The sequence below is a fragment of the Rhodococcus sp. 27YEA6 genome (assembly GCF_044908235.1).
GTDB classification, from domain to species: Bacteria; Actinomycetota; Actinomycetes; order Mycobacteriales; family Mycobacteriaceae; genus Rhodococcus_F; species Rhodococcus_F qingshengii.
Genome location: NZ_JBIYCY010000001.1, coordinates 855,392 through 912,101, shown reverse-complemented (window position 1 = coordinate 912,101; position 56,710 = coordinate 855,392). Strand labels below are relative to the sequence as shown.

58 protein-coding genes (2 of these 58 cut by a window edge) are annotated in these 56,710 nt (G+C 62.4%); 26 read left to right on the top strand and 32 right to left on the bottom strand.

Annotated features, from left to right (window positions below; genetic code table 11):
* A protein-coding gene (gene pgi / locus ABH939_RS04500) for a glucose-6-phosphate isomerase (protein ID WP_118603670.1) crosses the window boundary here: on the top strand, positions 1 to 1,505 show its 3' portion. The gene continues 151 nt to the left of window position 1, outside the view; the window shows 1,505 of its 1,656 coding nt (coding positions 152–1,656); its start codon lies off the left edge, out of view; the stop codon is at positions 1,503 to 1,505.
* A gap of 1 nt (position 1,506) precedes the next feature.
* On the opposite strand, the gene ABH939_RS04495 is transcribed toward pgi, so the two are convergent.
* Positions 1,507 to 2,319: an FAD:protein FMN transferase gene (locus tag ABH939_RS04495; protein ID WP_007727618.1), complete on the bottom strand. Its 813-nt coding sequence runs from the start codon at positions 2,317 to 2,319 to the stop codon at positions 1,507 to 1,509.
* Positions 2,320 to 2,529: 210 nt separating this feature from the next.
* Here ABH939_RS04495 and ABH939_RS04490 point away from each other — a divergent pair, with 210 nt between their 5' ends.
* A complete protein-coding gene (locus tag ABH939_RS04490) occupies positions 2,530 to 2,676 on the top strand; it encodes a hypothetical protein (protein ID WP_156423122.1) in 147 nt (48 codons plus the stop codon).
* 566 nt (positions 2,677 to 3,242) lie between these two features.
* Positions 3,243 to 3,686, top strand: a complete 444-nt coding sequence (locus ABH939_RS04485; RefSeq protein WP_003946341.1) for a helix-turn-helix domain-containing protein — start codon at positions 3,243 to 3,245, stop codon at positions 3,684 to 3,686.
* Positions 3,687 to 3,712: 26 nt separating this feature from the next.
* Here ABH939_RS04485 and ABH939_RS04480 read toward each other — a convergent pair whose 3' ends face one another.
* The 3 genes from ABH939_RS04480 to ABH939_RS04470 are packed head-to-tail and all read right to left on the bottom strand — an operon-like array spanning position 3,713 to position 5,820.
* Complete coding sequence (locus ABH939_RS04480) at positions 3,713 to 4,531, bottom strand: ABC transporter permease (protein WP_404649380.1); 819 nt, start codon at positions 4,529 to 4,531, stop codon at positions 3,713 to 3,715.
* On the bottom strand, positions 4,491 to 5,342 hold the full coding sequence (locus ABH939_RS04475; protein WP_404649379.1) for an ABC transporter ATP-binding protein: 852 nt from the start codon (positions 5,340 to 5,342) through the stop codon (positions 4,491 to 4,493). Before ABH939_RS04475 ends, ABH939_RS04480 begins: the two co-directional genes overlap by 41 nt.
* Before the next feature lie 4 nt (positions 5,343 to 5,346).
* Positions 5,347 to 5,820 (bottom strand): MarR family winged helix-turn-helix transcriptional regulator, encoded by a 474-nt coding sequence (locus ABH939_RS04470; RefSeq protein ID WP_404649377.1) that lies wholly within the window; start codon positions 5,818 to 5,820, stop codon positions 5,347 to 5,349.
* A gap of 124 nt (positions 5,821 to 5,944) precedes the next feature.
* On the opposite strand from ABH939_RS04470, the gene ABH939_RS04465 reads away from it, so the two are divergent.
* Positions 5,945 to 6,448 (top strand): hypothetical protein, encoded by a 504-nt coding sequence (locus tag ABH939_RS04465; RefSeq protein WP_404649376.1) that lies wholly within the window; start codon positions 5,945 to 5,947, stop codon positions 6,446 to 6,448.
* 3 nt (positions 6,449 to 6,451) lie between these two features.
* On the opposite strand, the gene ABH939_RS04460 is transcribed toward ABH939_RS04465, so the two are convergent.
* Positions 6,452 to 7,774, bottom strand: a complete 1,323-nt coding sequence (locus tag ABH939_RS04460) for an NAD(P)/FAD-dependent oxidoreductase (RefSeq protein WP_003946361.1) — start codon at positions 7,772 to 7,774, stop codon at positions 6,452 to 6,454.
* Positions 7,774 to 8,526, bottom strand: coding sequence for an SDR family oxidoreductase (locus tag ABH939_RS04455; protein WP_007727631.1), 753 nt, complete (start codon positions 8,524 to 8,526; stop codon positions 7,774 to 7,776). The genes ABH939_RS04460 and ABH939_RS04455 overlap by 1 nt, the downstream gene beginning before the upstream one ends.
* Positions 8,527 to 8,608: 82 nt before the next feature.
* Here ABH939_RS04455 and ABH939_RS04450 point away from each other — a divergent pair, with 82 nt between their 5' ends.
* Genes ABH939_RS04450 through ABH939_RS04440 form a run of 3 tightly spaced genes read left to right on the top strand, consistent with a single transcriptional unit; the run spans position 8,609 to position 13,046 of the window.
* Positions 8,609 to 10,018: an NAD(P)/FAD-dependent oxidoreductase gene (locus tag ABH939_RS04450; protein WP_030534884.1), complete on the top strand. Its 1,410-nt coding sequence runs from the start codon at positions 8,609 to 8,611 to the stop codon at positions 10,016 to 10,018.
* A gap of 29 nt (positions 10,019 to 10,047) precedes the next feature.
* Positions 10,048 to 11,577: a carboxylesterase/lipase family protein gene (locus ABH939_RS04445; protein ID WP_404649375.1), complete on the top strand. Its 1,530-nt coding sequence runs from the start codon at positions 10,048 to 10,050 to the stop codon at positions 11,575 to 11,577.
* Positions 11,574 to 13,046 carry a carboxylesterase/lipase family protein gene (locus ABH939_RS04440; protein ID WP_404649374.1) on the top strand — a complete coding sequence of 491 codons (1,473 nt, stop codon included), beginning with the start codon at positions 11,574 to 11,576 and terminating at the stop codon, positions 13,044 to 13,046. Before ABH939_RS04445 ends, ABH939_RS04440 begins: the two co-directional genes overlap by 4 nt.
* 7 nt (positions 13,047 to 13,053) lie before the next feature.
* On the opposite strand, the gene ABH939_RS04435 is transcribed toward ABH939_RS04440, so the two are convergent.
* Together ABH939_RS04435 and ABH939_RS04430 are read right to left on the bottom strand one after the other, a co-directional pair.
* The gene (locus ABH939_RS04435; RefSeq protein WP_003946354.1) at positions 13,054 to 13,479 is read right to left on the bottom strand and encodes a hypothetical protein; all 426 of its coding nucleotides are present in this window, start codon (positions 13,477 to 13,479) and stop codon (positions 13,054 to 13,056) included.
* The gene (locus tag ABH939_RS04430; RefSeq protein WP_003946400.1) at positions 13,476 to 14,066 is read right to left on the bottom strand and encodes a helix-turn-helix domain-containing protein; all 591 of its coding nucleotides are present in this window, start codon (positions 14,064 to 14,066) and stop codon (positions 13,476 to 13,478) included. Before ABH939_RS04430 ends, ABH939_RS04435 begins: the two co-directional genes overlap by 4 nt.
* A gap of 166 nt (positions 14,067 to 14,232) precedes the next feature.
* On the opposite strand from ABH939_RS04430, the gene ABH939_RS04425 reads away from it, so the two are divergent.
* From ABH939_RS04425 to ABH939_RS04400, 6 genes are all read left to right on the top strand, one after another.
* A complete protein-coding gene (locus ABH939_RS04425; RefSeq protein WP_030534888.1) occupies positions 14,233 to 15,018 on the top strand; it encodes an aldolase in 786 nt (261 codons plus the stop codon).
* A gap of 33 nt (positions 15,019 to 15,051) precedes the next feature.
* Positions 15,052 to 15,954: a dihydrodipicolinate synthase family protein gene (locus tag ABH939_RS04420; RefSeq protein WP_404649373.1), complete on the top strand. Its 903-nt coding sequence runs from the start codon at positions 15,052 to 15,054 to the stop codon at positions 15,952 to 15,954.
* Positions 15,955 to 16,013: 59 nt separating this feature from the next.
* Positions 16,014 to 16,874 (top strand): SDR family oxidoreductase, encoded by an 861-nt coding sequence (locus tag ABH939_RS04415; protein WP_007727644.1) that lies wholly within the window; start codon positions 16,014 to 16,016, stop codon positions 16,872 to 16,874.
* Positions 16,874 to 18,667, top strand: a complete 1,794-nt coding sequence (locus ABH939_RS04410; protein WP_007727645.1) for a DEAD/DEAH box helicase family protein — start codon at positions 16,874 to 16,876, stop codon at positions 18,665 to 18,667. Before ABH939_RS04415 ends, ABH939_RS04410 begins: the two co-directional genes overlap by 1 nt.
* 199 nt (positions 18,668 to 18,866) lie before the next feature.
* The gene (locus tag ABH939_RS04405) at positions 18,867 to 19,343 is read left to right on the top strand and encodes a nitroreductase/quinone reductase family protein (protein ID WP_003946395.1); all 477 of its coding nucleotides are present in this window, start codon (positions 18,867 to 18,869) and stop codon (positions 19,341 to 19,343) included.
* 57 nt (positions 19,344 to 19,400) lie between these two features.
* Positions 19,401 to 20,180, top strand: a complete 780-nt coding sequence (locus ABH939_RS04400) for a DUF427 domain-containing protein (protein ID WP_047272578.1) — start codon at positions 19,401 to 19,403, stop codon at positions 20,178 to 20,180.
* Between the two features lie 30 nt (positions 20,181 to 20,210).
* On the opposite strand, the gene ABH939_RS04395 is transcribed toward ABH939_RS04400, so the two are convergent.
* The gene (locus tag ABH939_RS04395) at positions 20,211 to 21,443 is read right to left on the bottom strand and encodes an MFS transporter (RefSeq protein WP_042921334.1); all 1,233 of its coding nucleotides are present in this window, start codon (positions 21,441 to 21,443) and stop codon (positions 20,211 to 20,213) included.
* Between the two features lie 72 nt (positions 21,444 to 21,515).
* Here ABH939_RS04395 and ABH939_RS04390 point away from each other — a divergent pair, with 72 nt between their 5' ends.
* A complete protein-coding gene (locus ABH939_RS04390; RefSeq protein WP_007727651.1) occupies positions 21,516 to 22,391 on the top strand; it encodes a LysR family transcriptional regulator in 876 nt (291 codons plus the stop codon).
* Here ABH939_RS04390 and ABH939_RS04385 read toward each other — a convergent pair.
* The 4 genes from ABH939_RS04385 to cobF all read right to left on the bottom strand — a co-directional run bounded on the left by ABH939_RS04385 (position 22,384) and on the right by cobF (position 26,493).
* A complete protein-coding gene (locus tag ABH939_RS04385; RefSeq protein WP_404649372.1) occupies positions 22,384 to 23,250 on the bottom strand; it encodes an Fpg/Nei family DNA glycosylase in 867 nt (288 codons plus the stop codon). The genes ABH939_RS04390 and ABH939_RS04385 overlap by 8 nt on opposite strands.
* 40 nt (positions 23,251 to 23,290) lie before the next feature.
* The gene (locus ABH939_RS04380) at positions 23,291 to 24,466 is read right to left on the bottom strand and encodes a diguanylate cyclase domain-containing protein (RefSeq protein WP_404649371.1); all 1,176 of its coding nucleotides are present in this window, start codon (positions 24,464 to 24,466) and stop codon (positions 23,291 to 23,293) included.
* A 43-nt stretch (positions 24,467 to 24,509) separates the two neighbouring features.
* Positions 24,510 to 25,676 carry a GGDEF domain-containing protein gene (locus tag ABH939_RS04375; protein WP_223304416.1) on the bottom strand — a complete coding sequence of 389 codons (1,167 nt, stop codon included), beginning with the start codon at positions 25,674 to 25,676 and terminating at the stop codon, positions 24,510 to 24,512.
* Between the two features lie 76 nt (positions 25,677 to 25,752).
* A complete protein-coding gene (cobF, locus tag ABH939_RS04370) occupies positions 25,753 to 26,493 on the bottom strand; it encodes a precorrin-6A synthase (deacetylating) (RefSeq protein WP_058226076.1) in 741 nt (246 codons plus the stop codon).
* Between the two features lie 86 nt (positions 26,494 to 26,579).
* Between cobF and ABH939_RS04365 the strand changes: the two genes are divergently transcribed.
* From ABH939_RS04365 to ABH939_RS04345, 5 genes are all read left to right on the top strand, one after another.
* Positions 26,580 to 27,380, top strand: a complete 801-nt coding sequence (locus ABH939_RS04365) for a thymidylate synthase (protein ID WP_003946427.1) — start codon at positions 26,580 to 26,582, stop codon at positions 27,378 to 27,380.
* 2 nt (positions 27,381 to 27,382) lie between these two features.
* On the top strand, positions 27,383 to 27,874 hold the full coding sequence (locus ABH939_RS04360; protein WP_404649370.1) for a dihydrofolate reductase: 492 nt from the start codon (positions 27,383 to 27,385) through the stop codon (positions 27,872 to 27,874).
* 84 nt (positions 27,875 to 27,958) lie between these two features.
* Positions 27,959 to 28,291, top strand: coding sequence for a cupin domain-containing protein (locus ABH939_RS04355; protein WP_003946336.1), 333 nt, complete (start codon positions 27,959 to 27,961; stop codon positions 28,289 to 28,291).
* Positions 28,292 to 28,310: 19 nt separating this feature from the next.
* Positions 28,311 to 29,006 (top strand): hypothetical protein, encoded by a 696-nt coding sequence (locus ABH939_RS04350; RefSeq protein ID WP_214927461.1) that lies wholly within the window; start codon positions 28,311 to 28,313, stop codon positions 29,004 to 29,006.
* A 27-nt stretch (positions 29,007 to 29,033) separates the two neighbouring features.
* A complete protein-coding gene (locus ABH939_RS04345; protein WP_042921348.1) occupies positions 29,034 to 30,725 on the top strand; it encodes a GAF domain-containing protein in 1,692 nt (563 codons plus the stop codon).
* Between the two features lie 3 nt (positions 30,726 to 30,728).
* On the opposite strand, the gene ABH939_RS04340 is transcribed toward ABH939_RS04345, so the two are convergent.
* The 7 genes from ABH939_RS04340 to cycA form a co-directional block, all read right to left on the bottom strand.
* The gene (locus ABH939_RS04340; RefSeq protein WP_003946380.1) at positions 30,729 to 31,367 is read right to left on the bottom strand and encodes a response regulator transcription factor; all 639 of its coding nucleotides are present in this window, start codon (positions 31,365 to 31,367) and stop codon (positions 30,729 to 30,731) included.
* Between the two features lie 76 nt (positions 31,368 to 31,443).
* Entirely contained in the window at positions 31,444 to 32,337 is an 894-nt protein-coding gene (locus tag ABH939_RS04335; RefSeq protein ID WP_003946389.1) for a universal stress protein, read from the bottom strand.
* A 358-nt stretch (positions 32,338 to 32,695) separates the two neighbouring features.
* The gene (locus ABH939_RS04330) at positions 32,696 to 33,736 is read right to left on the bottom strand and encodes an LLM class F420-dependent oxidoreductase (RefSeq protein WP_007727670.1); all 1,041 of its coding nucleotides are present in this window, start codon (positions 33,734 to 33,736) and stop codon (positions 32,696 to 32,698) included.
* A 175-nt stretch (positions 33,737 to 33,911) separates the two neighbouring features.
* Positions 33,912 to 34,805, bottom strand: coding sequence for a universal stress protein (locus ABH939_RS04325; RefSeq protein ID WP_404649369.1), 894 nt, complete (start codon positions 34,803 to 34,805; stop codon positions 33,912 to 33,914).
* 141 nt (positions 34,806 to 34,946) lie between these two features.
* Positions 34,947 to 36,452, bottom strand: a complete 1,506-nt coding sequence (locus ABH939_RS04320; protein ID WP_065351259.1) for a glutamate-cysteine ligase family protein — start codon at positions 36,450 to 36,452, stop codon at positions 34,947 to 34,949.
* A 125-nt stretch (positions 36,453 to 36,577) separates the two neighbouring features.
* Complete coding sequence (locus ABH939_RS04315) at positions 36,578 to 37,348, bottom strand: M23 family metallopeptidase (protein ID WP_003946431.1); 771 nt, start codon at positions 37,346 to 37,348, stop codon at positions 36,578 to 36,580.
* A gap of 122 nt (positions 37,349 to 37,470) precedes the next feature.
* On the bottom strand, positions 37,471 to 38,934 hold the full coding sequence (gene cycA / locus ABH939_RS04310) for a D-serine/D-alanine/glycine transporter (protein ID WP_003946351.1): 1,464 nt from the start codon (positions 38,932 to 38,934) through the stop codon (positions 37,471 to 37,473).
* A 142-nt stretch (positions 38,935 to 39,076) separates the two neighbouring features.
* Here cycA and ABH939_RS04305 point away from each other — a divergent pair, with 142 nt between their 5' ends.
* Positions 39,077 to 39,793: an HAD family hydrolase gene (locus ABH939_RS04305; protein WP_047272587.1), complete on the top strand. Its 717-nt coding sequence runs from the start codon at positions 39,077 to 39,079 to the stop codon at positions 39,791 to 39,793.
* A 7-nt stretch (positions 39,794 to 39,800) separates the two neighbouring features.
* Here the strand turns inward: ABH939_RS04305 and xylB are convergent, their stop codons facing one another.
* The 3 genes from xylB to ABH939_RS04290 form a co-directional block, all read right to left on the bottom strand.
* Positions 39,801 to 41,198, bottom strand: a complete 1,398-nt coding sequence (xylB, locus tag ABH939_RS04300; protein ID WP_047272588.1) for a xylulokinase — start codon at positions 41,196 to 41,198, stop codon at positions 39,801 to 39,803.
* Between the two features lie 24 nt (positions 41,199 to 41,222).
* Complete coding sequence (locus tag ABH939_RS04295; RefSeq protein WP_003946343.1) at positions 41,223 to 41,540, bottom strand: WhiB family transcriptional regulator; 318 nt, start codon at positions 41,538 to 41,540, stop codon at positions 41,223 to 41,225.
* Positions 41,541 to 41,609: 69 nt separating this feature from the next.
* Positions 41,610 to 41,840 (bottom strand): DUF3263 domain-containing protein, encoded by a 231-nt coding sequence (locus tag ABH939_RS04290; protein ID WP_030534904.1) that lies wholly within the window; start codon positions 41,838 to 41,840, stop codon positions 41,610 to 41,612.
* A 194-nt stretch (positions 41,841 to 42,034) separates the two neighbouring features.
* Between ABH939_RS04290 and ABH939_RS04285 the strand changes: the two genes are divergently transcribed.
* Together ABH939_RS04285 and ABH939_RS04280 are read left to right on the top strand one after the other, a co-directional pair.
* The gene (locus ABH939_RS04285) at positions 42,035 to 43,222 is read left to right on the top strand and encodes an ROK family transcriptional regulator (RefSeq protein ID WP_003946405.1); all 1,188 of its coding nucleotides are present in this window, start codon (positions 42,035 to 42,037) and stop codon (positions 43,220 to 43,222) included.
* Positions 43,223 to 43,489: 267 nt separating this feature from the next.
* Entirely contained in the window at positions 43,490 to 44,791 is a 1,302-nt protein-coding gene (locus ABH939_RS04280) for an MFS transporter (RefSeq protein ID WP_404649367.1), read from the top strand.
* A 46-nt stretch (positions 44,792 to 44,837) separates the two neighbouring features.
* Here the strand turns inward: ABH939_RS04280 and ABH939_RS04275 are convergent, their stop codons facing one another.
* From ABH939_RS04275 to ABH939_RS04235, 9 genes are all read right to left on the bottom strand, one after another.
* Complete coding sequence (locus ABH939_RS04275) at positions 44,838 to 45,638, bottom strand: crotonase/enoyl-CoA hydratase family protein (RefSeq protein WP_404649366.1); 801 nt, start codon at positions 45,636 to 45,638, stop codon at positions 44,838 to 44,840.
* 65 nt (positions 45,639 to 45,703) lie between these two features.
* Positions 45,704 to 46,684, bottom strand: a complete 981-nt coding sequence (locus ABH939_RS04270; protein ID WP_404649365.1) for an LLM class F420-dependent oxidoreductase — start codon at positions 46,682 to 46,684, stop codon at positions 45,704 to 45,706.
* 4 nt (positions 46,685 to 46,688) lie between these two features.
* A complete protein-coding gene (locus ABH939_RS04265; RefSeq protein ID WP_404649364.1) occupies positions 46,689 to 47,090 on the bottom strand; it encodes a nuclear transport factor 2 family protein in 402 nt (133 codons plus the stop codon).
* Entirely contained in the window at positions 47,087 to 48,808 is a 1,722-nt protein-coding gene (locus ABH939_RS04260) for a class I adenylate-forming enzyme family protein (RefSeq protein ID WP_404649363.1), read from the bottom strand. The genes ABH939_RS04265 and ABH939_RS04260 overlap by 4 nt, the downstream gene beginning before the upstream one ends.
* 13 nt (positions 48,809 to 48,821) lie before the next feature.
* Positions 48,822 to 50,105: an ABC transporter substrate-binding protein gene (locus ABH939_RS04255; RefSeq protein WP_003939841.1), complete on the bottom strand. Its 1,284-nt coding sequence runs from the start codon at positions 50,103 to 50,105 to the stop codon at positions 48,822 to 48,824.
* A 58-nt stretch (positions 50,106 to 50,163) separates the two neighbouring features.
* Complete coding sequence (locus ABH939_RS04250) at positions 50,164 to 51,252, bottom strand: branched-chain amino acid ABC transporter permease (RefSeq protein ID WP_021345215.1); 1,089 nt, start codon at positions 51,250 to 51,252, stop codon at positions 50,164 to 50,166.
* Positions 51,249 to 52,145 carry a branched-chain amino acid ABC transporter permease gene (locus ABH939_RS04245; protein WP_003940241.1) on the bottom strand — a complete coding sequence of 299 codons (897 nt, stop codon included), beginning with the start codon at positions 52,143 to 52,145 and terminating at the stop codon, positions 51,249 to 51,251. The genes ABH939_RS04250 and ABH939_RS04245 overlap by 4 nt, the downstream gene beginning before the upstream one ends.
* A 3-nt stretch (positions 52,146 to 52,148) precedes the next feature.
* On the bottom strand, positions 52,149 to 52,862 hold the full coding sequence (locus ABH939_RS04240) for an ABC transporter ATP-binding protein (protein WP_003939931.1): 714 nt from the start codon (positions 52,860 to 52,862) through the stop codon (positions 52,149 to 52,151).
* A complete protein-coding gene (locus ABH939_RS04235) occupies positions 52,859 to 53,662 on the bottom strand; it encodes an ABC transporter ATP-binding protein (protein ID WP_021345217.1) in 804 nt (267 codons plus the stop codon). Before ABH939_RS04235 ends, ABH939_RS04240 begins: the two co-directional genes overlap by 4 nt.
* Before the next feature lie 114 nt (positions 53,663 to 53,776).
* Here ABH939_RS04235 and ABH939_RS04230 point away from each other — a divergent pair, with 114 nt between their 5' ends.
* The 4 genes in view from ABH939_RS04230 to ABH939_RS04215 are tightly spaced (each overlapping or abutting the next) and all read left to right on the top strand, a layout consistent with a single transcriptional unit that may run on beyond the window.
* Positions 53,777 to 54,364, top strand: a complete 588-nt coding sequence (locus ABH939_RS04230) for a nuclear transport factor 2 family protein (RefSeq protein ID WP_064111724.1) — start codon at positions 53,777 to 53,779, stop codon at positions 54,362 to 54,364.
* Positions 54,361 to 55,131: an SDR family oxidoreductase gene (locus ABH939_RS04225; protein ID WP_003940078.1), complete on the top strand. Its 771-nt coding sequence runs from the start codon at positions 54,361 to 54,363 to the stop codon at positions 55,129 to 55,131. Before ABH939_RS04230 ends, ABH939_RS04225 begins: the two co-directional genes overlap by 4 nt.
* Positions 55,128 to 56,183: a dihydrodipicolinate reductase gene (locus ABH939_RS04220; protein ID WP_404649362.1), complete on the top strand. Its 1,056-nt coding sequence runs from the start codon at positions 55,128 to 55,130 to the stop codon at positions 56,181 to 56,183. The genes ABH939_RS04225 and ABH939_RS04220 overlap by 4 nt, the downstream gene beginning before the upstream one ends.
* Positions 56,180 to 56,710: the beginning of a long-chain-fatty-acid--CoA ligase gene (locus ABH939_RS04215; RefSeq protein WP_404649361.1), read on the top strand. It continues 1,113 nt past the right edge of the window; only the first 531 of its 1,644 coding nucleotides appear in the window; the start codon lies at positions 56,180 to 56,182; its stop codon lies off the right edge, out of view. The genes ABH939_RS04220 and ABH939_RS04215 overlap by 4 nt, the downstream gene beginning before the upstream one ends.

Genomic DNA, 56,710 nt, shown 5'->3' with positions numbered 1-56,710 from the left:
ACAGCAAGCATCGCGTCAGCCGCGAGACTCTCGCGCTGCTCGTCGACCTGGCCCGCGAGGCCGGCGTCGAGGCACGACGCGACGCGATGTTCGCGGGCGATCACATCAACACTTCCGAAGACCGCGCCGTACTACACACAGCGCTGCGTCTGCCCAAGGATTCTGCGCTGACCGTCGACGGTCAAGACGTCGTCGCCGACGTTCACGAAGTTCTGGACGCGATGGGCGCTTTTGCCGATCGTGTGCGCAGCGGCGAGTGGACCGGAGCTACCGGCAAGCGCATCCGCACCATCGTCAACATCGGCATCGGCGGTTCCGACCTCGGGCCGGTGATGGTCTACCGCGCATTACGGCATTACGCCGACGCCGGAATCAGCGTCCGGTTCGTCTCCAACATCGACCCTGTCGATCTGGTCGGACAGCTCGACGACCTCGATCCGGAGACGACGCTCTTCATCGTCGCATCCAAGACGTTCTCCACCCTCGAGACCCTCACCAACGCGACAGCGGCAAAGCGTTGGCTGTTCGCCGGTCTGGGCAGCGAAGACGTCTCGGCCGTAGCCAAGCATTTCGTCGCAGTCTCCACCCACGGTGACCGCGTGGCGGAGTTCGGCATCGACACCGCGAACATGTTCGGGTTCTGGGATTGGGTCGGCGGGCGCTACTCCGTCGACTCGGCGATCGGCTTGTCGGTCATGTGTGCCGTCGGACCCGTTCGCTTTGCGGAGTTCCTCGACGGTTTCCACCAGATCGACACGCACTTCCGAAACCAACCGCTCGAGCAGAACGCGCCGGTCCTCCTCGGCCTCATCGGGCTCTGGTATTCCAACTTCTTCGGCGCACAGTCCCGCGCAGTTCTGCCCTACTCCAACGACTTGCTGCGCTTTCCCGCCTACCTGCAGCAGCTGACCATGGAGTCCAACGGCAAATCGGTTCGCGCCGACGGCTCACCGGTGACCACGTCCACCGGTGAGATCTTCTGGGGCGAGCCCGGAACCAACGGCCAACACGCCTTCTACCAACTCCTGCATCAGGGCACCTGGCTGGTGCCTGCCGATTTCATCGGGTTCGCGGAATCCACCGACGATCTGCCTACTGCGGACGGCACGGGATCAATGCACGATCTGCTCATGAGTAACTTCTTCGCTCAGACAAAGGTTCTCGCGTTCGGCAAGACTGCCGAAGAAATCGCGTCAGAGGGCACTGCTCCGGAGCTGGTGCCACACAAGGTGATGCCAGGCAACCGACCGTCGAGCACTATCTTGGCGAAGGAGCTGACCCCCTCGGTCGTCGGTCAGCTGATCGCACTTTACGAGCACCAGGTATTTGTCGAAGGTGCTGTCTGGGGTGTCAATCCGTTCGATCAGTGGGGCGTCGAACTCGGCAAGACACAAGCCATGGAACTGGGGCCTGCGCTCTCTTCCGAAGCAACACCCGGCGACCTCGGCGACACATCCACAGATGCTCTGGTGCAGTGGTACCGCAGAGAGCGCGGACGGGCCTGACTCACGCGGCGGCCGGGCCGAACCAACTTTCCGTTGTGTACACGCGTCCGGATCGGTCGACGAGCCGAGCCCGAAGCTCTTGCTGTTCAACCCATTTGATGGCGCTTATCCCCCGGATCAACGCAGCTTCGCTCGCGGCGTACGCCCACACCGCGTCGTCAGCAATCACCGAGACCTGTGCCCATTCCGTGGAGGGCCGCTCCTGGTTCGGCTCCCAGGAGGGCAGCTCCAGCGCCCGCGCCGTCGCCATCGCGGTTCCGTTGATCAGTTCGACTTCTTCGCTGTCCGGCACCGGAATCTGCCAGCCACCAGCCGGTGCATGGCCGGCCGTGGCGATCACGTCGCCGATCCGCACAGCAACGCCGCATTGTAATTCGGCGGCGACGATCTGCGCGGCGCGATCGACGGTGTCGGCCTTGGCAACTCCGGTGATGTCGAACGACGCACCCCAGGGCGCGTACACCACGTCTCCGTCGAGCTGTACGTCCTCGAACGTCGGGGTCGGGTGCACCGGAGGGATGGATTCGTCCTCGGAGTAGTTGTCGGCAAGCGGATTGACTGCACCGCCGGTCATACGGGCAGCCCACAGCGCCGACCGCAGCAGAGCCGACATACGTCGTGTCACTTTGACCGGAGTTCCCTGAGCGAGGTTGACGGCGTGAATCTCGGCGTCTCCCCGGCGAAGGTCGCAGACCGCTTCGGTTTCGTCGATGGCAGCTGCGATCAACGCGTGCGCAGTAGGCAGCGCAGCGCCCTCGGTGACGTCCACCTCCACGGCGGAATCCCACATCGCCCACTTCTCGACACTGACCATGTCAGTCCTGCCCTTCGAACACACTGTGTTGTAACCAGTATGCGCCGGTCAGCAACCCCCGTGCCATAAAGCGCTTCCGAGGCCGAGGCACACATGCCGCAGGTTGAGCAGCGCACGGCGGGGACTGGATGGTAGATCTGTGCGACAGAATTGCCGCCCGGACTGTCGCCCTCCGTGTGCAAGACGTGTAATCCTCCACATGGTTCTGACATGCACCTGACTGCGACGACGTCGACTACTACTGGCGCAGCGGGCAATTCCGATCCGAAAGACGCAGAGTCGACGCTCGACATGTCCGGCCGGGCCGGCTGCGCTTCGAGCCCGGTCCGCCGCAGCAACACGCCCGGGCGGCGCTGATGTCACCGCATGAACCTTATGTCACCGCATGAAAAAGTGGGGACCGACGAGAAGCACTGTGTTCCAACGTCGATGACATACCAATCGGCCGCTTTCAATGCGCGTCACTTTCGCAGGTGGACACACCTGAGCGCTCACTCTCGAGTGCAGAAAAATACGGGCCCATCACTGCGCGCGAGCGTCGAGCAGAGCACCGAGAAGAAGTCCCGAACACGCGGCGCGCCAACCGCCGGCACGACGACGCCCGGTGCCCGGCGGCAGCGCTTCGCACGTTACAGACCGAGCAGGAATGCATCGACACAAAATGGATAGGACCGGCTGAAAGAACCTGCAGCACAATGGCGTAACCACCACCGTTCGGCTTATACGCTACCGCCGTACACCTTGGCAAAACGAACGGTCAGTACGCGGCGAAAATCACATACTTTACAAAGTCTTTGGAATTTTTCTGCGCCAAATATCCGCAGGTGAAAGGACTTTCGACCAGAGTCCAGAATAACCGTGTCGTCTACTATGTGAAAACTGCGAAGTAGCTGTGACGCTGGGTCACGCTCGAGGGAGGAATTGTGACCGATTCATTCAAGGACCGTTTGAACGCCTTGTACCCGGCCACAGCACCGAGACTCACCAACGCACAAGTTGTGGAAGCCCTTTCGCAACGTGGATGCAAGATTTCGACACCGTACCTCTCGCAACTCCGGAGCGGTGTGCGCACGAATCCATCGGAGCAAGTCGTTTTGGCATTGGCCGATTACTTCGGCGTAGCAGCAGAGTACTTCTTCGGCCCGACACCTCGCCAAGATCCCGAACTGATTCCGGAAGAAGACCGTTCGGTTGTCGAGGAGTTCCACGACAGCGAATTACGTTCTCTGGCCATAAAAGCGGTCGATCTCTCCCCTGAATCGCAGGACTTGCTCTCATCGATTGCGGAGAAACTTCGCTCGTCCGAAGGACTCCCGGCCGTCCCTCCGGATTGCAGCACCTACACCCCACCGTTCACTCGCGACTAGTCCGGAGCGAAGTTCAGCGAGTCAGATCAGCGAGTCAAGCGGCCCAATAGTGCCGAAGCTGTGATGATTCCGAGCAGCGCGGCCCCGATCAGCACGCCGAAGTCGACGAGGTAGTCGGTCGGCATTCCGATCAGCAGACCGCGCAGCGCTGACACCTCGTAACTCAGCGGATTGATGCGACTGAGCCACTGAACCCACGTCGGCATGAGTTCGACCGGGTACAGAGCGTTGGACGCGAAGAACAACGGCATGGTGATCGCCTGGCCGATGCCCATCAATCGATCTCGTTTGAGCACGATCCCCGCGATCGCAACCGACAGACAGGCGAAGAACGCCGAGCCGAGGACAACGACAGCCACGACGCCGAGCAGCTTGATCGGGTTCCACGTCATGCTCACGCCCAGCAGCGCCGCTACAACGACTACGACCACGGCCTGGGCGACCGCACGGATACCGGCTGCAAATGCCTTTCCGGTGACCAGCGCGGCTCGTGGCGTCGGCGTCACCATGAGTTTGGTGAGGACTCCCGCGTCACGCTCCCAGATGATCTGGATTCCGTAGAAGATCGCAACAAAAAGCGCGGACTGCGCAATGATGCCCGGCGCGAGAAAGTCGAGATACGGTACGTCGCCAGTCGGGATCGCTCGGATATGACTGAACGTCTGACCGAAGATCACCAACCAGAGGATCGGCTGGATTGCGCGCGTGACCAATTCAGATCGGTCGTGCCGCAACTTCTGAACTTCCACGAGGCAGAATGTGTAAATTCTCGAGAGCAATCGAGCAAGACTGTTGGTAGCGGGATCAGCCCAAGCGGCGCGCTGTGCGACGGGCACTGCGGACATCGTGGAGACCTCCTGACTTGCCGCCGGTGAGGTCGTCGCCGGTGTAGTGACGGAACACGTCTTCGAGAGTGGCCTCCGGCCCCAGTTCGGCGGCCAACGCGCTCGGCTCGCCCACTGCACGAAGTGCACCGTGATGCATCAACGCAACACGATCACACAACTCCTCGGCTTCTTCCATGTAGTGCGTCGTGAGCAGGACGGTCATGCCGTATCGCTTCTGCATCTCCGCCACTCGCTTCCAGACGGATTCGCGGGCAATGGGATCCAACCCCACCGTCGGTTCGTCGAGCACCAGCAGCGACGGTCGGTTCACCAGTGCCTGCGCAAGTTCGAGCCGTCGCACCATACCGCCGGAGAAGCTCGACGCGAGACGCTCACCTGAATCGAGCAGATCCACCATCTCGAGCGCCTGGTCGACGCGCTCGCGTCGTTCGGACCGCGGAACGTCGTACAGTCGCGCGAACCAGGTCACGTTCTCGCGTGCGGTCAATGCGCTTTCGATCGAGAGCTGTTGTGGCACGTACCCGAGGTAGCGCCGAATGGTCATCGCCTCGGTACGAACTGAGCGACCGAGAATCCGAATGTCACCGTCTTGCAGAGGAAGTAACGTGTTGAGCAACCTGATCGTCGTAGTCTTTCCTGCGCCGTTGGGACCGAGCAGGCCGAAACACTCCCCCGCATTGATGACCAGACTCAGGTTGTCCACCGCGCGGTGGTCGCCGAACTTGTATGTAACCGAGTCGATCTCGACCGCGGGTGCGCCGGGGTCGGGTGAACCTGCCGCTCGGCTCTTCCACCACTGTGTCAGCATCTCACTACCCGTCACCTTCTGATCCGGCTGCTGCCAGAGCGCTCGCCAATCGCGACAGGGCTGGTAGCGCAGCCTCGATACTTGCCCTGTCTTCTCCGGTCAGACTCGACAATGCCTGACCGACAATCACGCTCCGGCGATCACGCCACACTTCGACGCGGGCGCGCGCCTCGTCCGAGAGGACCAATCGCGCGACGCGTCGATCAGCCTCGTCGGCAACCCGTTCGATCACTCCCTCGTCGACGAGCTGCCGAACCAGGGTGGACACCGTGTTTGCCGCGACACCCAATCGCCCGGCAGCCTCAGCCACCGACAGACCCGGGTTGCGCCGTAGCAGCCTGACGAGTTCGATTTGGGCGCCGCCGAGCGGTCGTTCTGTAAACGGTCGCCCCGATGCCTTCCTCGTACCCCGGCGCAATTGCCCGAGCGTCTCCAGGACATCATCCGAAAGCCTGTGATCTGCTCCGATTTCATCCACACCTCACAATAGCTCTGTAACAGAGCTATTGTCGAGGAATCCGGACGCCCGGCGTTTTCAGCTCGTCCGCAACGGGTATCCCCGATTGCTTGTCCCGAGCACTCCCGCCCAGAACGGAGACGTCATGCGCAGACAGTGGTTGTTCGCGACGGTTGCGAGTACCGCCCTGATCCTCACCGGTTGCTCGCCCGACGCCCTCGATTCCGGGGACAGCGCAGACAACGTCACTGCCATTGCGACGTCGCTGTCGCCACCCGCCGCCGCTGATGCACCCCTGCTGAAGACCGCCGACTCCCCACTCGGGACGATCGCCGTCGACGGCGAAGGCATGACCGTCTACGTCTACAACCCGGACGAGGAGAACTCACAAGCCGGGTCGTGCGACGAAGCGTGCCTGCGTTACTGGCCGGCGGTCACCTCGGTCACGGATTCGCCGATCGTCGAAGGAATCGACGCCGTCATCGACACTGTCGACGGGCCTGAAGGATCTTTCCAGATCACCGTCAACGGCAAGCCCGTCTATCGGTACCTCGACGACAAGGTTCCCGGAGACATGCTCGGACAGAGCATCGGCAGCCTGTGGTGGATGATCGACGCCGCCGGAAACCCCGTGTTCAAGACTGAGTAACCCTCAGTTGTACGGCTGCCGAGCGGTTTCGGGGTCGCCGTACGTGATTGCCCGTTCCCGACGCGTTTTCGACGCCAGGGTTGCGCCCCAGTTCAGCACCGTGCTGGCGCGATTGCGGAAACCGGCGAGGAATGCGATGTGGATGATTCCCCATGACACCCATCCGATGAACCCGGACAACTGGACCGGCCCTGCCTGAAGCAACGCGTGGCGTCGCGAAATGTAGGCCGCGGTTCCAAGATCGCGGTACTTGAACGGTTTTCGGCTGGGCACTCCGTTTTCCACGGTTGCAGCGATCCGGGCACCGGCGTGCCGACCACCCTGCATCGCGACCTCGGCCACCCCGGCAAGTTTGTCCCGCGACATGAGGTCGCCCACCACGTAGACGTTCGGGTGGCCGGGAACGGTCAGATCGGCTTCCACCTCGATGCGGCCACCGCCGACCTGCTTCACACCCAGCGCCGTGGCCAGTGCCTCGGCGAACGGCACTGCTTCGACGCCCGCGGTCCACAGAATCGTGCGGGTCTCGTACTGCCGCTTCTCTTTTGTCTTCTTGTCCGTCGTCTCGATGCTGGTCTCGCACACGTCGGTGACGTGCACGCCGAGGTGAGTCTCGACGCCGATCCCGTCGAGAGTACGTTTGGCGGCGGCCGAGAGCTTGCGACTGAACGAAGGGAGCACCCGATCGTCGCCGTGGAAGAGCAGTACCCTTGCCTCGTCAGGGTCGATGGACCGGAACTCGTTGGTGAGCGCGTGCATCGCCAATTCGCGGATCTGTCCGGCTAATTCGACGCCGGTGGGTCCGCCGCCCGCCACGGCGAATGTCAGCCACGGTCGACGTTCTTCCGCAGTCGGGAGCGATTCGGCCATCTCGAACGCAGCAATGAGACTGCGCCTGATCGCCAAAGCGTCGTCGAGGGTTTTCATGCCGGGCGCCCATTTGATGAACTCGTCCTGGCCGTGGTAGGACTGGCGCATTCCAGCCGCCACGATCAGGTAGTCGTACGGCAATTCGAAGGTCGACCCGTCGAAGCGACTGGCAGTCAGTATCCCGGCGTCGGCGTCCACCGACTTGGCCTCGCCCAGAACGACGTTCGTGTTCTTGTTGTCCTCGAGCAGATGTCGCAGCGGACTTGCGATCTGCCCTTCGGAGAGCAGACCCGTGGCGCACTGGTAGAGCAGGGGCTGGAAGACGTGGCTGGTCCCTCGGTCGATCAGAACCACCTCGACGTCAGCCTTCTTGAGTCGTCTCGCTGCATACAGTCCACCGAAGCCGCCACCGACGATCACTACCCGGGGCTTACCGTTCGAGATGTGGATGCTCATCAGACAAACCTCGCTGTCACGGAGTTGGGCAGGAATCGTAGGGCCGCATCTATCCCTTGCCACTTGAGGCCGGGTAGCGCCGCTCGGGTGGTTTCCTTCTCGATAGCGTCGACCATGGCACTGACGCCTTCGTCCAGACTGGCCATGAGCGCAGCGTCGTCGCCGGCGCCGGCGGACATGTCGGTCTTGATGAAGCCCGGCAGCAGCGTGGTGACCCGAATAGGTGTGCGCGCCAACTCGATACTGAGCGCCTCACCCAGCGCCGCTACTCCCGCCTTGCTCGCCGAATAGGCCGCTTTTGGCCCGGGTAGCCCCCGATCCGCGCTTATCGAGGACACGAGAACCAGGTGTCCGGAGTCCTGCGCGCGGAAGATCTCGAGCGCAGCTTCACACTGCGACAGCGCGCCGACAAAATTCGTCTGCGCTGTTGCAAGATTCGCGTGCGCTTTTCCGGTTCCGATCTTGGCGCCCTTGCCGAGCCCGGCGTTCACGATCACCCGGTCCAGGCCACCCAACTCGTCGCGCAGCTCACCGAAAACCCGGACGACGGAATCGTGTTCGGTCACATCGAGTTCGCGCACTGCGACGCTGATCGACGGGTACTGCGCCACCAGCTCCCCACGCAGCGTGTCGAGACGATCCGTCCGCCGGGCACACAACGCGAGGTCGCGACCGGCCGCGGCGAATCTCCTGGCCATCTCCTCACCCAGACCCGAACTGGCACCGGTGATCAAAATCTTCTGCCGCGTCATGGGTGCAACTGTAACCATCATCGAGTTCTCGTACCCGGCGGTAACCGAGCGAACTCGGACCGATCCGACATACCGTGGAGCAATGACCGACGAATTCGATGTCATCGTGATCGGCGGTGGACCCGCCGGCGAGAACGCCGCCGCATACGCCATCGCCGGAAGTAATCGCACCGCCGCAATCGTGGAACACGAACTGGTCGGCGGTGAATGCTCGTATTGGGCCTGTATGCCCAGCAAGGCACTACTGCGCCCGGGGCAGGTCCTCGAGGCGGCCGACGCCTTGCCCGGGATCCCGGCCGGACCGCTGGACGTCGATGCCGTTCTGAAACGGCGCGACTCGTTCACCCACAACCACGACGACTCGTCCCAGGTCGACTGGGCAACCTCCGCGGGCATCACCGTGATCAAAGGCCACGGGGTCATCGACGGCGAGCGAGCAGTGACCGTCGACGGGACCCGTAAGCTCCGTGCCCGCCGTGCCGTCGTACTCGCCACGGGAACGACCGCCACCGTCCCGAAGACACCGGGATTGCGCGAGGCACTCCCGTGGACCTCGCGCGACGCCACCAACCTGCACGAGGTTCCGTCGCGAGTGGCGGTCATCGGCGGCGGAGTGGTCGCAACTGAGTGCGCAACGTGGTTGTCGTCGTTCGGCGCTCACGTGACGTTGCTCGTGAGGGGCGATGCTCTGTTGAAATCAGCAGAACCGTTTGCCGGAACGATGGTGGCCGAAGCACTCGGTGCCCGCGGTGTGGACGTTCGACTGAGCACTGCCGTCAACTCGGTCTCACGCCCCGATGCCAAGGACACCGGCGAAGGTCACATCCACGGTGGACCCGTCAGCATCGAGACATCGTCCGGCGTGATCGAAGTCGACGAGGTCATCGTCGCGGCGGGCCGCGGGCCGACATCTGCCGATCTCGGCTTGTCCGTCATCGGCCTCGAGGACGGCAAGTACGTCACCACTGACGATCACCTCTGTGCCCAAGGTGAGTGGCTCTACGCCGTCGGCGACATCAACGGTCGTTCTCCCCTCACCCACATGGGCAAGTATCAGGCGAGAGTCTGCGGAGACGTCATCGCCGCGCGGGCCGAGAGCCGCGGACTCAGGGGACCTCGGTACACGGCGTCGGCGGACAATGGACAGGTCCCCCAGGTGGTGTTCACCTCACCCGAAATCGCCTGGGTGGGACGCACCGAGAAGAAAGCTCGCGACGACGGCTACGACGTCGAAGTCGTGGAGATCGAACTCGCAGTCGCGGGATCTTCGCTGCTGCGCGACGACTACTCGGGGCGCGCGAAGTTGGTGATCGACAAGGCCACCGACGTGATCCTCGGCGCTACCTTCGCCGGGCCCGAAGTATCCGAGCTGGTGCATGCGGCGACAATCGCGGTCGTCGGCGCCGTACCACTGGAAACTCTCTGGCATGCGGTGCCCTCGTATCCGACGGTCAGTGAAGTCTGGCTTCGATTGCTGGAGGCTCGCCGCTGACGCGCTCCCGAAGTACGTATAGTCGCGACATGGCGTCCGACATACTTGTGACCACGGCCGACGGCACCCTGCGCGGCCGCCGGGTGGGAAAACTTCGTGCCTGGCGCGGAATTCCCTACGCCCGGCCGCCGGTCGGAACACTGCGTCTGACGCGACCACAGCCGGTCACGCCGTGGACCGGAGAACGCGACGCGATCAGGTTCGGCGACGCGTCTGTCCAACACAAGAAGGGGCTGTTGCTCGCGCCCGGGAAGTACCAGCCGAGCAGCGAGGACTGCCTGACGCTCAACGTGCTCGCCCCCGCGAACACCGGCAATACTCCGCGTCCCGTCATGGTTTTCATCCACGGTGGGGCAAACACCATCGGGACCTCGGCCACCGGCTTGTACTCGGGCGTGTCCCTCGTCGAACGCGGCGACGTCGTCTACGTCTCGATCAACTACCGACTCGGCGCTCTGGGCTACCTCGATTTCACCCCGTTCTCCACATCCGAGCGCGTATTCGACTCCAACCTCGGACTGCGCGATCAGGTCGCGGCCCTGCAGTGGGTGCAACGCAACATCGCCGCCTTCGGTGGGGATCCTGAAAAAGTCACGATTTTCGGTGAATCCGCCGGAGCCACCGCCGTCACCACCCTGATGGCGACTCCGGCCGCCAAGGGACTCTTTGCCGGCGCTATCGCCGAGAGTTCGGCTCCGGATCTGGTCTCGAGCACGCAGCGATCGCATGCCTGGGGCGCGCGTTTCGTCGAGATCCTCAATTCCGGCCTACCACCCGCGAAGGCCCTGACCTCGGCGACAGCCGTCGAATTGGGCAGAGCCGGAAGCAGACTGGGCGCCGAGGTACTCGCGAACACACCTGGACTACATCCCTTCGGACCGGTCGTCGACGGCGACTTCCTCCGCCGCTCCCCCTTGGACGCATTCAAAGAAGGATCGGCACACCAGGTGCCGATGATCATCGGCACCAACAGACGGGAGGGGACGCTGTTCCCGAAGGTGCTCGACGCACTTCCGACCAACCCGTCGCGCATCGACACCATGTTTGCCCTCACCGATCCCGAGGCCGGGAAGCGCATCCTCGCGACCTATCCCGGCTACCCGGACGAGCAGTCCGCGATCGACGTCGGCGGAGACGTCACGTTCTGGCACCCGTCCGTGGAGTTGATGCAAGCGCACGCACAATCGGCGCCGACGTACGCCTACCGATTCGACTTCGCGCCGACGATGATGCGCTGGCTCGGCCTCGACGCCACACACGGATTCGAGATGTTTGCAGTCTTCGGCATCGGTGACACCCTTGTCGGGCGCGGCCTCACCCTTCCCGGCGGTCGACGCGGACTGCGCGCAGTCACCGAATCTGTTCAGGGACACTGGCTTCACTTCGCCGAGCACGGCTCGCCGCGCGGATCGTGGCCGCGCTACGAGGGGCAGGAGCGTCGGACCATGATCTTCGACGAGATCGTCCGCGTCGAGAACGATCCCAGACGTGAACAACGCTTGGCCTGGGCGGGATACAGCGGTTACCGTAGCCACGGCACCGACATCTCCCTACCGTGACGAGCCCCCTCGAGATCACTCTCGATTCCGGGGTCGTACGCGGGCGCCTCGATCGAGGACTGCGCACCTGGCGAGCAATCCCCTACGCAACGGCCCCGACCGGTCCTTGGAGATTTCGCGCACCGCAGCCGGTCGAGGCTTGGCATGGTGTCCGCCCGGCGGAAGCATTCGGCTCTCCGTCTCCGCAGCGCAAGAGCAATTTCGACGAGAACTCACTCTTCGTCAATGTCGTGGCCCCGCAGGTACCGTCGGATTCGTTGCGACCGGTCATGGTTTTCATTCACGGCGGCGCGTACAACGGCGGGAATCCGTCGACGCCCATGTACCGCGGAACGAGCCTGGTCGAACGTGGCGACATCGTCTACGTCTCGATCCAATATCGTCTCGGCGCGTTGGGCTACCTCGATTTCAGTGAATATTCCACTGCGGAAAGATCATTCGAGACGAACCTCGGATTGCGCGATCAGATCGCCGCGATGACGTGGGTCCAACGCAACATCGCCGCTTTCGGCGGCGACCCGAACGCCGTCACCGTCTTCGGTGAATCGTCCGGCGCCAACGCGGTCACCACTCTGATGGCAACGCCGGCGGCACGAGGGCTGTTCGCCCGGGCCATCGCTCAAAGTCCGCCGGCTGCTTCGGCATACGGAAAAGAGCGAGCGCACCGTTGGGCACGCGAGTTCCTCGAGATCGCACAGGCTCCAGATACCGTTCCGGGATCGTGGCTGCGCTCCGCTTCGGTGAAGGACCTGGTCGCTGCCGGCGAAGAACTTGCGCGCCGCGGCGCGGACGAAGAACCCGGAACGCGGGCATTTGCCCCCGTGGTGGGTGACGACGTCCTTCCCGAACACCCGCTCGACGTGTTCGCCGCCGGACGCGCCCACCCCGTTCCGCTGCTCGTCGGTTCGAATCTCCACGAGGGAAGAATCTTCCCGCGCGTTCTCGACATCTTGCCTACCGACCCGGTTCGGATCGAGAAGATGTTCTCCCACACCACCCCTGAAGTGAAAGCACGTGCGCTCGCGGCGTATCCCACGTATCCGCACCGGTTTGCTGCCGCAGATCTCGGCGGCGACATCACGTTCTGGGAGCCCGCGATACTCTGCGCACAGGGTCATTGCCAGGTAGCTCCTACCTACAGTTACCGCTACGATTTTGCGCCTCGCCTGCTCAGACTCGTCGGCATGGGCGCTACCCACGCCACCGAATTGCTTGCGGTCTTCGGGCGTTCGGATGCACTCACCGCGGCCTTGACCGCGGTCGGTGGGCGCCGCGGACTGACTGCGGTGACCTCCACCATGCAGCGCCACTGGATCCATTTCGCCCGCCACGGAGTGCCGGACCGGGATTGGCCCGCCTACTCCGTACCGGAGCGGCAAACAATGATCTTCGACGAGACGTCCCGAGTGGAGAACGACCCGATGGGTGAGCGTCGACGGGCTTGGATCGGCTACGAGCACAGGCGCTGAAGCCCGATCAGAAGAACTGACCTTTCACGAAACCTGCGAGTAGGACGGCAAATCCGCCCACCTCACCGAGGATCAGCAGAAACATCCCGAGGTGCAGGGGCGGACCGGCGGACTCGAACTGATTGTCGGTGTCCTTCATCGCACCGTGAGCGATGTAGCTGAATATCGCTGCGAGAAAGAAGAACACGACCACTGCGGCACTGGTCAGGTTGATCCACGTCGGCCACGCACTGAGTTCGACGAACACCGCGATCAGCAGCGTCGCAAACGAGTACATCAGGGCAGCGCGGTGTGCGATGTCGACATACGGATGGGCGAGGTGATTGTCCGAAGTGGCCATCTGTCGGTATTTCCAGATTCCCAGGCACAGGGAGAGAAGGAAGATCAGACCGGCCGCGAGAAGCGTCAGTGTCGTGTCGATCCCCAGCGTCATCTGCCCACCCCGCAGTGCGTTTCCAGCGAGTCACCGCTGGGTGATCCAGCCGAAGGCTTGTCGTAGACGACAACCAGCACCACCGCACGATCCGCCGACACCGACCGCATCCGGTGCGGCGTATTCGCGTCGAAGTACAAGCTGTCGCCGGCGTCGAGGTGCATCGTCTGCCCGGGGATTTCGAATTCTACGGATCCGGAATGCACGAACACGAACTCCTCTCCCGTGTGGTCCATGAACTTGGGACCCATCACCGAGGCCGGATGAACCACGAACGGCTGCATGGCCTTTCCGACCAGTGAGGGCGCGATCGGATCGTAGACGGAAGACTGCACGGAGTTGGCCGGGTCGATCACGCGGTCCTTCGCGCGCACGATCGTCATGGCATTTCCCTCCATACTGTCCGAGAACAGTTGCCCCACATCGGCGTCGAGCACACGCGCAATCTTGAGTGCCACCGCGATCGACGGGGTACTGATACCCCGCTCGACCTTGGAGAGATAGCTCTTCGTCAGACCGGTCTGCTCGGCCAGGCCCTCGAGCGTCAGACCGGCGCGACGCCGATGTGTTCGCAAAAACGCTGCCATTCGGTTCCCCTCACGAGACTTTGTGTCATCACCCTACCAATACATTGACCTGCGGCGATCAGCGATGCAGGAATCGAGGGTTGCGCATTTCCGTCCTATATGACACTTTGTGTCTTATAGGTGACTGAATGTCATTGATTTCCGGGTCCCGAGAAAGGCACACCCCATGACCGACACGATGCATGCGAGCAAGCAGGAACTCATGGCCACCGCCGAGACGAAGATGCTCACCGAAGTAACGACAGGTAGTTGGACTCTTCGACAGAAGATCGCACTGACCTGCCGGGCACTGTCGGACGCCGGCCACGACTCCGGCCTTGCCGGACAGATCTCCGCCCGCGGTGGGCAGCCAGGAACGTTTGTCACACAGCGACTCGGCCTCGGGTTCGACGAGATCACCGAGGACAACCTCCTGCTCGTCAACGAGGATCTCGAAGTCCTCGACGGGGAGGGCATGCCGAACCCCGCCAACAGGTTCCACAGTTGGATCTACCGCGCACGACCCGACGTCAACTGCATCGTCCACACACACCCGCTACATGCGACGGCGCTGTCGATGCTCGAGATTCCCCTCGTCGTCTCCCAAATGGACATCGCGCCGCTCTACGACGACTGCGCATTTCTCGCCGACTGGCCCGGGGTTCCCGTGGGAAACGAGGAGGGCGAGATCATTTCGGCTGCACTCGGCGACAAGCGGGCAATTCTGCTCGCCCACCACGGCCAACTCGTCGTCGGCAACACGGTCGAAGAGGCATGCTCTCTCGGGCATCTGATCGAGCGAGCGGCCAGACTGCAGTTGCTGGCGATGGCTGCCGGAGACATCAAGCCGCTACCGCCTCGCCTGGCGAAGGAGGCACACGATTGGACACTGACTCCTCGGCGCAGCGAGGCGAACTTCGCTTACTACGCCCGTCGCGCTCTCCGCAATCATCCCGACACACTGACCAACTGACTTTTGTTTCCCACCAACAGAACTGAGAGCCTCATGAGCAGCACCATCAAGGGAATCGTCGCCTATCCCATCACCCCGTTCGACCGGGACACCGGAGCATTCGACCCCAAGCCGCTACACACGCTCCTCGACAGCATGATCAGCAGTGGTGTCGACGCGATAGCCCCACTCGGCAGTACCGGCGAGAGCGCCTATCTCGACGATGCAGAGTGGGAGACGGTCGCTCGGGAGACTGTCGACTACGTCGACCGCCGAGTCCCCACCGTCGTCGGAGTGTCGGATCTGACGACGGCGGGAGCACTCCGCCGAGCATCGATCGCGGCAGACGCCGGAGCCGACGCAATGATGATCCTCCCCACGTCGTACTGGCATCTGGGTGAGCAGGAGATTCGTGAACACGTCACCGCGGTGGCCGATTCCGTCGACATTCCCACGATGATCTACAACAATCCGGCCACCACCGGGATCGACATGTCGCCGGAGTTTCTCGTCGATCTCGTCTCCACCGTCGACGGCATCATGATGATCAAGGAATCCACCGGCGACATCACCCGGATGAACCGCATCAACGAACTGAGCGGTGGCACGATCCCCTTCTTCAACGGCAGCAATCCTCTTGCACTGCAATCTTTCTCTGCCGGTGCAAGCGGATGGTGCACGGCAGCCCCGTGTCTGGCCCCCGAACAGGTGGTGCACTTCTGGCGTCTACTCGAATCCGGTGATCGGTCGGGTGCCGCCGCTGTGTTCGAACAGATCGAGCCGCTACTGAAGGTCCTCGTCAGTCGCGGACTGCCGTCGACGGTCAAAGCCGGGTTGGAATCTCTCGGCGTCGACGCCGGCCTTCCCCGCCGGCCCCTGCTGTCCCTCGACGACAACACCAGGACAGCTTTGTCCGACGCTCTGTCGGCGGCTCGCGGTGTAATCGTCGCGTCGTGACCTGACGTGGGAGTGGGTTCCGGCAAGATGGGATGCACACCGACCGAAGGAGGGGCACCATGTCCGTAGATTCACGGTCTGCGAGGATCGCCGTCACCGGCGCGACCGGTCATATCGGCGGACTGGTGGCCCGGTCGTTGGCCGACGCCGGTGTCCCGCAGCGGCTGATCGCACGGTCGGTCAACCGATTACCGCAGCTCCCCGGTGCCGATTCGGCCGAGACCACGTATGGGGATCAGAAGCGCGCTCTCGCGGCTCTGGCCGGAATCGACACCCTCTTCATGGTCTCGGCGGCCGAAAGCGCAGATCGTCTGGATCAGCACCGCACCTTCATCGACGCCGCAGCGGAGGCCGGGGTCAGGCACATCGTGTACACGTCTTTCCTCGGCGCTGCTCCGGACGCGACGTTCACGCTCGCTCGCGATCACTGGGTCACCGAAGAACATATCCGCGCTTCCGGGCTCGCATTCACCTTCCTGCGCGACAGCTTCTACCTCGATTTCCTACCCGCTCTCGCCGGTGAAGACGGTGTGATCCGCGGACCCGCAGGGGACGGTCTCGTCGGCGCGGTAGCGCGCTCCGACATTGCTGCCGTCGCTGTGTCGGTTCTGCAGGATCTGGATTCTCATGTCGGACAGACGTACAGCCTGACCGGACGGGAGGCACTGACGCTCTCCGAGGCCGCGAGCATCATCACCGAAGTCACCGGCAAGCGAACCACGTACGTCGAGGAAACGCTCGAGGAAGCTTACGAATCGCGGGCGTCGTACAACGCACCCGCTTGGGAACTCGACGCATGGGTGTCGACGTACACCGCAATCGCGCAGGGTGAATTGGCGCTGATCACGGGCACCGTGGAGGACCTTGTCGGCCGGCCTGCGCTCACGCTGCGTGAATTCCTCACAGCAGAAACCGCCTGATGCCACCACGCAAAGCAACCACGGCACGCAAGGCTGCCGCAAAGAAGGCTGCACCGAAGAAGGCTGCACCCAAGAGGAACACGACCAGAAAGACCGCCCCGAAGAAGACTGTCGCAAAGAAGAGCTCACGCGCGACGATGCCGGATGTGCCGACTGCCGGCCCTGGTGAGAGAGTCTGGCTCCTCGACGTTCCCTTTCGGACGCCGGCGCCTGGTGCGCAATTCGTCAAGAAATGGAAGAGCTACGCGTGGGTCGGTACGGAGTTGCCCGTAGAACTCGCTCCATTCAAGGCACTCCCCTTCTCTTATCAGCAGTGGGTAGAGGACGACATCAATGACAGCACCGGTGAACGTCCCGTTGCTGCACCCAAAATTCCTCGGCCCGAGCAGGTTTCGGGGGCTGCAGCCGTCGTCGATGCCGCTCGCGCCGGCAAACGCGGGTTTCTGTTGGCAGACAATGCAGGCCTGGGTAAGACGCTGATCGCAGTGATGTCTGCCAAGACGATTGCCGAGGAGCGCGGCGAAACCAACATCCTCGTCCTCGTCGATCGACCCGCACAGATCACCATTCCGCATTGGCGCTATTCCATCGCCTCGGTGGGCGACGGTGGATTCCGCTGGTTGATCATGTCGCCTGACCAATTGAAGAAGCTGATCGCGCGAAACGGCCGCCCCAAGTACACGTTCGGTGTGGTGATTGCCGACGAGGCCCAGCTGTACAGCAACGACACACAGCGCACGGCCGCATTCGAGAAGGTCGCGCGCTTTTCGAATGCTCACGAGCAAGCGCCGTTCGTCCTGTCCGTGACAGCAACACCGGGACACACGCCGGCCGATCAGCGTTACCTGGCACCGCTTTTCGCGCAGCTGCATTCAGAACCTTCGGAGTACTGGTCCGACCTGGGCGCCAGGCTGGTCGAGTCCGGCCTTCCGCTGGACAAGTCCTACGGGAAGTGGACGTGGAGCGCAGAGGCGAAGGAATCACCTGCGCTGCAATCTCGCGCGCTCGAGACCGTGCGTGGGTGGATGTCGAACAGCAAACCGCCCTTGATGATTCATCGACCGACTCCGTGGGGACCCGTTCCGCTCGACGGTATGCCGATCGACCTCACCCATGCCCAGCGCGCCGAGTACGAGACGGAGTGGGCCGAGTACGCCTACGAAATGGGATTGGCCCGCAAGAGTCGCAACATCGCGCGCGGCCGTGCGCTGGTTCTGCGCTACCGACAGAAAGCGGGCATGATCCGCGCCGAGTCGACGGCCCAGTGGGCGCAGGCGCAGGTCAAGGCAGGCAAGCAGGTGTTGGTGGCCGTCGAATTCGTCTCCACGGCAGGTGATCCACTGGTCGAGATGATCGAAGACGCCGGGATCTCGGTGGCAAAACTGTTCGGTGCGGTGCCGGACAAGGAGGGTCAACGTCTGCGGTTTCAACGCGGGGACGCACCGGTCATCGTCTTCAATGTCACGACCTCGATCTCGCTCCATGCCAACGAAGCACTCCCGGACGGCACTCACGCGTCCCCGTTGCCACGGACGGGAATCTTTCATCAACCGCGCTACTCAGGGATCGCGGCAGAACAGACGTTCGGTCGGTCGCATCGCGACTACCAGACGTGCCCGTGGGTCATACCCTTCGGCGTGGGCACCAAGGAAGAGGACGTCGCCACGGTCATGTTGCGCAATCTCAATTCGGTCACAGGTCTGAAAGGTGGTGATCGATCCGGTCTGCGGTCGCTGTCCGAACTGCTCGGCGTCGAGTGGCTAGAGCCTGATGTCTTGACCTCGGAGGGTTGATCTTCCAACGACCGTCCAACGCGCACAAACGAACGGTTTCGGCGGTATGCCCCAATTCCACTCCACCAAAACCGAATTCGGCTGACCGCTTCATTCCTTTCGGGACCTTGGGACTCAGGTATCTGTGACCTGACGTGGCAGACTCTTCCGAGTCGAGGTGCACCAGCCTCGAAACAGTGCCGAGAATGCGAGGGGTCCGATGCGCAATATCTACCGGTCATTGATGCGCAATGTCGGCCATACACAATGGTTCTCGGATCTCGGCAAGGATCTGGTTCCGCTCGATCGAGCAGTGCAGAGAGTGTCGGGAGGCAAGCTCTCGCTGGTCGGAGAGAACACCGTGACTCAGCTACTGCTCACCACGACGGGCCGTAAGACCGGCCGTTCTCGAACCACGCCACTCCTGTACGCACCCGACGGCGATGCGTTTGTCGTCGTCGGTTCGAACTGGGGGCAGGATACGCATCCAGCATGGACACTCAATTTGATGGCAAACCCCACCGCGATCGTGACAGTGAAGGGCGTCGAAATACCGGTCGGTGCGAGTCTGGCGGAGGGCGCCACGCGTAAGAAACTGTGGGAGCTCGCGACCACCACGTGGCCGCCGTACGAAACCTACGCCGATCGAGCATTCGGGCGCCAGATCCGCGTATTTCGACTCCAACCTGTCAAATAACTGCTGCCGGGCGCAGGATGGGAAGGACCACCCTGCCGATCTCAGGAGCATTCGCGAATGTCCACAGCACTGACTCACGCAGAAGACACACAGATCACAGCTTCCAACGGGCGGATCGCACTGGAGCCGAACCCCCGCCGAATTCGAGCCTTCTTCGCTGGTCACGCCGTCGCAGACACCACTCGTTCGGTATACCTTTTCGAACGCGGCCGCCTGCCGATGTACTACATCCCCCTCGCGGACGTTCGTACCGAATTCCTCGTCCCGACGTCGACGACCACCCATTGCCCATGGAAAGGTGACGCCACCTACTGGACGATCGAGATCGGGGATCGCCGGGCCGAGGACGCCGTCTGGACCTACCCTGAACAGTTCGACGGTTCCCTGGATCTGAGTGAGTACGTCGCATTCTATTGGGATCGCATGGACGCCTGGTACGAGGAGGATCAACAGGTCTTTGTCCACGCCCGCGATCCATACGTACGTATCGACGCACTCCCCTCGTCCCGCCACGTCCAGGTCTTTGTCGGCGACGTACTGGTCGCCGAGACGAGACGACCCAGACTGCTCTTCGAAACCGGACTGCCCACGCGGTACTACATTCCGAGAATCGACGTTCGCAGCGAGTACTTTGCGCCGTCCCCGACCACCACGGCCTGCCCCTACAAGGGCACTGCGTCGTATCTGTCGTTCACCGGCACAACCGAACTCGCTCCGATCGAGGATCTGGCGTGGTTCTATCCGTTCACTACCGCCGAAGCGTCCGGGATCGACGACCACGTGTCGTTCTATCCCGAACGCGTCGGCAAGATCCTGGTGGACGGTGCCGAAATCTGAAAGGTGCTGGAGCCGAGAAGGTGTGGGTGCCTACCCCACTGCAACAGGGGATTCCGGGATTCGCAGTTCAGCCGTCTCCAGTCGGCGATCATGCACCCACACCATCGCCGTTGCAACGGAGAAGACCAACCCGGCGATGCATACTCCGTTCCAGCCGTACGACTTCCACACCACTGACCCCACCGCCGAGCCCACGGCAGCACCGACGAAGTAGGTGGTCATGTACACGGAATTCACACGCGAACGTGCTTCGGGGACAAGGGCGTAGATCACGTTCTGGTTGCTGACGTGCACTCCCTGCAGCGCGAGGTCGGCAAGGACGATGGCAACGAGAAACCACACCACGTGGGTGGCACCGGCGACAAAGGGAAGCCACGACACCAAGAGAATCGCGATGGCGCCGCCGGTCGCCAGCTGACCCAATCCCCGATCGGCCAGTCTGCCCGCCACCGTCGCCATCAAAGCTCCCGCCACACCGAGTAGTCCGACCAAGCCGATTTGAGTGTCGCTGTAGCCGAATTCGCCGGACAGAAGAAAGGCCATCGTCGTGAAGACGGTGCTGACAGCAGCAAAAGCCAGTCCGCCCATGGCCGATCGGGTTCTCAGGCGCGGCAAGGTCGCAGCCAACTTCCCTACCGAAGCGAGCGTTGCGCGGTAGCTTGCCTTCGGGCGATCTGCGGAATCGGAAGGCAGAGATCGCCACAATGCCACGGCCATCACCACCATCAGCACCGCCGCAACCTTGTATACCGTCGACCAACCTCCCAGTCCGGAGAGGACGCCGGCAACGCTGCGCGCCAGCAGGATTCCGATCAGCAGTCCGCTCATGATCGTGCCGACCACCTGACCGGACCTCTCAGGTTCGGCCAGTGAGGCGGCAAACGGAATGAGCACCTGGGCGGCGACCGAAAAGACTCCAGCGACAGCGATTCCCACTGCCAGCGTGGCAAAGTTGGGCGCAAATCCGCTGACCGCTTGACCGGTCGCCGCCAGCAGCATGAGCCCTACCGTCAGCTTGCGTCGGTCCACCATGTCGCCCACCGGAACCAGAAGTATCAATCCGAGTGCATACGCGACCTGCGCGATGGTCACCGTCGCGGCCGCTGCGGAGGCCGACACATTCAGGTGATCTGCGATGGAATCGAGGAGTGGCTGGTTGAAATAGTTACCGCCCGCGCACAGGCCCGTCGCCGCAGCCATCAGCAGCACTATCGGTAGTCCGAGCCTCGGACGCGCGTCGCTTGAAATCATGTCGTCAAGCATGACCGCCTACACCGACGCGCGTCTAATAGATAGATATGCATGATCTATCTCCAGAAACGATAGATTGGTGCAATGGAACTACGTCACATCCGCTACGCCCTGGCAGTCGCGGAAGACAGACACTTCAGCCGAGCAGCGTCGCGGTTGCACGTTTCCCAGTCCGCCTTGAGTGCCCAGATCAGAGACCTCGAAAAGGAACTGGGAGTCGAATTGTTCAACCGGAACAGCCGAAACGTCGGCCTGACTGCTGCAGGCGAGGTTTTTGTCGCCCGCTCCCGCGAGGTACTCGGCGCCGTGTCGAGACTCGTCAGTGATGTCTCGGCACGGAGCAACGAGCAAGTGCGGTTGACGGTCGGCACCATCACCTCGGCGGGGCGCGTCGACGTCGGACGCGCGCTGGCAGATCTGACACGGCGCCACCCTGCAATCAACATCACCGCGCGACCGTACGGCAGTGAAGTAGTTATCGAGGGAGTCCGGTCCGGTGCAATCGACGTCGGCATTGTCGGATTGGCCGCAGGTCGCCTACCCAAGAGCTTTGCCGCCGCACCGCTGTGGAGTGAACCCACCGCAGCGTTCGTTGCTCCTGACCATCCCTTCGCCCAGGCTTCGTCGATCAGGCTCGAAGACCTACGCGATCACACTCTCGTGGACTTCGCCTCCGGCAGCGAGGCCCGTGTCCAAACCGACCAAGCCTTCGCCGAATCACAGGTCCCTCGGGGAAAAACACTTGAAGCCAACTCGGTAGACCTGATCTGTTCACTGACCGCCAACGGCCTGGGCGTAGGTTTGCTCCCCCAGTCCATGAGCGCCCTGCACCCCGAATTGGTCTGTATTCCGATCACCGATGCGCCGCATCGGATCGTCCACGCAATCACCGAACCCACCCATTCGTCGGCGCTCGCCCGCGAGTTCGTCGAACTACTCGCAGCGCAGTTCGCTACTTGAGCAGTTTCGACATTCGCCTGTCCGCCAACGGTTTACCGCCGGTCTGGCACGTCGCGCAGTATTGAAAAGAGCGCTCCGCGAACGACACTTCGCGTACGACGTCACCGCACACCGGGCACGGAAGTCCGGTACGAGCATGCACTCGCATCCCCGAGCGTTTCTCACCTTTGAGCCGGGCCGCGTCCTGACCTTCCGAACGCTCGATCGCGTCGGCCAGCGTAGATCGCATCACGGAATACAACGTCGAAATCTGATTCGGCGTCAGCCGCGACGAGGTCGCGAAAGGCGAGAGTTTCGCGGTGTGGAGGATCTCGTCCGAGTAGGCGTTCCCGATACCGGCGATCAACGACTGCTCGACTATCGAGTTCTTGATCCGCGCCGACGTTCCGCCCAGAATCTGTGCGAACTCGGCTTCGGTCACGGCCATCGCGTCCGGCCCCAACCGGGCGATGCCCGGAACCTCCTGCGGATCGTTCACGACCCAGACGGCGAGGCGTTTCTTGGTGCCGGCTTCGGTGAGATCGAATGCCGGCGTCAACCCTTCGGGTGTGAAGAAATGAACGCGCAGCGCCAACGGCCCCTTCCCCGGCTTCGGCGGCGTCGCCGATGGATTGTCCAGCCAGCGCATCCAGCCGGCACGGGAGAGATGCGTGACCAACCACAACCCGTCGCAATCCAGAGCCAGATGCTTCCCGAAGCGGGCGGCGCCCGTGACGTCACGCCCCTGCAGAGCGGTGATCGGCGGATCGAAGGTCTTGAGCACACTCAATGCAGCGATGTCGACGCGTCCCACCACTGCGCCGACCGCGTGCTGACGAAGGAACCCTGCCAGCGCTTCCACCTCGGGTAGTTCAGGCATGGCAACAGACTAACGCCGACCACGGACACTCACAGCGCGCTCAGTCCGTTTCCGTCTGCAGCACCACCGAATGCCCACCGCGTGCCTTCGCGGAGTACATCGCCCGATCCGCTCGCCGCAGCAGAGTCGGGTAGGTGACCAGCGCATCATCCGCTGATTCGAAAGGCCCTGCGATCTTCGCGATTCCGACGCTCATCGCCACCTCGGGATGATCGGGCGAGGTGATCGTCGAACGGAGTAGCTCATGTTCGAGTCGATGGAACGAGCGTTGATCGACCGAATCGACGATGACGAACTCGTCGCCGCCTATCCGTGCGATCAAGGCCGCCGGGCCGGCGCATTCGACCAGTCTCGATCCGACTTTTTCGATCACGGCGTCACCGACGGTATGTCCGTACTCGTCGTTGATGGCCTTGAATCGATTGATGTCGACGGCGGCGACTACCAAGAGCGCCGAGTGCGTGTACGACCGCTCCAGCAACAGTCGCACTTCGTCGGCCAGTCCCCTCCTGTTGAGCAGTCCGGTCAGTGGGTCCAATTGCGAGTTCAACGCGTCGGTGCCGAGGATGGAGAAAATGAACTGACAGGCAAAGGGAATCACGTAGATTGCCGCGCCGACCAGTACTACCAACGCGACCAGAACCGGAGCATCCACATCGTTTTCGACCACCGCCGTACGTGTCACGATGCCGATGACCACGACGAATACCCACAACATGTGAAGGCTCTGTATTCGAGCATTGTGGAAGAACGCGATGTATCCGCCGATCACCGAGAACATCACGGCGTGTGCCAGTGCTGCAAGTGGATTGGAGTACAGCAGCATTGCGGCCGCTATTCCCACTTCCGAGTAGAGCACAAAGGCGTAAGACCAGGAACGGGAGAGATTGCGCCTCGTCGAGAGGGCGACGGCCATCATCACGGTTATGACCATGATGACTGCGTTCGCGGTGCGCGCGTGCGAAGTGGTCGGTCCCTGTGGACTGAAGCGAGTGAGGAACATGATCACGGTGACCAGCACCAACGAGCAGACGACGAGAAACCGCGAGGCGACGGTCAACCCTTTGTCCGCGAGATAGCGATTGAAGGTGTCGAATTGGTCCGGACGCCGATACCAATCGACAAGTTGAGAAGAGATCAGCCGGAACGCGGGACCCGAGAGCGGTCGTCGAGACGCCACGGCGTCCGAACGCTCAACACTCTCGGCAGATTCCATAGGGTCAGGGTAATCCAGTCAACTCCCCGCAATCAGACAATTTTCACTGTTTGCCGTCCCACATCACAACCTGATCGCCGCCGGCGGCCTTCGCGCGGTACATCGAGGCATCGGCTACTCGAAACAGTTCCGTCAACTCCTCGTCGGAAATAATCGACGACCATTCGGCAGAGGTGATCGCGACTCCGACGCTGGTGGTCACTACCGGATCACGATCGTCGATTCGCAAGTGCCTTCGCAGATTGTCTTCGAACGCAGGCGCTGCGCCGACGTCTATCGTGTCTACCAACACGAACTCGTCCCCACCGAATCTGGCGAAGAGCGCCTTCTCGCCGCCGCACCACCGCAGTCGATCAGCAATCTGGCGAAGTACGAGATCGCCTTCCTCGTGCCCCTGTGAGTCGTTGACGCTCTTGAACGAATCGACATCGACAATCGCGACGACATACGACGACTTGCTCGACGCATGCCCCGTCGCCCCCATTTCGACAACAGCTCGCTGCAGCCCGCGCCGATTCAGAAGCCCTGTCAACGGATCCACATCCGAACTGTCCGCGTCGGAGCCGAGAAGTGAGAGGACGAACTGGCAGGCGAACGGGATGACCACGATCCCGGTGGCGATGATCAGACACAGTGCGGTGGCCAACGCAGGATCCGCGTAGACCGCAACCTTTCGGCCGACCACTGCCAGAACCACGATGGACAGCGCGATGTGAACCGCCTGGAGTCTCGCGTTGTGAAAGTACGCGATGTAACCACCGATCAGTACGAAGAGCACACACTGGATCAACCCGATGAAAGGGTCGTTGTTCAAGAACACACCGACGAATACGCCGACCTCGCAGTAGGCGACAAAGAAGTACGACCACCGACGCGTGATTTCGGGCAGAAGGCAGAAGAGCACGATCACCGCAATCGTGACGGCGATGATAACGGCGTTGACGACGCTGGTGACGTGGTTGTGCACGCCCGCGTCGCTGAAGCGCAGCAGAGTCATCGCAATGATGACCGTCGTCAGCGAGCCGATGACCAGCAATCGGACAGCTAGCTCCAGGCCCTTCGTGGCGAGGTATCGATTGAAACTGTCGAATTGATCAGGACGCCGATACCACTGAACCAGAAGGTCGAAAGCCGACTTCACAGCTGATTTTTCACGGCCACGTGGCGCGGGCAGAATCGACTGCAGTCGGTCCTGCCCGAACGATGTCATGCGCAGATCATAGGTGCGCAGACCGTCGTTCGGGATCAAGAGGGCAGGATCGAGGCGGCAAATTCAGGGTCGGTTGTCAGCGCCGAACGAGGTACGTATCCATGATCCAACCGTGCTTCTCACGCAACTCCGCCCGGCGAGCGACGATCCGATCTTCGACGTCACGCAGTTTGCCGGAAATCAACTCCTCGTCCGGGGTCCCGAGGTACGCGCCCCACCAGATCTCGGCGTCGTTTTCGCTTACCTGCGTGAAGGTGCAATGCGCGTCGAGCATCACGACGGCATTGTCCACGCCGTCGGGCAATCCCTCGGCCAGTTTGCGGCCGGTCGTGACGTGGATGGGTTCGCCGATTCGGTTCAGGACGATCCGGTGTTGTGCAGCCAGCGACTGCACGCTGGTGATTCCCGGGATGACGGAGTAGTCGAACGAAACTCTCCCGCGAGCGAGCACGCGCTCGACGATCCGCAGAGTGCTGTCGTAGAGAGAAGGGTCACCCCAGACGAGAATCGCGCCGACGCCAGGTTCGGCCGCGAATTCCGCTTCGAATTTCGCGGCCCGACGCTCGTGCCAGTCCTCGACAACCCCCTCGTAATCGGTGGGGGTTCGGTCCCGCGGCGGGTCCGTGATCTCGACCACCTTGTAGTCGAGGTGAACGTGCTCGTCGAGAATGCCGGTGCGCAAGTCGACCAGGGCCTGCTTCTCGTCACCCTTTCCGATGATGAAGAAGGTATCGGCCCTGTTCATAGCCTTGATCGCCTGAACCGTCACCTGGTCGGGATCACCAGCACCGATACCGATCACCAAGAGTTCGCGCATGTGCCGAGGCTATATTGCCGTGCGCCTTTATTAACCGCCGGAGGTTAATAAAGGCGCACAGCAGGGCAGGCCCTAGACTGATTCCCGTGACTGTCTCCACTGCTTACGAAGACCTCCTCCGGCTCGTCATGGAGACGGGTACCGCCAAATCCGATCGAACCGGAACCGGCACCCGCAGCATCTTCGGTCACCAGATGCGTTTCGATCTTGCCGACGGCTTTCCGCTCGTCACCACCAAGAAGGTCCACCTCAAGTCGATAGTCAACGAACTCCTGTGGTTCCTGCGCGGCGACTCCAACGTGGCGTGGCTGCACGAGCACGGCGTCTCCATCTGGGACGAGTGGGCCGACGAGAACGGTGAACTCGGCCCCGTCTACGGCGTCCAGTGGCGTAGCTGGCCCACCCCGTCGGGCGAGCACATCGACCAGATCACGCAGACCGTCGAGACTCTGCGCTCCAACCCCGATTCGCGGCGGATCATCGTTTCGGCGTGGAACGTCGCCGACATTCCGCAGATGGCCCTGGCGCCGTGCCACGCTTTCTTCCAGTTCTACGTCGCCGACGGCAAGCTCTCCTGCCAGCTGTACCAGCGCAGCGCCGACATGTTCCTCGGCGTTCCGTTCAACATCGCCAGTTACGCGCTGCTCACCCACATGATGGCCCAGCAGGCCGGACTCGACGTCGGCGAGTTCGTCTGGACCGGCGGCGACTGCCACATCTACGACAATCACGTCGACCAGGTGACCGAGCAGCTCGGCCGCGAACCGCTGCCGTTGCCGACCCTGAAGCTGAACAAGCGCGACTCCATCTTCGACTACACCTTCGAGGACGTGGAGATCGTCGACTATCAGCACCACCCCGCGATCAAAGCCCCGGTAGCGGTCTGACGATGACCGATCGCACAGTCACCCTCATCTGGGCGCAGGCCCACGGCGGCGTCATCGGCGCCGACAACTCGATCCCGTGGCGCGTGTCCGAGGACATGGCTTACTTCAAACGCGTCACCATGGGCCATCCGGTAATCATGGGGCGGCGCACCTGGGACTCCATTCCATCGAAGTTCCGTCCGTTCAGCGGGCGTCGGAACATCGTCGTCACACGCGATCCGCAATGGCACGCCGAAGGCGCCGAGGTGGTCCGCAGTCTGGACGACGCCCTGGCGTTGCCGGACGGTGACGTCTTCGTCGTCGGTGGCGGGCAAATTTATTCGGCTGCACTGCCATTCGCAACGCATCTAATGGTGACCGAGATCGACCTCGACATCGCCGGTGATGCTTTTGCTCCCGAGATCGGCCCCGAATGGAACCTGAAATCCGACGAGCCCTGGCAGACCTCGGAGAAGAGCGGCCTGCGCTTCCGCTGGTTGGAGTACACGCGCTGACCGACTTCCGCCGATAACGAGGCACCTCGCGAGTGAGTCGGTCATACTCCAAGAAGGACATTCACCGCTTCCGAGAGGTCTTCGATGGACAAGAAGTCACTGACCGCTCTCGCTCGCCAACAGTTGAAACTGGCGGGCTCGGCGACCAGCGGTCGCAGTTCACAAACCGTCTACGGTGGCCACCAGCGCAGCCTGCGACAGACGGTGATCGCGCTGAGCGCCGGCAAGAGCCTCGCCGAACACGACAGTCCGGGCGAAGCCACATTGTTGGTCCTGAGCGGGAAGCTGAATCTTGTATGTGGGAGCGACCAGTGGAAAGGATCCACGGGTGATTTCCTGACCGTCCCGGCCGACCGGCACAGCGTCGAAGCGCTCGAAGACGTTGCATTTCTACTGACCGTCGCCATGAAGGGCTGAAATCGGTAGCGTCTTCCGCGTGAGCGAAACCGTGATCGAAGTGTCCATCGTCGCAGCCCCGTCCGTACTCTGGCCCGCGCTGCGCGACCCGTCGCTGATTCGACGTTGGTTCGGCTGGGAGTACGACGGACTCGACGACGAAATCAACCAGATCTACTCCACCGCTGAGGCCGACCCCGAAGCGTTGACGCTGAAACTCGGAAACGGTGACCGTTTCTCACTTCGCGAACAGGACGGCAAGACGGTCGTCCGCATCGATCGGCCGGCCAAATCTGCCGACGACGACTGGTACGACGACATCACCGAGGGCTGGACGACATTCCTCCAGCTGCTCAGATTCGCAGTGGAGCACCACGGACTGGCCGAGCGTAAAACCATTTATCTCGACGGCCTTCTGCTCCCCGGTGAGAACGTGGCAAGCGTCCTCGGGTTCACCGAAATCGAATTGGAAGCGGGAAGTCGGTACGCGGTGACAATCGCTCCCGGCGACTATTTCGAAGGCGTCGTCGACTACGTCACCGACCACCAATTCGGGTTGACAGTCGAGGATCTCGGCCCTGGCCTGCTGTCTGTCGCCACCCAGTCGGTGACGGCGCAGCGGCCCGACGGAGGCATGTCCATCCTGCTGACCACCTACGACCTGAGCGATGACGAGTTCGACGAGATCAAGCATCACTGGTCGTCGTGGTGGGAAGGTCGCCGCCAGGAGAGCTGACGTTCGGTGAGGCGATATGCTTCGACCATGGTCGAAGCTTCGGGTCACAGTCCGGCACGTACGTTCGGCGAGTTGCTCGACCGCCTGGGCGATTCCAATGCCGACATACCGACACTCCACCGCCTGCTCGAGGCGGTCCTGGTGGTCGGCTCCGGCCTGGACCTCGACCTGACGCTTCAACGGATCATCACCTCTGCGACAACGGTTCTGGATTGCCGCTACGGCGCCCTGGGGGTCGCGGCGCCGGGGGGCGGGCTCTCGGAATTCGTGTACGAGGGAATCTCCGGGTCCCAACGCGCGACCATGGGACATTTCCCCGAAGGCCATGGCGTGCTGGGTGTTCTGATGAATCACCCGCAGACTTTGCGTGTGGCCCATCTCGGCGACCATCCCGAATCGGTGGGATTCCCCGCAAATCATCCACCGATGGAGAGCTTCCTCGGAGCGCCGATCATGATGCGGGGAAAGGTGTTCGGAAGCATCTACCTGACCGAGAAACGGGGACAGGCCGAGTTCACCCAGGAAGACGAGGTCATTCTCGAAGCCCTCGCCATCGCAGCCGGTATCGCTGTGGAAAACGCCCGACTGTTCGAGCAGTCACGAACTCGTGAAAGATGGCTCACCGCAACATCTGCCATCCGCTCGCGGTTGCTGGCCGGTGACTCGCTCGAGGACGGCCTGCAACTTCTTGCCAGTCGCGTTCGGGACCTGACCGGCGTCGACGACGTGATCGTGGTGATCTGCGAGAACGGCTACGCACAGGTTCACGCCGCGGCCAGCGCCCGGACCACGTCACGTGGAGTCAGAATCCCGGCGACCACTTATCCGTTCGACGTGGTGCGGAGCACTCGAAAGCTACAGGTACTCACCACTTTAGGCGCACTCACCGAACTGGTGCCGTCGGCTGGGAGTGCGGTCGTGGCACCGATGTGCGTCGCCTCGGGTGTAGTCGGCGCGGTCATCGTGGCGTCGAATTCCACCAACACACACTGGGATCACGACGAACTGACCCGGATCGAGTCGATGGCCGAACTCGGCTCCGTTGCAATCGAGTTCGACGAGAAACAAAAGGCGCAACGCCTGTTGTCCGTTCTCGCCGACCGCGACCGCATCGCACGAGACCTGCACGACAACGTCATCCAGCGACTGTTCGCGAGCGGAATGAGCCTGCAGAGCACGCTTCCGGACGAGACCCTCCCGGAGTCGGCGCGCGCGATTGTCAAACGATCCCTCGAACAGCTCGACAAGACAGTCCGCGAGATTCGGACAACCATCTTCGATCTGCAGACTCCGACGGCCACCGATTCGTCGAGCCTGCGCCGACGCCTCCTCGATGTCATCGGCGACGCCACCGCACAGTCCGCGGTGACCCCGAGCGTCCAATTCTCCGGCGCCATCGACACTCTGGTGAATCCCGGGATCCACCAGCACGCCGAAGCCGTGCTGCGTGAGGGGTTGAGCAACGTCCTTCGGCATGCACACGCACGCCACATCACCATCGCTGTCACCGCGGACGTCGAATTTGCGATCACGATCGAGGACGACGGCGTCGGACTCCCCTCCGACTTCCACAAGAGTGGACTGCACAATCTGGAGCGCCGCGCCGAACATTGCGGCGGTACGTGCACGATCGTCAATCACGATCCGAGCGGTGCACGCCTGCTCTGGCGAGTACCGCTCGGTCGCACCAACTCGAATCGACCGAAATCCGGTCGTTAGATCCTAGCGACTGCCGCTACGGATTTCGGTCGCCAGCACCGCAGCCTGAGTACGACGCTGCATGCCCAGCTTCGAGAGCAGACGCGTCACGTAGTTCTTGACCGTCTTCTCCGCGAGGAACAATCGCGCGCCGATCTCCCGGTTGGTGAGCCCCTCTCCGATGAGGTCGAAGACTGCTCGCTCCTGATCGGAAAGTTCGGCCAACGGATCAGCTGTACGGTCGCTGCGGATCCGCTGCATCAGCGCCTCGGTTGCACGACTGTCGAGCAGTGAACCGCCGCGCCCGACTGTGCGGACTGCAGCGACCAGATCGGTTCCGAGAATCTGCTTGAGGACGAATCCCGAGGCGCCCGCCATGATCGCGTCGAGCAACGCCTCGTCGTCGGCGTACGACGTGAGCATCAGGCAGCGGAGGTCGGGAAGCATCGAGCGGAGTTCTCGGCACAGTTCGACGCCGTTGCCGTCAGGCAGGCGTACGTCCAGAACAGCGACGTCGGCGTTGCTCTGCGGTACCGCGGCCAGCGCTTCCCCCACGGACGCCGCCTCGCCCACCACCACGAAGTCCTCGACCCCACCGAGTAGGTCGAACAATCCGCGTCTGACGATCTCGTGATCGTCGACCAGGAATATCCGCGTTGTCATCGAACCCCTCCAAAAGACATCTCACGTCGAACGGTACCGGAGACGGTGGACTCAGAACTCATGGAATGCATTCTCTTCACTTGTTGACGTGCCGGACGATGAGAACCGGGCAATCCGCGGTGTGCAGGAGCGCCCGACTGGTCGATCCGAGGAGCATTCCTGCGAATCCGCCGCGCCCGCGACTGCCGACGACTATCAACTGCGCCGTCTCCGCGTATTCGCTCAGGACTCGGACCGGACGGTCACGCGCGACGACTCTTTCGACGACGACGTCCGGGTAACGCTCGGTGAATCCGGCCAATTGCTCGGCGAGGACAACTTCCTCACCCGTCTGGATGCTGCTCCACAGGGGGTCGTCGGGGGTGGCGCCCAACGAGGGCTGCACACTCACGTCGCTCCACACGTTGACGGCAATCAAGGTGGCGCCCCGCGCGGAGGCCTGCTCGAAAGCGTGCTCGACTGCCTCGATGCTGCTTTCGGATCCATCGACACCGACGACGACGGGGCCCTCGGTCGGCGGCCGACCGTCGAGCGTCCGTCCTCGGACAACTGCAACCGGAGATTCGCCGTGCGAGACAACCGAGACCGTCGCAGAACCGACGACCAATCCGGTGAATTCGCCGTGCCCGCGAGGGCCGAGCGCAATGATGTACGCGCCCTTGGACAATTCGATCAGGCGATCGGAGACGCTGCCGTCGAGTAGTTCGGTGACGATCTCGAGGTCGTCGTCGATGCTTTGCCGCGCGAGGATCTGTGCGCTGTCCAGACGAGCGGTGGCAGTGCGCCGCAGTTCGTCCTTGAAGCTCTCGGCGAGGTAAGGCTCGGAGTAGTAGAAGGCTGGGATGTGCACCACCGTCGCGATGTGGAGCGGTCGACCGAGCGCCACTGCCGTCCTCGCCGCCCAGACGACAGCCGACGACGCCGATTCCGAACCGTCTACCGCTACGACGACGGGTTTGGTTGCACTCATGTTCGTCCCTCCACAATCGACCACAGAATCTCTTCGCCCTCACACTATTGCCCAATGACGGCAAAAAGGATTCATCAGCCGACGCGAGTCCCGAATCGGACATTGGGTGTTCGGGTGGACTGCGGCAACGGCCCCGCCAACATCCCTTTCGGGCGTCAACGAGGCCACCGGTGCCGGATTCGCACGCAAACCCTGGCTACTCGATCCACGTTAGGTGAAGAACCCGACCGGTCAGAAGTGAAAAAAGTCCTGTCAACAAGCGCCCAAAATCGGGTTTCGTACGCAGGAGATCCTGAACCACCCGCTCTGCTGTGCGCCTTTGTTAACCGCCGGCGGTTAATAAAGGCGCACAGCAGGGTCAGTCACAAATCTTGCGGAACTTCTCGATCAGCTGCACTCGGCCGTTGCGGTCGGCCGCCAACGGCGTGACGTTGAGCGTCGTGACACCGGCTTCGGCGAAGGCTGCGACGCGTTCCTTGACGTAGCTCTCGGGACCGATCAACGACACTGCGCGAACCAGTTCGTCCGGCACTGCTGCTGCGGCTTCGTCCTTCTTGCCTGCGAGGTAGAGATCCTGGATCTTCTCGGCGGCCTCTTCGTAGCCGTAGCGCACCGCGAGATCGTTGTAGAAGTTCTTGCCCTTGGCGCCCATGCCACCGATGTAGAGCGCAAGGCTCGGGCGTACCCAGTCGAGCATGTGGTCGACGTCGTCACCGATGGCCAGTGCCGGCGACGCGTACACCTGAAGCTCACCGAGGCTCGGATCGCGCTTGGCCTTGCCCTTGGCGATCGGCTCACCCCACACGCTTGCTGCCTTCTCCGGATGGAAGAAGATAGGTTCCCAGCCTTCGGCGATTTCCGCCGTCAGCTCGACGTTCTTGGGTCCGAGCGAAGCGATCAGGATCGGGATGCGCTCACGCACAGGATGATTGATCAGCTTGAGCGGCTTTCCGAGTCCGGTGCCCTTCTCGGCGGGGAGGGGAACCTGGTAGTACTTGCCCTGGTACTCGACCTTCTCGCGGCGCCATACCTGACGGCAGATCTCGACGACCTCACGTGTGCGTCCCAGCGGAGCGTCGTACTTGACGCCGTGGAACCCCTCGATCACCTGCGGTCCGGAAGCGCCCAGTCCCATCACGAAGCGACCGTTGGAGACGAAGTCCAGGCCCGCCGCCGTCATGGCGGTCAACGAAGGGGTACGGGTGTAGATCTGAAAGATTCCGGAAGCGAGTTCGATGGTCGACGTCTTGGCCGCCAGGTAACCGAGCTGGCTGACGGCGTCGAAGGAATACGCCTCCGGGACGAAGGCGATGTCGAGGCCCGCCTTCTCCAGGTCACCGACCTCTTCGACGGTTTCGGCGAACCCGCCGCTGTAGTTCAAACCCATACCGATACGCACGTTGTAACCCCAATCCTGACGATTGCTGCCGTGTGCGATGCGCACACGGCAGTGGTACTCCCATCGAACACTTACTCACATCGAACACTACGGAACCTGAGTCCGCATTCATGTGACTACCCCGTTCATATTCGATGACCGAAATGAACGGGGCAGTGGGAGAGCCTGTCGAGGGTCAGGATTCTTCGGGGCGAACCACCATGACGGGGCACTTGGCCGAAGCGATCAGGGTGTTGCTGGTCGAGCCGAGCAACATGCCGCGGAATCCACCGCGACCACGGCTTCCGACTACGACGAGCTGCGCTTTTGCCGACCAGTCCAACAGCCGTCCGCGTGGGTTGTCGAGGTATACCTCGCGCCGGACCTTCACGTCCGGGTATTGCTCGGACCATCCAGCCAAGCTCTCGCTGAGTACCGCGTGCTCTTCCTCTTCGAGAGACTGCGGGGCAAGCGCAGCGGCCCTCGGGTCTTCGAATGCCGCACTGCCAAGGTCACTCCACACGTGCAACGCCACCAACTCGACTCCGCGGAACGACGCTTCCTCGAAAGCCGCACCGACGGCCTGGGCGCTCAACGCGCTGCCGTCGACGCCGACCACTACGGGTCCTTCCGAGGGCACCGCACCATCGCGGTCCCGAACGACGATGACCGGACACTTGCCGTGACTGGCCACACCGACCGCGGTATTGCCGAGGACTGCTGTCGCCGCCTTGCCTGACGCCGACGCTCCGACAACGACCCGCCTGGCCTGTGCCGAACTCTCGATCAGCCACTGAGTTGCGCTGCCGATGGCGATTTCGGTGTGAACTTCGAGTTTCGGATCGATCTCACGGGCGAATTGTTCCGCCTCTGCCAAGATCGCTTTTCCGGCCTCTTCGACCCATTCGTACACCCCACCCGCGTCGACGTACGGTCCGCCGAAACCGTAAGGCGCGAAGTCGAGAGCGTGGATGATGTCGAGTCGCAATTCGCGCTGGGAGGCGATTTTCGCGGCCTCGCGGAGCGCTGTGGACGCAGTGTCCGAACCCTCGACTCCGACAACAACACTGTTATGTTCGCGTGAACTCATGTGCCCACCTTCCTGAAGAAGTAACCGAGCCACTTTCACTCTAACCATCCCACTTGTCCGGCTTTTTTGGGGTCGCCCCCTCTTCATTTCGGGGACTTAGGTCCCCGAAACTGTTGACGGATAGGAGAATTAGCAGAGCAATCAGGACCAGGTGTGAACAGGATCTCCCGTCCGCATGTTCTCCACGTAACCGCGGAGCATTCCGGTGAGCGCAGTCGAGCGGTCCGCGCCCGAGGCCTCCGCGTGCGCCACTTGCTCGCGTTGCCAGGCGGCACCGGTCTGCCGATTCATGCACCGCCCTTCGATCACGCCGAGGTACCGATCGCGGGCCGCGGCGGACAATCCGAAGTCGGCCAAACCCTCGTCCGCCAACGGCAGCAGCCTTCGCAGGACCAACTCGTCGGCACCGACCCAACCGATCTCCGGCCAGTACAGGGTGGCGTCGAGTCCGTACTTGGCGCCGATGTGCAGGTTCTCTTCTGCCGCATGGAACGACATGTGCGACCACAGTGGCCGCTCCGCGTTCACCAATGCGCGAACGGTTCCGTAGTAGAAGGCCGCATTGGCCATGATGTCGACGACGGTCGGCCCGGCCGGCAGCACCCGATTCTCGATACGCAAGTGCGGCTTGCCATCCGAGCAGTCGTAGACGGGCCGATTCCAGCGATAGACCGTGCCGTTGTGCATCTGAAGCTCGCTCAACTCCGGAACCCCGCCCGCCGCGAGCACTTCCAGCGGATCGGTGTCCGAGACATCAGGGAGCAGCGCCGGGAAGTACCGTGAATTCTCCTCGAACAGGTCGAGAACCGAATGGATCCACCGCTCACCGAACCACACTCGCGGTCGCACACCTTGGTTCTTGAGCTCGAAAGTTCGGGTGTCCGTTGCCTGTTCGAAGATCGGAATGCGTGATTCGTGCCAAAGCGCCTTGCCTGCCAGGAAAGGAGAGTTGGCCGCAAGCGCCACCTGTACTCCGGCCAGACACTGCGCGGCATTCCAGTGCGCTGCGAATTCTTCCGGCGCGACGCGCAGGTGCAACTGCATGGACGTACATGCCGCCTCCGGCACCACCGAATTGGTGTCGGCCCGAAGGGTTTCCACGTCGCCGCCGGGTAGCGCGACACCTTCGACGTCGAGTTCGATGTCCTCTCCTCGCGCGGCAAAAATTTGCTCGTTGAGCAATTCGTAGCGCGGGTTGGCGGTGATCCACTCTCGATCGAGATGCTCGAGCTGCAGTGTCGGCAGCATCCCGATCATCACCATCTCGGCGTCGTGCGCGTGGATTCGCGCGTCTGCGACGTCGAGGGACGCCCGCAGTTTCTTCTCCAATTCGAAAGTTGCATCACCGGTGAGTGGGCCGGGCTCGACGTTCATCTCGACGTTGAACTGTCCGAGCTCGGTTTGGAAAACCGCAGAGTCGTCGATGGATTCGAGCACTTCACGGTTGGACATCGCGGGCGTCATGTCGCCGGTCACGAGGTTGAACTCGATCTCCATGCCCAACAGCGGAGCGGGCTTGTCGACGGCGTCTCGGAAGTCACCACCGTCGAGCATCTGCTTCATGGCGTCGACGCACGAGCGCACCTTCTTACGAAAGAGCCTACGGTCGGCTCTGGTGAATTCTCGCGCCGTGACCTCTGCACCCATTGCGCATTCCCCCTTCGACGATCAACGTCACTGAAGGCTATCCGTCCGGTGTCACCGACAAACGAGAACTGCGGTGGCACCGGGAAGAATTTCCCGACGCCACCGCAGTTCTCCGAAAGTTTCTTCTACGAGTTGTCGACCCAGGTGACAGCTACGCCGCGAGCCTGCAGCCACGCTGCGGGATCGACCTTTGCGCCGTTCTCGGCAACCTCGAAGTGCAGGTGCGGGCCGGTGGACTGGCCACGGTTACCCACGGTGGCGATCTGCTGGCCGGCGTTGACGCGCTGGCCGACGTTGACCTGGTAGTCGTTGACGTGGCCGTACGTGGTGACCGTGCCGTCGTCGTGCTGGACGCGGACCCAGAGGCCGAAACCTGACGCTGGGCCGGCGTCGATGACCTGGCCGTCGGCTGCAGCCAGAATCGGCGTACCGATCGGAGCCGCGATGTCGAGGCCGCCGTGGTGTGCTCCCCAGCGCGAACCGAAGGTTGAGGTCAGCGTTCCGGACACCGGCTGCACGGTACGAGCTGAGGTGCCGGGGTTGATCCCAGCGAGGAACTGCTGTGCCTGCGTGTTGAGGTCGGCAGCAAAATCGGGAAGCTCGGGGATGTCGAGAGCCGGAAGTGCCGCCAATTCAGCCGGAACGACAACGCCCTCGGGGAGCAGACCCTGCGGGATTTCGATTCCGGCGATGGTCTGTGTTGCCGGCGCCGCAGCAGCGGTTCCTGCGCCCATCTGGCCTGCACCGACGAGGAGTGCACCGGTAGCCGCAGCTACGACACCTGCCTTGACACCGGCACCAGGGCCAGCCGACGGGGTGCGGTGGCGGCCGCTTGCTGCCTCGGGATCGATCTCGAAGACAACATCGTCATTGCCCGTGCGGTGGTGGTTTCCCACAGTGTGTACTCCGTCAGTCGTCGGCGTGCAGCGTCCTTCTGATGAAGCCCGCTCCTCTGTCTGCCGAAGAATGTAACAGTTTGATCAAGGCGGCCGCCACCGTTACCCGATCTTGACCAAAACTATTTGTCGCCGTTCTGTCGGCTGGCGTCCAGTTCTGACTTGAATGCGTCGTATCGTGCCCGGTGAGCGGGTCGACGCCGGATGATCGCCCACGCGATGCCCAGAACCACGAACCAGATCGGCGTGACGAGAAGTGCCTGCAGGGTGTCGTCCTTGGTTGTCAGTGCCCAGAGAATGAAGACGAAGAACGCGAGCACGACCCAGCACATCACGATGCCGCCGGGCATCTTGAACTTCGACGCCTCGTGCAGGTGCGGACGACGCTTCCGGTACACCATGTAGCTCGCCAGGATGATCGTCCATACGAACATGAACAGCAGCGCCGAAATGGTCGTGACGACGGTGAAGGCCTCGATCACGGAATCGCCCGAGAACAGCAGGATCAACGACGCCAGCAGGAAGATGCACGAGAACATCAGGGCGTTCGCGGGGACCTTGCGTGAGTTCAGCTTGCCGAGGGCCCTCGGTGCGTCGCCCTCCTGCGCAAGGCCGAACACCATGCGCGAGGTGGAGTAGATACCCGAGTTGGCCGAAGATGCCGCGGAGGTCAGCACGACGAAGTTGATGACAGATGCAGCGATGCCGAGGCCGGCGAGTGTGAACATGGCGACGAACGGACTCTTGTCTGCGCTGATTTCACGCCACGGAGTCACCGCGATGATCACGGTCAGTGCAACGACGTAGAACAGCAGGACACGAATGGGGATGGAGTTGATGGCCTTCGGCAGATTCTTCTCCGGGTCCTTGGCCTCGGCTGCCGTCGTACCGACGAGCTCGATACCCACGAAGGCGAACACGGCGATCTGGAAGCCGGCGACGAAGCCCATGAATCCGGTCGGGAACATCCCGCCGTCGTTCCAGAGGTTGTCGATACCCGAGGTGGCACCGTTCGGCGCCGTGAACCCGGAGACGACCATGACGATGCCGACGACGATCAGGCTGACGATGGCGATGATCTTGATCAGCGCGAACCAGAACTCGGTTTCACCGAAAGCGCGAACGGTCGGGAGATTGAGGAGCAACAGCGCCGCGATCGTCAGCAAAGCAGGAATCCACGCCGCGAGCCCTGGCCACCAGTACTTGAAGTACCCGGAAATCGCGATGACGTCCGCGATGCCGGTGACGATCCAGCAGAACCAGTAGGTCCAGCCGGTGAAGAATCCCGCCCAGGGGCCCAGCAGATCCGCGGCGAAGTCGGAGAACGACTTGTACGCCATGTTCGAGAGCAGCAGCTCCCCCATCGCCCGCATGACGAAGAAGAGCATGAATCCGATGATCATGTACACGAAGATCACGGAAGGCCCGGCGAGCGAGATCGTCTTGCCCGATCCCATGAACAGTCCGGTGCCGATGGCACCACCGATGGCGATCAGCTGGATATGCCGGTTGGACAGCTGACGTGAGAGGTGGGGGTCTTCGCCGGACGGCTTCGTCAGGTCTGGTGTATTCGCGTGGTCGGACACGGAGGATCCCCCTCGTCGTTCGGTTCATCCGGGGCATCGAAATCGTGCCCGTCGGGGGAACCTCGGAAAATGTGCTCTCTCAAAGTACGCGTGCACTGGCTCACATCACGCATCGGAAAGCGGACGCCGATAACCTGTCGAGGTGAACACTGACAGCACGGCCCATCAAGACGGACATATCGCCGCGACGCTGTTCGATTTCTCCGGAACCCTCTTCCGTTTGGAGGAGAGCGACGATTGGACCGAGCACCTCGTCGATCACCAAGGCGATCCGCTCGACGTGCACGCTCAAGCCGAGCTGATGCGTCGGATGACCGCGCCGGTGGGCAGAACCGTGGAGATGGACGAAGCGGAGATCTACGCGTGGGAGAACCGCGACCGGGATCCGAAGTTGCATCGTCAGGCTTACCTCGACGTGTTGAGTAAGTCCGGGGTGCCCGATCCGGTTCGGGCCGAAGCTTTCTACGCCCTGCTGGTCGATCCGGATCAGTGGTCGCCGTACCCGGATACCGGCGAGGTCCTGAAGTCACTGTCGGAGAAGGGCATACGCACTGCCGTCTTGAGCAACATCGCCTTCGACATCCGTCCGGCGTTCGCCGACCGCGGCTGGGACGTCTGGGTCGACGAGTTCGTTCTCTCGTTCGAGGTGGGTGCAGTCAAGCCTGAACCGGCGATCTTCGAGTACGCCCTCGCACAACTCGATGTGGATGCGGCGCAGACTCTGATGGTCGGTGACAGCGACATCGCCGACGGCGCTGCCCGTGACGTCGGTTGCCAGTTCGCACTCGTCGATCCCCTGCCGACGACCGAACGCCCGCACGCGCTACTCGACGCAGTGCGGAAGTTCGGGCTTCTGTAGGGAGCGCTCAGACACCTTCGGTGAGTTCGCGCAACGACGCGTAGCGCTCGCGCACGTGGGGAGCTGGTTCGGCGTCGAATCGTCGCTCTTCCGGTTTCGGCCACACCGGCGGCTGCGTGTCCCCGGACAGTGCCCATGCTGCTTGCCTGCATGCCCCTTCGGCGACGTACTCACCCGGAGCAGGGATCACGACCGGCACTCCGAGAATTGCCGGCGCGATCTCACAGAGAGCGCGCGACTTCGCTCCGCCTCCCACGAGGAGAACTCGCTTCACCTCGACGCCTTGACGAACCAGGTCGTCGACGCCGTCGGCCAAGCCGCACAGGAGCCCTTCGATTGCGGCTCGTGCAAAGTGCGCAGGCGTCGAGTTCTGCAGCCGGAATCCGTGCATGGCCCCCGTGGCGTCAGGGCGGTTGGGCGTCCGTTCACCCTCGAAGTACGGAATCATGACCAGCCCGTCGTTTCCGAGGGGCGCCGTCGACGCCAACCGCGACAGTTCGGCGTGATCGACACCGAGAATGGACGCCGTCGCATCAAGAATGCGCGCGCCGTTGAGAGTGCACACCAGCGGCAAGTGCAGGCCGGTTGCGTCCGCGAATCCTGCCACGTTCCCGCCGGGATCGTGCGTGGGGGTGGCCGATACAGCCGAGACGACGCCGGATGTTCCGATCGAGATGATCACGTCACCGGGAACTGCTCCCAAACCCAGTGCGGCTGCGGCATTGTCACCGGTGCCAGGCCCGACAATACCTCCGGAACGTGTACTTCCGATCTTTTCGTTCGGCGATGCAACTCGGGGAACATGCGGGGTTCGACCGCGAAATGCCAACGCCAGCAAATCTTTACGATATTCGCGCGTCGAGGCAGCATAATAGCCGGTTCCACTGGCGTCGCCCGCGTCGGTAACAAGCTCCTCGATCGAGCCGGACCCACCCAACTTCCAGGACAACCAGTCATGCGGAAGACACACCGCGGCAGTGCGATCGGCATTGCCGGGTTCGTGATCTGCCAGCCATCGAAGCTTGCTTGCCGTGACCGCGGCGACCGGAACTACACCAACTGCGTCGGCCCACGCCTTGGGTCCGCCGAACTCTTCGACCAGATCGGTCGCAGCCTTCGCCGACCGAGTGTCGTTCCACAGCAACGCCGGTCTGACAACCTCGCCGCCACTGTCCAGACACACCATGCCGTGCTGTTGAGCTCCGACCGATACGGCTGCGACGTCGCCGAGCCCACCCGCCGCGGCGATTGCACTGTCCATCGCCTCGAGCCAGCATGCCGGATCTATCTCGGTACCGACGGGGTGCGCCGCCCGCCCTTCTCGTACCAGCTCTCCCGAATCGGCATCACGGACAATGACTTTGCACGACTGGGTAGACGAATCGATACCGGCTACGAGGGTCACACTGGCGTCCTTTCCGAAGGACCGTCAGCTCGCGTTGGCGACCGCGGGCATCCGGTTGCTGCGCTTACGCAGCGATCGCACATATTCTGCGCGCTCGGTCTCCGTCATTCCACCCCAGATGCCGTACGGCTCGTGGACGGAGAGTGCGTGTTCGCGGCACTGCTGGAGTACAGGGCACGTCGCGCAGACCTTCTTGGCGTTGCGTTCACGGTTCTCGCGGGCGTGTCCACGCTCGCCGTCCGGATGGAAGTACACCGCGGAATCGTGCCCGCGGCACGCTCCCTGCAGCTGCCAGTCCCACACTTCGGCGGTCGGGTACGGCATCGGAAGGTGCTTGTGCATGATGGCGACCTCAATTCCTTACTCGGGTGACACGGATTCGGGTGACTCTGGGCTGACGCCGGGTCGGACTTATCGACGCCTGACCGATTGGCCGAGTCGATGTGCACAGACCGTTGCGAGTTCGCCGGTGACCGGCGGAGTCAGCGCTACGACGCCGTCGTCGAGAATTGCCTGCAGCCTGCGGAAATACTCGTCCGGGGCGAGGCCGAAGGTTACAAAGATCTCTTCGTCAGGTCCACCGTCGAACTGCTGCCACTTACGTGCGAACTCGACGATCTCTTGTGTATCCGTGCGGCTCATCAGGTTCTCCCCTGTTTGTGCGCCCTGCTTCACAGAAACTGCGACTCGTCTCCTCGGACGCCCGTGGCAGTGAGTCAAGACACAGACTATGCCTACTTCTGCTTTTTCACAAGACCTACTTACGTCTTTTTGTGGACAAAGTATGCGAACTTTCGCACGCTGAAGTTACCGACGAGGAATGCTTGAATAGGACAATGACCCGACCGTCCACGACTCCGGCTACCGCGGGAGAGGTATTCACGCTGATACGCAGCGGTTCCGCGACCACGCGCAGCGAGATCGGGAAGCTCACCGGCCTGTCCAGGACGGCGGTATCGGCCAGGGTTGCAGCACTTCAATCGCTTGGTTTGATCGCCGATGACGACGAGGGCCCGTCGACGGGCGGCCGGCCGCCGTCCACTCTCACCTTCGCGAACTCGTCCGGCGTGGTTCTCGTCGTGGCAATCGGTCGATCGCGGGCACAACTTGCCGTCACCGACCTGGCGGGCACGATCCTCGCGGCAGAAGACATCGACAAGTCGGTCGGGGTCGGCCCCGACGAACTGATGCCCGAAATTGCCGAGCATCTTTCGTCACTACTGGCCCAGGTCCACCGCGCGTCTACCGAGGTCATCGGAATCGGACTGAGCATTCCCGGAACGGTCGACGTCGCCGCGGGAGCAAGCCTCGACTCTCCGATGATGGCGGGATGGGACGGAGTCGCGCTTGCCCCCTATCTGGCATCGGTGACCACGGCTCCGCTGTTCGCGGACAACGATGCCAACGTGATGGCTCTGGCCGAATTGAGCGAGCGACGCGAGAGTGCGCCCAACCTCCTGATGATCAAGGCGTCAACCGGCCTCGGCGCAGGAATCGTCATGGGCGGAGTCCTCCAACGCGGTTCACTCGGAGCGTCCGGCGAGATCGGGCATACCAAAACCGCTGCAGCGCGGGGCATGAAGTGTCGCTGCGGCGACGTCGGCTGCGTCGAAACTGTCGCCAGCGGTTGGGCTCTCGTGCATGCCCTCCGAGATCAGGGCCGAAGCGTCGGTCACGTGCGTGATGTCGTCCGCCTCGCCCTGGACGGCGACAGCGAAGCCCGCCGGCTCATCAGAAGCAGCGGCCGACTGATCGGCGACGTCATTTCCGGCGCGGTCAATCTCCTCAATCCCGAGGTCCTGATCATCGGCGGCGACATGGCCGAGGCGGACGAACTCTTCCTCGCCGGGCTTCGGGAGTCCGTCTACGGCAACGCAACGGCGCTTGCCACCCGAAAGCTTCAGATCGCTTCGGTCAGCCACGGCGCACAATCCGGCATCCTCGGTTGTGCGGTTCTCGTCCTCGACCATCTGCTCAGCGCCAGGGAAATCGATCTGCGGATCGCGGCGTCACTCCACACGTGAGTCGCTGACTTCTCGCACGCTCCGCATCAAACAATCAGACTTTTCCGGCATCGCTTGTGTTGACGCTCACACTTCTGCATAATTCATTACCTACCGATCATTCGGTTGCCGATATCGACGATGAGATCGCGCAGGAACGCTCCGAGTCAGCCAAAAGCATGCACCGAGCACACCGGCAACGTCGCAGATCGAACAGCGTTTCTCCCCTGTTCCGACTTCGCAGTTTCACCGTGTCGGTGAACCACGTGACTGGCAGAAAGTAGCTCGATGACCACAACCAGAACTGGCACCAAGCCCGCCGCGAAGGAATACGACCGCGCCGCGATGGCGTCGATGGTCGGCACCACCGTCGAGTGGTACGACTTCTTCATCTACGCCCAAGCTGCAGCCCTGATCTTTGCCGACCTGTTCTTCAAGCCGATGGGCTCGGCCGGCCAGATCGTCTCCTACGTCACGGTCGGCATCAGCTTTGTCTTCCGTCCTCTCGGTGCCATCGTGGCCGGCTATCTCGGCGACAGGCTCGGCCGCAAACGTGTCCTGGTCGCGACGTTGGCGATGATGGGTGCCGCGACGGTTCTCATCGGCGTGCTGCCGACGTATGCCTCGATCGGAATCTGGGCACCGATCCTGTTGATCCTGCTTCGCGTCGTCCAAGGATTCTCGACGGGCGGCGAATGGGGCGGGGCCGCTCTTCTTGCCGTCGAACACGCACCCACCAAGCGTCGAGGATTCTTCGGAGCGTTCGTACAGATGGGAGTACCGCTCGGAATGTTGCTCGCCACCGGCGTTTTGGCACTGTGCACGTTCACCCTCACGGACGAACAGTTCACCACCTGGGGATGGCGAGTGCCGTTCCTGCTCAGCGTCGTGTTGATCGGCGTCGGCTTCTACATTCGAAGCAAGGTCAGCGAGTCACCCGTATTCGCCGAACTCAAGGAACGCCGCACCGAGAGCAACACGTCTATCCGAACTCTGTTCAAGAAACACCCGAAGCAGGTCGTACTCGCGGCGCTGTCCTTCATCGGCACAAACGGCAACGGCTACATGGTGATCGGCGGATTCATCGTCGCGTACGCAACCAAGACCTATGGCCTGGGTAAGACCGAACTACTGATTGCCACGCTCGCAAGTGCCGTCACGTGGGGCGTTTTCACCATGATCGGCGCCTACTGGTCGGATCGACGCGGCCGCACCACGGTGATGAACGTGGGCAACCTCGCAATGGTCCTCTTCGCGGTGCCGTTCTTCCTCCTCATCGACACCGGGAATCTCGGCTGGATCTACGTGGCGATGATCCTGTTCTCGGTCGGACTCGGGCTGTCGTACGGACCTCAACCCGCGTTGTTCGCCGAACTGTTCCCGGCTTCGATCCGTTACAGCGGTGCGTCGATCTCCTACGCGGTAGGCACCATCTTCGGCGGCGCCTTTGCTCCCACCGTCGCACAGTGGCTCCTCGGCAAGACCGGTGGCACCCTTGCCATCTCGATCTACCTCGCCCTGCTGGCGGCGGTCTCGTTCGTCGCCACGATGCTCATCAAGGATCGATCAGGACGAGACCTGATGGTGTGATCGACCTGAATGTGGACGCCCAACGGCGTCGCGATGCCGGAGTTTGTCAGCCGAACTTTCGAAAGGCGAACTCCGGCAACTTCTTCGCAGCATTCGCTGTACGCACGATCTTGTGGTTCTTGCCTCGCATCAGCGCCAGTTGGATCCGCGATTCGATCCAGAACGCGCCGCGAGGCGAGCGGTTCCAGGTCTTGTGCAGCAACGTCTTCGTCGCTGCGACGGCGTCCGGCGAGCGAACCGCGATCTGCGACAGCAGTTCCTGTGCCGGCTTGATCGGATTGTCGCTGACTCCGCTCACGAACCCCCACTCGAGAGCCTGATTTCCGTCGAACAGTTCAGCAGTCATGGCGAGGCGTTTCACGACGTCCATTGCCGCGAGTTCGCGCATCGTGACCGTTCCGGTCATGTCGGGGATCAATCCCCACTTCGCCTCCATCACCGAGAACGTGCAATCGGGGGTGGTGAATCGAAAGTCTGCGGCGAGCGCCAATTGCAGTCCCCCACCGAAGCAGTGCCCGTGAACGACCGCGATGACCGGCACGGGCAATTCGCGCCACACCCAGCACGCGCGTTGAAAGAGGTTGGACTTCTGACCGGGAAATTTCGCGAAGGCCTTCGCCATGCGCCTCGGTTGCTTACCCGCAGAGGCGAAGTCCAACCCGGCCGAGAACGCGTCACCCGCGCCTTGAAGAATCACGCCCCGGATCGAACGATCAGCTTCGATAGTTCGAGCGGCGTCCACCAGGGCGTCGAGCATGTCCAGATCGAGACCGTTGAGTTTCTCCGGTCGGCTGAGCGTCACGTACGCCACCGACTGCACTACCTCGACACGAACGCGATCACTCACGGCTACTCCTTCGGTTAGACATACCCCCGACGAACTTACCTGAGAGTAAGTTCGTCGGGGGTCCGTCATGCCATCTCCGCAAGAAGTTCCATGGTCACTTTGCCGGCAGGATCCGAATCAGTGGATGAAGGCACGGCCACGACGGAGTCCACACCCGCCGCTCGGTACGCCTCGAGTTGCTCGCGGGCATCGGCCGGAGTCCCGACGATTCCCACCGTTGCCACCATCGCGCCCGAGACCTGGCTCAAGAGCTCGCGCGGCGCGGCCCCGGCCCTGGCTGCCTCGATCACATCAGCGAAGCCCGCGCGGACGAACATGTCCGAGTACCCCGGAGCAGCCAGATACGGTACGAGCCCGCGTCGAAGTTGATCGATCGACACCTGTGACGGTCCATTCTCGGCGACGGCAGCCGGTGCCCACACCGACACGAAAGGCATGCCGGTTTCCAACTCGGCAGCGATTTCCTTGCACCGTGTGATCAGGCGCCCCGCTTGCTCCGGGCTGACCAGATTGAGCACCAGTTCGTCGCCCAACTCCACCGCGGCCCGAAGCGCCTTGTCCCCGAATGCCGCAACGATCAGCCGGCCGCCCGGCGGCTGAAGTCGCAGCCGATATCCGCTGGTCCGCATCACCGTTCCGGCGACTTCACCCCGCTCGCCGTTCATGAGCGCTCGCACACCGCGGGCGGACTCCGCAAGTGCACGTGCCGCCCCGGATCTGCTTCGCCCATGCCATTTTTCGACCACGACAGTGCTGGACGTACCCAAGGCGATCGACACGTGGCGCCCGGTGAGATCGGCCACCGACGCCGCCCCGATCGCGATCATCGCCGGATCACGAACCGTCACCGCGAGTGGGCCGACCACTAGTTCGGAGTACTCGAAGCCGACGCCGACCGACGTCGCCAGCGCAAAGGCGTCGTACGTCGCCATCTCCCCCACCCACACTCGGCCGAACCCCAGTTTGTCGGCGAGGCGCGCGGTAGTGGTCACCTCCCGCGGCGGACGGTCCTGCCACAACCCCAGGGAGATGTCGATGGTCGGCAAACCTCTACTCGAAGTCGGAGACAAGACCCATTCCCTCCAACAGTGTCGGACGGTCGTAGTACTCGAGCCACTCGGTGATCCGTCCGTCTGCCATGCTGAGGATTCCGACAACAGGAACGACGCCATGGGTACCGTCGAAGTGGAAGTCGTCCACTCGCTGCACAAATACCCTTCCGTCGATCACGCCGAGAGACTCGATCTTCAGTGTGATCCGTTCACACTTGCTTGCCAGTAACGCAATTCGGCCCGCAACGGCCTCCTTGCCGACAAGAGGTTCCTGCATGACGCTGTGGAGCACACCGTCCTCGGCGAACAAGTCGACGACGCGTGTCCAGTCCATGACGTCCCACGCCTGGAACATCCCACGCGCCAACGCAAGCTTGTCACTGTCGTTCATCACACTCATGCCACACTCTTCTGTCGAAGCTCACGCTTGAGGATCTTTCCGGTCGAATTGCGCGGCAGTTCTTTCCGAATCTCCAGCCGCTCGGGAAGTTTGTACGACGCAATGCGCTTGTCCTTCAGGAACGCGACCAGAGCGTCCAGCTCGAGTTCCGTCTCGGGCCGCAGCGTGACCACTGCTGCGACGCGCTCACCGAGTACTTCGTCGGGGTCGCCGATGACGGCCACATCCGCAACGGCCGGATGCTCGGCGATCAATCCCTCCAGTTCGGCTGGGGCGATGTTCATTCCGCCGCGGATCACGAGGTCCTTCCCCCGGTCCAGGTAGCGGAGAAACTGCCCGTGATCACCGGCAATCTCGAAGATGTCTCCGGTGCAGAGGAATCCGCGTTCGTCGAACGGAGACGGCCGATCGCCGAGATAGCCGGCAAAGACCGTCGGTCCGCTGATTCGCAACTCACCCGGGTGCCCGACTTCGGTGATGTCCTCGCCGGTGACCACGTCGACCAAGCGAACGTCCATCCAGTCGGAGATTCTGGTGCTCCAGCGGAAGTTCTCGACACCGAAACGAGGGAAGTACCGTGCGCGGTCGTCCGGATCCGGCATGTCCGCAGGCGAGGAGAGCAGACTGATGCCTTCGTTGGACCCGAAGAAGTTGATGACTCCGATTCCATATCGCTCCTGCCATCCCCGCACCATCGGAGGTTGCAGTGGCACCGAACCCGAACCGATCCGAGTCAAGCTCGACAGGTCGACCGCCGCGAGCATCGACTCGTCGGCGAGCAGCATCCACAACAGCGCAGGCGGCGCTACCGTGTACGTCACGCGCTCGGCCTCGATCTGCCCGAGGAAAACTCGAAGATCGAACGGGTGGTGCTGTACCAGTACACATCCCGTGCGGAGCCACGGCAGGAACATTCCGTTGATTCCGGCCATGTTGACCATCGGGAACGGGTTCAGCAAGACGTCGCCGACGACGATGTCGGGAGCGTCGATCGTGGCCCAGCAGATGGCCAGCCACTCGTAGTGCGAACGTGGGACCCCCTTCGGTTCGCTTTCGGTCCCGGAGGTCCAACAGATCGTCATCGCATCGTTGGGGTCGTTGGGATCTTCGGTGATTCGTACATCCAATTCACTGCGCTGTGTTTCGGTGGCCGCCCGAGGACTCAGCCCCACGACACCGGCGGGCAACTGGGCCGGAAGCTCGGATGCGGGAGCGTAGGCGAACACCGATCTCAGAGAGGGAATCCGGGATCTGATTGCAGCGATCTCCGTAGCAGGGAGTCTGTCACCAAAACTGGGTACGGTGACAAATGCTGCAAACGCCGCCTGGTTTGCCATTCCTTCCACTTCACGTTCGCGGTACTGCATGGGCAATGGCGAGACCACGATCCCCAGAGACCACGCTGCAAGGTAGACCTCGACCAATTCGACGGTATTGGGCATCTGCACGCCCAGAACATCTCCCCGGCCCAAACCCACCTCGGAGAAGCCGGCAGCGAGCGCGATGACTTCGCTCTCCAGTTGGTTCCAACTGAGGCGTCGCGGATCTCCGCCGGACAACTCGCTCCGGTTCGCCGGATCAACCACGGCAAGTTCGTCACCGCGTACCCGCACCTGCGCCCGGAACACCTGATCGATCGTCTCGTCGGACCACCATCCTTTCGAGGTGTATTCGTCCACCTTGACGCGAGGATGCAATCCCCTGTGTGCCTTGTTCATTCGCGTACTCGTTTCAGTTCTCGTAACGGCCGGAAATGTCGATCACGTCGCCTTGCTTCTCGAACGCCTGGGTAGCGGCGTTCCACTCGAACGGCTGGAATGCCAGGATTCCCAATGCATGGTCCGCGGTCATCGTGAATTTGATTCCGTCGATGAACATCGGCGGGTGGTAGTCCTGCGTTCGTGCGGCACTCATGATGCTGGCGCGTGAGAGTCCGTCGGATGACTCAGAGGCCCGAGTGAAGTTGTCCACCAACAGGTCACCGATGGCCCAGCCATTCACGGTGTAGCTGTTGGTCGGGGAATCGGCACCGTGAGCAGCCGCACCGGCCAGGTAGTCACGTACCGCCGCATCGTCCTTGTAGAGGGCGTTGTTGGGATCCTTGAGCCACACCATCACCTGCTGCCCGTCGGCAGCATCACCGGCGGGCGCATACAGCGTCGCACCGTCGACGCAGTTCGACGGTTGAATCACGGTGTCGGGCTTCCATCCGACACGTCCGATCGCCTGGGTGATCGCGAGGCAATCGGTGGTGACACCGGCCACCACCAATACCTCGGCGCCACTGGCTTTGAGGGTCGATGCCGCCGTCTTGGGGTCGGTCAGCGCCTCTTCGGCTGCGATCTCGAAGTTCGTTCCTTCGATCGCGGACTTGAAGCCGTTGGCGATCCCTTGTCCGGACTCGGTCTGGTTCGTGGCCAAGGCAACCTTGGCGCCGCTCGGATACTTCTTCTTCAGGCTTTCGACCACTACCTCCATCTCGACGCCCGGATCCGGTAGATACTCCGTGGTCCACGGAAAGTCTTCGATCACCCGGAACTCGGGCATACCTGCCTGCGCGAAGAGCAGTGGAACACAGGCAGTGGTCTGGTCGTCCGCGATGGCGTTCAACTGGCCTGCTCCGAACGTGCCCAGAACGTCGACCTTGTCCTTCTGAATGAACTCTCCGACATTGGCTTTGGCGCGCTCCGGGGAGAAGGCATCGTCCTTGACCACGACGTCGAGCTTGACGCCGCCGACGCCGCCGGCCGCGTTCTCGACCTCGAACCGTGCTCGCATTCCTTCGATCACGTTGCCGACCGCGTCGGCGAGCGGGCCGGACGTCGGCCCACTCCACCCCACCGTGAGTTTGTCGGTGATCGGCGCCGCGGCACCACTGGGATCGCTGCAGTCGTCGACCGATACTGCTCCGGCCGAGGTCGACGTGTTGCTCTCTGCGTCGGAGTTACCTCCGCAGGCCGAAAGGAGTAGTGCCGCAGCGGCGATGACTGCGGGAATCGTGGTCTGCCTTTTCATATCGTCCAGTTCCTTGCTGTGAGTTGAGAGAAACGAGAGTGGGCGAGGGAGACGGCGCTCAGGTGCGGGGTTCACCTTCGCGATACTTGGGATGATCTGCGGGAACCACCAGGACAAACCGTCGGAGAACGCTGTTGATCCGGCCGACGATTCCGTCCGGCATCAAGAACACGATCGCGATCAGCACCGCGCCGAACACCACTCCCGACACGGGGCCGTCGGTGACGCTTCCGGTGTAGTACGGCAGGAACACCACTGCCGTAGCCCCGACGATCGGGCCGAATTGCGTTGCGATTCCGCCCAACACCAGTCCGGTGATGAACTCGATCGACTTCATCAACGAAAAGGACTCGGGTGAGAGCGCGCCGATGTACATCGTGAACAGCGAACCTGCCAGACCGGTGATCGCGCCGGAAAGTCCGAAAGCGAGAATCTTGACCCGCGCGACGTTGATGCCGTTTGCACTCGCCGCAATCTCGTTGTCGCGCACCGCAACCATTGCCAGACCGAATCGACTCTTGACGAGATTGCGGATCAGGAGCATGACCACTGCCAGCGTCACTACCGAAACCCAGAAGATCCAGAGATAGGTGTCCGCGCGGGTCAAACCCGTCCATTTCGGCGGGACCAGAAGATTCGCACGAACGACCATGCCGGCCGCGCCACCGGTGAGATCCCCGGTCTTGCGGATCACTTCGGGAAACGCCACAGCGACGGCGAGGGTAACGAGGGCCAGATACAGCCCTTTGATCCGCAAGGAGGGAAGCCCGACGAGAAGTCCTAGTACGAAACACAATACGACTGCCATCGGGATTGTGGTCAACGGCGAGTATCCGCGATCGACGATCAGAACGCCGGTCGTGTACGCGCCGAGGCCGAAGAAGGCAGAATGGCCGATCGACAGAAGTCCGGTGTACCCGCTGACGATATTCAGTCCGGCGATGGCAATCGCGATGATGAAGACACTCGTGAACTGCCCTACGCGAAACGGCGCGCTCTGCGACACGAGGAGCAGGGCACAGACGGCAGCCACCAGCAGAACCAGTTGGAGTATCCGGTACGACGTCGATCCGGCAACCACCACGCGCGGTCGCCTGACTGCCTTTTCGGCGACCGCGGGTTCATTTCTCTCGGCAAGCGTCGTCATACCCGCTCCAGTTTCTTGGTACCGAACAGTCCATTGGGTCTGACGAAGAGAATCACCACGATGATCAGTAGCGCGGATGTCTGCTGCAGCGAACCGCCGATGACCGAAATGTAGCCGCTGAGCATCGATTCCAGAACACCGATCGTCAACCCACCCACAACTGCGCCGACAAGACTGTCCAGACCGCCGAACAGCGCTGCCGCAGATGCTGCGATGAAGATCGGGAACATGGTCGTGAGGCCGAGTTGTTGCGGCGAGAGCGGAGTGACCAGGACACCGGCCAGTGCGCCGATCGCTGCCGCAACACCCCAGCCGATTGCGAGTATCCGGCTGGTCGGAACTCCGGCGAGAGTGGCAGATTCGGCATTGTCCGCGACGGCACGCATGTGCAGACCGACTCTCGTCTTGCGAAAGAGCAAGGACATCAACACAAGTAGGACAACGAGCGCAACCAGTACGCCCAGTGCGTCGCCGTACACGCGCGCGCCGCCCACTGAGATGTAGTCGGTGGGACCGTTGGGAAACGGGCTCGGCATGATCTTCGTTTCGCTCCCCCACAGCATTCCGGCCAACGAGTTGAGCCCGGTGAACAATCCCAGTGCCACTATCAGCACTGCCATGTCACTTCTACGTTGAACCGGCCGGATGAGCAGACGCTCCATCAACGCCCCGAGCAGGAAGCCGAGAGCGAGAGCCGCTCCGATCGCGGCCCAGATCGGCCAGGACATCGTTGTGAGCCACCACGCCACGAAGGTTGTGAACAGGGCCAACTCGCCCTGAGCGAAGTTGATCGTGCCGGTGGCACGGAACACCACCACGAGTGCCAGCGCGAGAATTGCGTAGATCGAGCCGTTGGTCAATCCGGAGATGAGTCGTTCGAGAAAGAGTGTCACCGTTTACTCCTGGTACCCGAGATAGGCGCTGCGCACGACGTCGTCCGAACGAAATTCCTCGGGCGTGCCGGCAGCGACGATGGTGCCTACGTCGAGCAGGAAGACCTTCGACGCGAGTTTCATCGCGAGATCGGCATTCTGTTCCACGATCAGCAGTGCAGTTCCGTCGCTCCGGTTGATCGCACCGAGCGTGTCGAACAATTCGGCGATGACGATGGGCGCCAGACCCAGGCTCGGTTCGTCGCACAAAAGCAGGGTGGGACGGCTCATCAATGCCCGCGCGACCGCGAGCATCTGCTGTTCACCGCCTGACAGCGAACCTGCCAACTGTGTGGACCTCCTCGCGAGCACCGGAAATGTCTCACACCACCGCTCGATGTCGGCCTCGATCTCCGCCTTGTCGTTGCGAAGCGCAGCGCCGACGAGCAGGTTGTCACGTACCGACAGTTGACCGAGAGTTCCACGGCCCTGTGGGACAAGGCTGACGCCGGCGGCCACGGCGCGTTCAGGTTTGGATCCGAGCGGCGAACCGTTGAAGGTGATCGTTCCCTGGTGCGGAATCAATCCGGCAAGCGCACGCATCATGGTGGTCTTGCCGGCACCGTTCGCGCCGAGAACGACAGCGACCCCGCCGGGTTCCACGTCGAGCGAAACCCCGTGCAGTACATTGCCTCGCCCGTAACCGGCATGCAGATCATCGACGCTCAGCAGGCTCATGCCGCTCGCCCCAGATAGGCATTGATCACGGCGTCGTTCTGCTGGATCTCCGCCGGAGTACCTTCAGCGATCTTGTGGCCGAAGTTCAGTGCGACAACGTGATCGGAGATACCCAGCACCAATCCCATGTGGTGTTCGACCAGAAGCGCTCCGAAGCCGAAGTCGTCGCGGAGCGAGACGATCAGTTCTCCCAGCTCCTTGACTTCGCTGTGTGTGAGCCCGCCGGCGGGCTCGTCGAGCAGAAGCAGCGAAGGCTCGGACATCAATGCTCGTGCCAGTTCGACGCGCTTGAGTGTTCCGAACGGAAGGCCTGCTGCCGGCGCGTTCGCGACGTCGACGAGTTCGAGGCGTTCGAGCAGGTACCAGGCCTTCTCTCGCAGTTCTCGGACTCGGGCGCGCGCTGGAGGCCAGCCGAGAACCCCGCTCGCCAGTCCGAAGCGGCCCCGAGACGATCCGCCGACCATGGTGTTGTCGAAGACGCTCATGCCGCTGAACAGTGCGAGATTCTGGAAGGTCCGAGCGATCCCTGCAGATGCCAATGCATAGGGCCGCAATCCCAAGAGGTCGGTTCCTTGCCAGGTGATGACACCGCGACTCGGTTCGTAAATCCTTGTGATGCAGTTGAACAGCGTGGTCTTACCAGCGCCGTTCGGCCCGATGAGTCCGCAGATCTGGCCGGCGTGGACGTCGAAGCCGACGTCGTCGAGAGCCGTGACTCCGCCGAATTCGATCGATACATCGGAGAGCGTGAGTACGACCGGGTCATTCGCAGGTTGTGCGGGTGGTGTGTTTCCAAGCATTGGTTTCACCTCCTCGTGACACTTCAATTAACAGTGTGATAGAGATTACTACAGTAAACAGAGGCACTCCGTCAACGTGCGGCCCCCGATCCGGAGCCGAGAAGGGACATCATCGTGAGGTCCAACAACATTCACGCAGTCGACAGCGGCGGGGGCCCAGACGTCAGGGACTACAGCCGGGTCGACGCTCTCGTCGCCAAGCAGGAAATCTACGAGGTTCTGGCTCGTTTCCTCCGAGCCGCCGATCGCGGCGACGTCGAGGACGCCAGGCGGTGTTATCTACCCGGCGCAACCGAAGACCACGGGGGTGTCTTCACCGGCACCGCCGACGACTACATCGACCACATCGCCGGGGCCATCACCCACCCACGGTCACTGACCACCCACGCAATGACCAACGTCTTGGTCGAACTCGACGGGGACACAGCACACGTCGAGTCCTACGTGCTTGCCTTCGCGCGAATCAAGCACTCGGACGGCATAGCCGACACACTCACCTCGGCGCGCCTGATCGACCGCTTCGGCTACGAGGACGGCAGGTGGGGAATCCGCCACCGCGCACTGCGGTGGGACTGGAACCACGACATGGCCACAGCCGAAGGCTGGATCTTCGGGATGCTCGCGCCTGAAACGTCTTTGAAGAAGAGCAAGAAATTTCCCGACGACCTCATCTACACACGGCAGACACAGGAGCACTCATGACAAGGTTTCGCGGAACGCCGATAGAGGGCGCGACTGTCCTCGTCACCGGCGCCAATCGAGGGCTCGGCTTGGCCTTCGTCCAACAGGCGAAGTCGATGGGTGCCGCCAAAATTTATGCAGGGGTGAGAAATCCCGACGAGGCGCCCGCCGAGCTGCGATCCACCGGAGCACACATCGTCGAACTCGACGTGACCGATCCAGGACTCGTCGATGCAGCGGCCAGGGCGTGCGGTGACACCACAGTGGTCGTCAACAATGCCGGACTGTTCACCGGGAATCGGTTGATCGAGGCCGACGACCAAGCGGCTGCGCGAGCCGAGATGGAGGTCAACTACTTCGGGCCTCTGACGATGATCCGCGCCTTCGCGCCGGTACTCGCCGCCCGCGGCGGAGGATCGATAGTCAACGTCCTGTCGGTGGCCGCAATCGCTCCGACCGCCTTCATGGGTGGCTATTCACCGGCCAAGGCGGCTGCTCTGTCGCTCGGCGGCATCGCTCGCGCCGAACTCGAACCGCACGGCATCACCGTCACGTCGTTGATCGTCGGCAGCGTCGACACCCGCATGGCGTCACATGTGCAGGGCCACAAGGAAAACCCTCTCGACATCGCGGCAACCGGACTCGCCGCCATGCAACGCGGCGAGTGGACGTGCGACACCGATTTCATGGCAATCGACGCGCGTGCGCGCCTGGCCCGCGACCCGATTCGGTACGAACGCGGACTGGGCAAGCTCCTCTTCGCCGGCGAACTGACCACCCGATCATGAGCGATCCGATTCGTGTTGCCCAGTGGGCGACCGGCGCCATCGGCAAGACGGCGCTACGCGGAATCATCGATCGTCCCGACCTCGAGTTGGTCGGCCTCTACGTGTACAGCGACGCCAAGGCGGGTCGAGACGCCGGTGACATCGCCAGACGAGCACCGACGGGGGTGATCGCTACACGCGACGTGGACGAGATCATCCGCTCGCGCCCACAGGTTCTCATCCACAGTCCGCGGTTGCAGATTCCGTACGAACGCCACGACGACGATCTGTGCCGTCTGCTTCGCGCCGGGATCAACGTGATCACGACGGCCGGGCAGCACTTCCCCCGCGCACACGGCACCGAACGCGAGCACATGTTCGCCCAAGCATGCAAGGAAGGCGATTCGACGCTCTTCGGCGTCGGGGTGAGCCCAGGCGTCATCGGTGAGAGATTGGCGTTGGCGCTGACGGGAACATCGATCGAACTCGACCGAATTACGATCGACGAGGTGCTCGACGCTCGCGGCATGCCTGACCCCGACTTCGCGTTCACCGTCATGGGAATGGGTTCGCCCCCGGAGGAACTGGACGGAACCGGGCCGTTGCCCTCACTGTACGCGTCGCTGTACCTCGAGACCATCGCGTTCATGTGCGAGCGCCTGGGCGTCACCTACGACGAGGTCGTGTCCGATCACAGGGTCGTTCCGGCACGTACGGATCTCGACGTCGCCGCCGGACGCATCGCCGCGGGAACCGTCGGAACCACCGAATGGCGCTGGCACGCAATAGTCGACGGAAAGCAGTTCCTCACCCTCGCCATCATCTGGACCATGGAACCTGATCGCGACGAATACGCGGGACGGGACCAATGGGAAGTCCACCTCTTCGGCAAACCCGAGATCGTGATGACCGTCAACCTGGTCGAACCACAAGATCCGAACAGTCGCACGACAGCCGGTCAGTTCATCACTGCAGGCCCGGCACTACGCGCCGTCGAGCATGTACTCGCTGCTCCCGCCGGCATTTTCGAACCCCCTGTCTTTGCCCCCTTCAGATTGGAGCATTCAGCATGACAACTCAGCCGACGGCCGTAGGTTCGACTGCCACCGGTGAACCTGCCACCGGTGAACCTGCCGTCCGTGAACCTTCCGTGAACGCGCTCCTGCCCGACGGTCGCCCCGTGCAGAATCTGGAAGACTTGCTACGCAGCCGGGCGATTGCCAGTCCGGAGAGCACCGCCGTCATCTCCGATGACGGGCGTACCAGTTTCCGCGAACTCGACATCGAAACAAATCGTGTCGCGAATGCACTTCTGCGCGATGGTGTTCGACCCGGCGACCGGGTGGCGTACATCGGGGCCAATGCACCGTCTTTCCTCTCCGTCCTGTACGGATCTTCGAAGATGGGCTCGATTCTGACGGCCGTCAACAATCGGCTGGCACCGGGCGAGGTCGACTACATCCTGAGCAACAGCGAGCCGACCGTCGTCGTACTCGGAGCAGGCGATGAGGGCCTCTCCGACGTCGCCGCGGCGGTCGGTAGCGTCCGTACCGTCGTCACGGTGGATGGCGCCGGAAACTCGATCTCGTGGAACGACTGG

Bases quoted from the DNA above. Each gene is read 5' to 3' on its own strand.
- ABH939_RS04355 (WP_003946336.1), top strand. From the start codon at position 27,959: ATGGACAAGAAGTCACTGACCGCTCTCGCTCGCCAACAGTTGAAACTG.
- ABH939_RS04455 (WP_007727631.1), bottom strand. From the start codon at position 8,526: ATGACGCGGCAGAAGATTTTGATCACCGGTGCCAGTTCGGGTCTGGGT.
- ABH939_RS04220 (WP_404649362.1), top strand. From the start codon at position 55,128: ATGAGCGATCCGATTCGTGTTGCCCAGTGGGCGACCGGCGCCATCGGC.
- ABH939_RS04325 (WP_404649369.1), bottom strand. From the start codon at position 34,805: ATGAGTTCACGCGAACATAACAGTGTTGTTGTCGGAGTCGAGGGTTCG.
- ABH939_RS04435 (WP_003946354.1), bottom strand. From the start codon at position 13,479: ATGACGCTGGGGATCGACACGACACTGACGCTTCTCGCGGCCGGTCTG.
- ABH939_RS04360 (WP_404649370.1), top strand. From the start codon at position 27,383: ATGACCGATCGCACAGTCACCCTCATCTGGGCGCAGGCCCACGGCGGC.
- ABH939_RS04450 (WP_030534884.1), top strand. From the start codon at position 8,609: ATGACCGACGAATTCGATGTCATCGTGATCGGCGGTGGACCCGCCGGC.
- ABH939_RS04445 (WP_404649375.1), top strand. From the start codon at position 10,048: ATGGCGTCCGACATACTTGTGACCACGGCCGACGGCACCCTGCGCGGC.
- ABH939_RS04285 (WP_003946405.1), top strand. From the start codon at position 42,035: ATGACCCGACCGTCCACGACTCCGGCTACCGCGGGAGAGGTATTCACG.
- ABH939_RS04320 (WP_065351259.1), bottom strand. From the start codon at position 36,452: ATGGGTGCAGAGGTCACGGCGCGAGAATTCACCAGAGCCGACCGTAGG.
- ABH939_RS04380 (WP_404649371.1), bottom strand. From the start codon at position 24,466: ATGGAATCTGCCGAGAGTGTTGAGCGTTCGGACGCCGTGGCGTCTCGA.
- ABH939_RS04335 (WP_003946389.1), bottom strand. From the start codon at position 32,337: ATGAGTGCAACCAAACCCGTCGTCGTAGCGGTAGACGGTTCGGAATCG.
- ABH939_RS04405 (WP_003946395.1), top strand. From the start codon at position 18,867: ATGCGCAATATCTACCGGTCATTGATGCGCAATGTCGGCCATACACAA.
- ABH939_RS04480 (WP_404649380.1), bottom strand. From the start codon at position 4,531: ATGTCCGCAGTGCCCGTCGCACAGCGCGCCGCTTGGGCTGATCCCGCT.
- ABH939_RS04410 (WP_007727645.1), top strand. From the start codon at position 16,874: ATGCCACCACGCAAAGCAACCACGGCACGCAAGGCTGCCGCAAAGAAG.
- ABH939_RS04295 (WP_003946343.1), bottom strand. From the start codon at position 41,540: ATGCACAAGCACCTTCCGATGCCGTACCCGACCGCCGAAGTGTGGGAC.
- ABH939_RS04255 (WP_003939841.1), bottom strand. From the start codon at position 50,105: ATGAAAAGGCAGACCACGATTCCCGCAGTCATCGCCGCTGCGGCACTA.
- ABH939_RS04465 (WP_404649376.1), top strand. From the start codon at position 5,945: ATGCGCAGACAGTGGTTGTTCGCGACGGTTGCGAGTACCGCCCTGATC.
- ABH939_RS04290 (WP_030534904.1), bottom strand. From the start codon at position 41,840: ATGAGCCGCACGGATACACAAGAGATCGTCGAGTTCGCACGTAAGTGG.
- ABH939_RS04340 (WP_003946380.1), bottom strand. From the start codon at position 31,367: ATGACAACGCGGATATTCCTGGTCGACGATCACGAGATCGTCAGACGC.
- ABH939_RS04225 (WP_003940078.1), top strand. From the start codon at position 54,361: ATGACAAGGTTTCGCGGAACGCCGATAGAGGGCGCGACTGTCCTCGTC.
- cobF (WP_058226076.1), bottom strand. From the start codon at position 26,493: ATGCGCGAACTCTTGGTGATCGGTATCGGTGCTGGTGATCCCGACCAG.
- ABH939_RS04390 (WP_007727651.1), top strand. From the start codon at position 21,516: ATGGAACTACGTCACATCCGCTACGCCCTGGCAGTCGCGGAAGACAGA.
- ABH939_RS04260 (WP_404649363.1), bottom strand. From the start codon at position 48,808: ATGAACAAGGCACACAGGGGATTGCATCCTCGCGTCAAGGTGGACGAA.
- ABH939_RS04490 (WP_156423122.1), top strand. From the start codon at position 2,530: ATGCACCTGACTGCGACGACGTCGACTACTACTGGCGCAGCGGGCAAT.
- ABH939_RS04460 (WP_003946361.1), bottom strand. From the start codon at position 7,774: ATGAGCATCCACATCTCGAACGGTAAGCCCCGGGTAGTGATCGTCGGT.
- ABH939_RS04280 (WP_404649367.1), top strand. From the start codon at position 43,490: ATGACCACAACCAGAACTGGCACCAAGCCCGCCGCGAAGGAATACGAC.
- ABH939_RS04430 (WP_003946400.1), bottom strand. From the start codon at position 14,066: ATGGCAGCGTTTTTGCGAACACATCGGCGTCGCGCCGGTCTGACGCTC.
- ABH939_RS04385 (WP_404649372.1), bottom strand. From the start codon at position 23,250: ATGCCTGAACTACCCGAGGTGGAAGCGCTGGCAGGGTTCCTTCGTCAG.
- ABH939_RS04495 (WP_007727618.1), bottom strand. From the start codon at position 2,319: ATGGTCAGTGTCGAGAAGTGGGCGATGTGGGATTCCGCCGTGGAGGTG.
- ABH939_RS04400 (WP_047272578.1), top strand. From the start codon at position 19,401: ATGTCCACAGCACTGACTCACGCAGAAGACACACAGATCACAGCTTCC.
- ABH939_RS04240 (WP_003939931.1), bottom strand. From the start codon at position 52,862: ATGAGCCTGCTGAGCGTCGATGATCTGCATGCCGGTTACGGGCGAGGC.
- ABH939_RS04265 (WP_404649364.1), bottom strand. From the start codon at position 47,090: ATGAGTGTGATGAACGACAGTGACAAGCTTGCGTTGGCGCGTGGGATG.
- ABH939_RS04475 (WP_404649379.1), bottom strand. From the start codon at position 5,342: ATGCTGACACAGTGGTGGAAGAGCCGAGCGGCAGGTTCACCCGACCCC.
- ABH939_RS04250 (WP_021345215.1), bottom strand. From the start codon at position 51,252: ATGACGACGCTTGCCGAGAGAAATGAACCCGCGGTCGCCGAAAAGGCA.
- ABH939_RS04415 (WP_007727644.1), top strand. From the start codon at position 16,014: ATGTCCGTAGATTCACGGTCTGCGAGGATCGCCGTCACCGGCGCGACC.
- ABH939_RS04425 (WP_030534888.1), top strand. From the start codon at position 14,233: ATGACCGACACGATGCATGCGAGCAAGCAGGAACTCATGGCCACCGCC.
- ABH939_RS04420 (WP_404649373.1), top strand. From the start codon at position 15,052: ATGAGCAGCACCATCAAGGGAATCGTCGCCTATCCCATCACCCCGTTC.
- ABH939_RS04345 (WP_042921348.1), top strand. From the start codon at position 29,034: ATGGTCGAAGCTTCGGGTCACAGTCCGGCACGTACGTTCGGCGAGTTG.
- ABH939_RS04235 (WP_021345217.1), bottom strand. From the start codon at position 53,662: ATGCTTGGAAACACACCACCCGCACAACCTGCGAATGACCCGGTCGTA.
- ABH939_RS04395 (WP_042921334.1), bottom strand. From the start codon at position 21,443: ATGCTTGACGACATGATTTCAAGCGACGCGCGTCCGAGGCTCGGACTA.
- ABH939_RS04375 (WP_223304416.1), bottom strand. From the start codon at position 25,676: ATGACATCGTTCGGGCAGGACCGACTGCAGTCGATTCTGCCCGCGCCA.